This window comes from Caballeronia ptereochthonis (genome assembly GCF_001545075.1).
GTDB classification, from domain to species: domain Bacteria; phylum Pseudomonadota; class Gammaproteobacteria; order Burkholderiales; family Burkholderiaceae; genus Caballeronia; species Caballeronia ptereochthonis.
Genome location: NZ_FCOB02000001.1, coordinates 56,574 through 114,244 on the forward strand (window position 1 = coordinate 56,574; position 57,671 = coordinate 114,244).

General features: G+C 63.2%; 56 protein-coding genes (1 of these 56 only partly in view). 51 read left to right on the forward strand and 5 right to left on the reverse strand.

Features of this window, described 5'->3' with window-relative positions:
* The 7 genes from AWB83_RS00275 to loiP form a co-directional block, all read left to right on the forward strand.
* On the forward strand, positions 1–573 hold the 3' portion of the coding sequence (locus AWB83_RS00275) for a triphosphoribosyl-dephospho-CoA synthase (protein ID WP_087042552.1). It extends 297 nt beyond the left edge of the window; the window shows 573 of its 870 coding nt (coding positions 298–870); its start codon lies off the left edge, out of view; its stop codon occupies positions 571–573.
* Positions 574–596: 23 nt separating this feature from the next.
* On the forward strand, positions 597–899 hold the full coding sequence (locus AWB83_RS00280; RefSeq protein WP_087042260.1) for a malonate decarboxylase subunit delta: 303 nt from the start codon (positions 597–599) through the stop codon (positions 897–899).
* Positions 896–1,738 carry a biotin-independent malonate decarboxylase subunit beta gene (locus AWB83_RS00285; RefSeq protein ID WP_087042261.1) on the forward strand — a complete coding sequence of 281 codons (843 nt, stop codon included), beginning with the start codon at positions 896–898 and terminating at the stop codon, positions 1,736–1,738. Before AWB83_RS00280 ends, AWB83_RS00285 begins: the two co-directional genes overlap by 4 nt.
* Positions 1,735–2,553: a biotin-independent malonate decarboxylase subunit gamma gene (mdcE, locus tag AWB83_RS00290; RefSeq protein ID WP_087042262.1), complete on the forward strand. Its 819-nt coding sequence runs from the start codon at positions 1,735–1,737 to the stop codon at positions 2,551–2,553. Before AWB83_RS00285 ends, mdcE begins: the two co-directional genes overlap by 4 nt.
* The gene (locus tag AWB83_RS00295) at positions 2,550–3,179 is read left to right on the forward strand and encodes a malonate decarboxylase holo-ACP synthase (RefSeq protein ID WP_087042553.1); all 630 of its coding nucleotides are present in this window, start codon (positions 2,550–2,552) and stop codon (positions 3,177–3,179) included. The genes mdcE and AWB83_RS00295 overlap by 4 nt, the downstream gene beginning before the upstream one ends.
* Positions 3,176–4,111: a malonate decarboxylase subunit epsilon gene (gene mdcH / locus AWB83_RS00300; protein WP_087042263.1), complete on the forward strand. Its 936-nt coding sequence runs from the start codon at positions 3,176–3,178 to the stop codon at positions 4,109–4,111. Before AWB83_RS00295 ends, mdcH begins: the two co-directional genes overlap by 4 nt.
* Positions 4,112–4,273: 162 nt before the next feature.
* A complete protein-coding gene (gene loiP, locus AWB83_RS00305; protein ID WP_087042264.1) occupies positions 4,274–5,032 on the forward strand; it encodes a metalloprotease LoiP in 759 nt (252 codons plus the stop codon).
* Positions 5,033–5,089: 57 nt separating this feature from the next.
* Here loiP and AWB83_RS00310 read toward each other — a convergent pair whose 3' ends face one another.
* Positions 5,090–5,641 carry an outer membrane protein gene (locus AWB83_RS00310; RefSeq protein ID WP_087042265.1) on the reverse strand — a complete coding sequence of 184 codons (552 nt, stop codon included), beginning with the start codon at positions 5,639–5,641 and terminating at the stop codon, positions 5,090–5,092.
* Between the two features lie 489 nt (positions 5,642–6,130).
* Here AWB83_RS00310 and AWB83_RS00315 point away from each other — a divergent pair, with 489 nt between their 5' ends.
* A complete protein-coding gene (locus AWB83_RS00315) occupies positions 6,131–7,378 on the forward strand; it encodes a tyrosine-type recombinase/integrase (protein WP_087042266.1) in 1,248 nt (415 codons plus the stop codon).
* 125 nt (positions 7,379–7,503) lie between these two features.
* Here the strand turns inward: AWB83_RS00315 and AWB83_RS00320 are convergent, their stop codons facing one another.
* On the reverse strand, positions 7,504–8,127 hold the full coding sequence (locus AWB83_RS00320) for a hypothetical protein (protein ID WP_087042267.1): 624 nt from the start codon (positions 8,125–8,127) through the stop codon (positions 7,504–7,506).
* A gap of 1,237 nt (positions 8,128–9,364) precedes the next feature.
* Between AWB83_RS00320 and AWB83_RS00330 the strand changes: the two genes are divergently transcribed.
* The 22 genes from AWB83_RS00330 to AWB83_RS00435 all read left to right on the forward strand — a co-directional run bounded on the left by AWB83_RS00330 (position 9,365) and on the right by AWB83_RS00435 (position 33,823).
* The gene (locus AWB83_RS00330) at positions 9,365–9,586 is read left to right on the forward strand and encodes an AlpA family transcriptional regulator (RefSeq protein ID WP_087042268.1); all 222 of its coding nucleotides are present in this window, start codon (positions 9,365–9,367) and stop codon (positions 9,584–9,586) included.
* 23 nt (positions 9,587–9,609) lie between these two features.
* Complete coding sequence (locus AWB83_RS00335) at positions 9,610–10,482, forward strand: ParA family protein (RefSeq protein ID WP_087042269.1); 873 nt, start codon at positions 9,610–9,612, stop codon at positions 10,480–10,482.
* 5 nt (positions 10,483–10,487) lie between these two features.
* Positions 10,488–12,227: a ParB family protein gene (locus AWB83_RS00340; protein WP_167389041.1), complete on the forward strand. Its 1,740-nt coding sequence runs from the start codon at positions 10,488–10,490 to the stop codon at positions 12,225–12,227.
* On the forward strand, positions 12,175–12,735 hold the full coding sequence (locus AWB83_RS00345) for a DUF2857 domain-containing protein (protein ID WP_087042270.1): 561 nt from the start codon (positions 12,175–12,177) through the stop codon (positions 12,733–12,735). The genes AWB83_RS00340 and AWB83_RS00345 overlap by 53 nt, the downstream gene beginning before the upstream one ends.
* 4 nt (positions 12,736–12,739) lie before the next feature.
* On the forward strand, positions 12,740–13,882 hold the full coding sequence (locus AWB83_RS00350; protein ID WP_087042271.1) for an STY4528 family pathogenicity island replication protein: 1,143 nt from the start codon (positions 12,740–12,742) through the stop codon (positions 13,880–13,882).
* Between the two features lie 390 nt (positions 13,883–14,272).
* Positions 14,273–17,677 carry an AAA domain-containing protein gene (locus AWB83_RS00355; protein WP_087042272.1) on the forward strand — a complete coding sequence of 1,135 codons (3,405 nt, stop codon included), beginning with the start codon at positions 14,273–14,275 and terminating at the stop codon, positions 17,675–17,677.
* 175 nt (positions 17,678–17,852) lie between these two features.
* Positions 17,853–18,653 (forward strand): PFL_4669 family integrating conjugative element protein, encoded by an 801-nt coding sequence (locus AWB83_RS00360; protein WP_087042273.1) that lies wholly within the window; start codon positions 17,853–17,855, stop codon positions 18,651–18,653.
* A gap of 17 nt (positions 18,654–18,670) precedes the next feature.
* The gene (locus AWB83_RS00365; RefSeq protein ID WP_087042274.1) at positions 18,671–19,183 is read left to right on the forward strand and encodes a DUF3158 family protein; all 513 of its coding nucleotides are present in this window, start codon (positions 18,671–18,673) and stop codon (positions 19,181–19,183) included.
* Positions 19,184–19,185: 2 nt separating this feature from the next.
* Entirely contained in the window at positions 19,186–19,590 is a 405-nt protein-coding gene (locus AWB83_RS00370) for a single-stranded DNA-binding protein (protein WP_087042275.1), read from the forward strand.
* Between the two features lie 174 nt (positions 19,591–19,764).
* A complete protein-coding gene (locus AWB83_RS00375; RefSeq protein ID WP_087042276.1) occupies positions 19,765–21,795 on the forward strand; it encodes a DNA topoisomerase III in 2,031 nt (676 codons plus the stop codon).
* Positions 21,796–22,760: 965 nt separating this feature from the next.
* Positions 22,761–23,006, forward strand: a complete 246-nt coding sequence (locus tag AWB83_RS00380; protein ID WP_087042277.1) for a hypothetical protein — start codon at positions 22,761–22,763, stop codon at positions 23,004–23,006.
* A 19-nt stretch (positions 23,007–23,025) separates the two neighbouring features.
* The gene (locus tag AWB83_RS00385; protein ID WP_087042278.1) at positions 23,026–23,415 is read left to right on the forward strand and encodes a hypothetical protein; all 390 of its coding nucleotides are present in this window, start codon (positions 23,026–23,028) and stop codon (positions 23,413–23,415) included.
* 138 nt (positions 23,416–23,553) lie between these two features.
* Complete coding sequence (locus tag AWB83_RS00390; RefSeq protein ID WP_087042279.1) at positions 23,554–24,270, forward strand: DUF5983 family protein; 717 nt, start codon at positions 23,554–23,556, stop codon at positions 24,268–24,270.
* A gap of 118 nt (positions 24,271–24,388) precedes the next feature.
* Positions 24,389–25,183, forward strand: a complete 795-nt coding sequence (locus AWB83_RS00395) for an ACT domain-containing protein (protein WP_087042280.1) — start codon at positions 24,389–24,391, stop codon at positions 25,181–25,183.
* Between the two features lie 182 nt (positions 25,184–25,365).
* Positions 25,366–25,677, forward strand: a complete 312-nt coding sequence (locus tag AWB83_RS00400; protein WP_279629067.1) for a DUF3085 domain-containing protein — start codon at positions 25,366–25,368, stop codon at positions 25,675–25,677.
* Positions 25,678–25,887: 210 nt separating this feature from the next.
* On the forward strand, positions 25,888–27,429 hold the full coding sequence (locus AWB83_RS00405) for a hypothetical protein (protein ID WP_087042282.1): 1,542 nt from the start codon (positions 25,888–25,890) through the stop codon (positions 27,427–27,429).
* Between the two features lie 527 nt (positions 27,430–27,956).
* Positions 27,957–28,475 carry an STY4534 family ICE replication protein gene (locus AWB83_RS00410; protein WP_087042283.1) on the forward strand — a complete coding sequence of 173 codons (519 nt, stop codon included), beginning with the start codon at positions 27,957–27,959 and terminating at the stop codon, positions 28,473–28,475.
* A gap of 110 nt (positions 28,476–28,585) precedes the next feature.
* On the forward strand, positions 28,586–29,197 hold the full coding sequence (locus AWB83_RS00415) for a DUF3275 family protein (RefSeq protein ID WP_087042284.1): 612 nt from the start codon (positions 28,586–28,588) through the stop codon (positions 29,195–29,197).
* Positions 29,198–29,287: 90 nt separating this feature from the next.
* Complete coding sequence (locus AWB83_RS00420) at positions 29,288–29,938, forward strand: hypothetical protein (RefSeq protein ID WP_087042285.1); 651 nt, start codon at positions 29,288–29,290, stop codon at positions 29,936–29,938.
* A gap of 25 nt (positions 29,939–29,963) precedes the next feature.
* The gene (locus AWB83_RS00425; RefSeq protein WP_087042286.1) at positions 29,964–31,073 is read left to right on the forward strand and encodes a DUF6094 domain-containing protein; all 1,110 of its coding nucleotides are present in this window, start codon (positions 29,964–29,966) and stop codon (positions 31,071–31,073) included.
* Positions 31,074–31,169: 96 nt separating this feature from the next.
* On the forward strand, positions 31,170–31,463 hold the full coding sequence (locus AWB83_RS00430; RefSeq protein WP_087042287.1) for a hypothetical protein: 294 nt from the start codon (positions 31,170–31,172) through the stop codon (positions 31,461–31,463).
* A gap of 95 nt (positions 31,464–31,558) precedes the next feature.
* The gene (locus AWB83_RS00435) at positions 31,559–33,823 is read left to right on the forward strand and encodes a helicase-related protein (protein WP_167389046.1); all 2,265 of its coding nucleotides are present in this window, start codon (positions 31,559–31,561) and stop codon (positions 33,821–33,823) included.
* Between the two features lie 47 nt (positions 33,824–33,870).
* Here the strand turns inward: AWB83_RS00435 and AWB83_RS00440 are convergent, their stop codons facing one another.
* Together AWB83_RS00440 and AWB83_RS00445 are read right to left on the reverse strand one after the other, a co-directional pair.
* Complete coding sequence (locus tag AWB83_RS00440; RefSeq protein ID WP_087042289.1) at positions 33,871–34,818, reverse strand: hypothetical protein; 948 nt, start codon at positions 34,816–34,818, stop codon at positions 33,871–33,873.
* 88 nt (positions 34,819–34,906) lie between these two features.
* Complete coding sequence (locus AWB83_RS00445; protein WP_143749996.1) at positions 34,907–35,695, reverse strand: hypothetical protein; 789 nt, start codon at positions 35,693–35,695, stop codon at positions 34,907–34,909.
* A 194-nt stretch (positions 35,696–35,889) separates the two neighbouring features.
* Between AWB83_RS00445 and csrA the strand changes: the two genes are divergently transcribed.
* The 9 genes from csrA to AWB83_RS35920 all read left to right on the forward strand — a co-directional run bounded on the left by csrA (position 35,890) and on the right by AWB83_RS35920 (position 43,002).
* A complete protein-coding gene (gene csrA, locus AWB83_RS00450) occupies positions 35,890–36,159 on the forward strand; it encodes a carbon storage regulator CsrA (RefSeq protein WP_445343890.1) in 270 nt (89 codons plus the stop codon).
* Between the two features lie 134 nt (positions 36,160–36,293).
* Positions 36,294–36,902 (forward strand): PFGI-1 class ICE element type IV pilus protein PilL2, encoded by a 609-nt coding sequence (pilL2, locus tag AWB83_RS00455; RefSeq protein ID WP_087042291.1) that lies wholly within the window; start codon positions 36,294–36,296, stop codon positions 36,900–36,902.
* Positions 36,899–37,531, forward strand: a complete 633-nt coding sequence (locus AWB83_RS00460; RefSeq protein WP_087042292.1) for a hypothetical protein — start codon at positions 36,899–36,901, stop codon at positions 37,529–37,531. Before pilL2 ends, AWB83_RS00460 begins: the two co-directional genes overlap by 4 nt.
* Positions 37,532–37,540: 9 nt before the next feature.
* Positions 37,541–38,269, forward strand: coding sequence for a TIGR03759 family integrating conjugative element protein (locus tag AWB83_RS00465; RefSeq protein WP_087042293.1), 729 nt, complete (start codon positions 37,541–37,543; stop codon positions 38,267–38,269).
* Positions 38,269–38,823, forward strand: coding sequence for a lysozyme family protein (locus AWB83_RS00470; protein ID WP_096059340.1), 555 nt, complete (start codon positions 38,269–38,271; stop codon positions 38,821–38,823). The genes AWB83_RS00465 and AWB83_RS00470 overlap by 1 nt, the downstream gene beginning before the upstream one ends.
* Positions 38,824–38,837: 14 nt before the next feature.
* A complete protein-coding gene (locus tag AWB83_RS00475; protein ID WP_445343891.1) occupies positions 38,838–39,371 on the forward strand; it encodes an integrating conjugative element protein in 534 nt (177 codons plus the stop codon).
* A 1-nt stretch (position 39,372) separates the two neighbouring features.
* Positions 39,373–41,532: a type IV conjugative transfer system coupling protein TraD gene (gene traD / locus AWB83_RS00480; protein ID WP_087042295.1), complete on the forward strand. Its 2,160-nt coding sequence runs from the start codon at positions 39,373–39,375 to the stop codon at positions 41,530–41,532.
* Positions 41,533–41,550: 18 nt separating this feature from the next.
* Positions 41,551–42,297: a TIGR03747 family integrating conjugative element membrane protein gene (locus tag AWB83_RS00485; RefSeq protein WP_087042296.1), complete on the forward strand. Its 747-nt coding sequence runs from the start codon at positions 41,551–41,553 to the stop codon at positions 42,295–42,297.
* A gap of 84 nt (positions 42,298–42,381) precedes the next feature.
* Positions 42,382–43,002, forward strand: a complete 621-nt coding sequence (locus AWB83_RS35920; protein ID WP_143749997.1) for a hypothetical protein — start codon at positions 42,382–42,384, stop codon at positions 43,000–43,002.
* A gap of 129 nt (positions 43,003–43,131) precedes the next feature.
* Here the strand turns inward: AWB83_RS35920 and AWB83_RS00490 are convergent, their stop codons facing one another.
* A complete protein-coding gene (locus AWB83_RS00490; protein WP_087042297.1) occupies positions 43,132–45,624 on the reverse strand; it encodes an AAA family ATPase in 2,493 nt (830 codons plus the stop codon).
* A gap of 277 nt (positions 45,625–45,901) precedes the next feature.
* On the opposite strand from AWB83_RS00490, the gene AWB83_RS00495 reads away from it, so the two are divergent.
* The 12 genes from AWB83_RS00495 (at position 45,902) to AWB83_RS00550 (ending at position 57,516) form a co-directional block, all read left to right on the forward strand.
* A complete protein-coding gene (locus tag AWB83_RS00495) occupies positions 45,902–46,165 on the forward strand; it encodes an integrative conjugative element protein, RAQPRD family (RefSeq protein WP_244197512.1) in 264 nt (87 codons plus the stop codon).
* Entirely contained in the window at positions 46,162–46,401 is a 240-nt protein-coding gene (locus tag AWB83_RS00500) for a TIGR03758 family integrating conjugative element protein (RefSeq protein WP_087042299.1), read from the forward strand. Before AWB83_RS00495 ends, AWB83_RS00500 begins: the two co-directional genes overlap by 4 nt.
* A gap of 16 nt (positions 46,402–46,417) precedes the next feature.
* Positions 46,418–46,789: a TIGR03745 family integrating conjugative element membrane protein gene (locus tag AWB83_RS00505; RefSeq protein ID WP_096059341.1), complete on the forward strand. Its 372-nt coding sequence runs from the start codon at positions 46,418–46,420 to the stop codon at positions 46,787–46,789.
* Between the two features lie 7 nt (positions 46,790–46,796).
* Positions 46,797–47,219, forward strand: coding sequence for a TIGR03750 family conjugal transfer protein (locus tag AWB83_RS00510; protein ID WP_087042300.1), 423 nt, complete (start codon positions 46,797–46,799; stop codon positions 47,217–47,219).
* Positions 47,216–47,893: a PFL_4703 family integrating conjugative element protein gene (locus tag AWB83_RS00515; RefSeq protein WP_087042301.1), complete on the forward strand. Its 678-nt coding sequence runs from the start codon at positions 47,216–47,218 to the stop codon at positions 47,891–47,893. The genes AWB83_RS00510 and AWB83_RS00515 overlap by 4 nt, the downstream gene beginning before the upstream one ends.
* On the forward strand, positions 47,890–48,777 hold the full coding sequence (locus AWB83_RS00520) for a TIGR03749 family integrating conjugative element protein (protein ID WP_087042302.1): 888 nt from the start codon (positions 47,890–47,892) through the stop codon (positions 48,775–48,777). Before AWB83_RS00515 ends, AWB83_RS00520 begins: the two co-directional genes overlap by 4 nt.
* Entirely contained in the window at positions 48,767–50,233 is a 1,467-nt protein-coding gene (locus AWB83_RS00525) for a TIGR03752 family integrating conjugative element protein (protein ID WP_087042303.1), read from the forward strand. Before AWB83_RS00520 ends, AWB83_RS00525 begins: the two co-directional genes overlap by 11 nt.
* Positions 50,214–50,645 (forward strand): TIGR03751 family conjugal transfer lipoprotein, encoded by a 432-nt coding sequence (locus AWB83_RS00530; protein ID WP_087042304.1) that lies wholly within the window; start codon positions 50,214–50,216, stop codon positions 50,643–50,645. The genes AWB83_RS00525 and AWB83_RS00530 overlap by 20 nt, the downstream gene beginning before the upstream one ends.
* 68 nt (positions 50,646–50,713) lie before the next feature.
* Positions 50,714–53,530: a conjugative transfer ATPase gene (locus AWB83_RS00535; protein ID WP_087042557.1), complete on the forward strand. Its 2,817-nt coding sequence runs from the start codon at positions 50,714–50,716 to the stop codon at positions 53,528–53,530.
* On the forward strand, positions 53,527–54,273 hold the full coding sequence (locus tag AWB83_RS00540) for a DsbA family protein (protein ID WP_087042305.1): 747 nt from the start codon (positions 53,527–53,529) through the stop codon (positions 54,271–54,273). The genes AWB83_RS00535 and AWB83_RS00540 overlap by 4 nt, the downstream gene beginning before the upstream one ends.
* 201 nt (positions 54,274–54,474) lie before the next feature.
* Positions 54,475–54,972 (forward strand): JAB domain-containing protein, encoded by a 498-nt coding sequence (locus AWB83_RS00545; RefSeq protein ID WP_087042306.1) that lies wholly within the window; start codon positions 54,475–54,477, stop codon positions 54,970–54,972.
* A 309-nt stretch (positions 54,973–55,281) separates the two neighbouring features.
* Positions 55,282–57,516 carry a beta strand repeat-containing protein gene (locus AWB83_RS00550; protein ID WP_244197513.1) on the forward strand — a complete coding sequence of 745 codons (2,235 nt, stop codon included), beginning with the start codon at positions 55,282–55,284 and terminating at the stop codon, positions 57,514–57,516.
* Positions 57,517–57,671: the final 155 nt, after the last annotated feature.

Below are 57,671 nucleotides of genomic sequence, written 5' to 3' on the forward strand. Positions count from 1 at the left end.
GCAATGATGCGCGCCACGAATGGCAGCAACGCGCATCGCGGCGCAATCTGGATCGTCGGCCTGCTGTGCGCGGGCGCGGCGATGCACGCACCGGACGACAGCGAAGCGATCTGCGCATCGGCGGCTGCGATCGCTCGATTCGAGGATCGGTATGCGCCCGCATCGGCGACGACGAGTCACGGCGCGCGCGCGGTCGAGCGCTATCGCGTGCCGGGCGCGCGCGGCGAGGCGCGCGAGGGCTTTCCGCACGCGCTGCGCATCGGCCTGCCCGCGCTCGACGATGCGCGTGCGCGCAATCTGACCGAATCCGGCGCGCGGCTCGATACGCTGATCGCGATCATCGCATCGCTCGACGATACCTGTCTCCTGCATCGCGGCGGCATGCACGCGCTCGATGCGGCGCAGCGCGGCGCGAGGAGCGTGATGGAGCGCGGCGGCGTGGGAACGGACGAAGGCCGCGCCGCGCTCGCGCGACTCGAGACCGAATTGCTGGCGCTGAACGCATCGCCCGGCGGCGCGGCCGACCTGCTCGCGGCGACACTCTTTCTCGACAGTCTCAGGCGCCTCGCTTAAGGCGCATCGAAGAGGAACGAACGATGGAAAACATGCGATACGAATATCCCGCCAGGCGGCCCGTCACGCGCCGCGCGCACGTGGGCGTGGTCGGCTCGGGCGATCTCGAAGTGCTGCTCTCGCCATCGCAGACGGCGAACGCCGAAGTGGTGATCCGCACGAGCGTGGATGGCTATGGACATGTGTGGAAGAGCGTGCTCGACCGCTTCTTCCAGCGTTACGACGGCGCGGCGAAGATCGAGCTGAACGACTTCGGCGCGACGCCCGGCGTCGTCATGCTGCGCCTGAACGAAGCCGTCGAGGCGAGCGAAGGAGACACGGCATGAACGCGCACGACACTTTCCTCGCGAGGCACAGCTTCATCGAGCTGACGGCGCGCGAGCGCGCCCGGGCGCTGCTCGACAAGGGCACGTTCCGCGAACTGCTCGGCCCCTTCGACCGGCTCGAATCGCCGTGGCTCGCGATGCAGAACATCGTCTGCCAGGCCGACGACGGCGCCGTGATCGCGCGTGGCCTGCTCGCCGGCGAGCCGGCCGTGATCGCCGCGATCGAGCCCGCGTTCCAGGGCGGCAGCATCGGCGAAGTATCGGGCGCGAAGATCGCAGCGGCGCTCGAAATGGCCCTGGGCGAGTTCGAAGCCGGACGCTCGATTCGCCCCGTCGTGCTGTTCGAAACCGGCGGCGTGCGCTTGCAGGAAGCGAACCTCGGGCTTGCCGTCATCGCCGAGATCCAGGCGGCGATCGTCGCGCTCAGGCGTCACGTACCGGTGGTCGGCGTGATCGGCGGAATGGTCGGCTGCTTCGGCGGCATGTCGCTCGCGGCCGCGCTGTGCACCGAGCTCGTGATGACGCGTCAGGCGCGGCTCGGCATGAACGGGCCGGAAGTGATCGAGCAGGAAGCGGGTATCGAGGAGCTCGACTCGGGCGACAGGCGCCTCATCTGGTCGATGATCGGCGGCGAGGAGCGCGTCGCGGTCGGGCTCGCGGACACGCTGGTCGAAGACGACACCGATGAAGTGCGCGCCGCCGTGCTCGCCGCGTTCACGCGCGGCGTGCCGAAGCAGCATCGCAGCGAGAACGTCGACGGCTTCATCGAACGGCTCGCGCGCGTGAACCCGGACGCCGTCGCTCCCGACACACTGCGCACCTTGTGGGGCACATCATGACCATCAAGCTTTCCCGCGGCGAGCGCTGGCTCGACGCGCTGACAACGCCCGCCGCTCAAACCGAAAGCGGCCCGATCCGCGCCCGCGACGGCCGGCTCGACGACGAGACGGCGCGCTTCTTCGCCGTCGTGCCCGATCCGCAGAACCGCTTTCCACGCGCGACCGATAACGTCGTCGGGCTCGAACAGGGCTGGCTGCTCGCACGCGCGGTGCGCGAAGTGCTCGACGCCGATCGCGATGCCGCCGTGAAGCGCCCGATCGTCGCCGTGGTCGACGTGAAGAGCCAGGCTTACGGACGGCGCGAGGAGCTGCTCGGCGTTCACCTCGCATGCGCGGCCGCCGTCGATGCCTACGCGAGCGCGCGGCTCGCGGGACATCCGGTGATCGCGCTGATCGTCGGGCCGGCGATGTCGGGCGCGTATCTCGCGCACGGCTATCAGGCGAACCGCATCGTCGCGCTCGACGCGCCCGGCACCGCCGTTCACGCGATGGGCAAGGAAGCGGCGGCGCGCGTCACGCGGCGCAGCGTCGAGAGTCTCGACGCCCTCGGCGACACCGTCCTGCCGATGTCCTACAAGATGAGCGCGTACGCGAAGCTCGGACTGCTGCACGAGCTGATCGAGGGCGTGGATGCCGATGCGCCCTCTTTCGCCGACATCGAGCGCGTGAAGCTGTCGCTCGCCGCCGCCGTGAAGGATGCGCGCAATGGTCCGCGCGATCTGTCGAACCGTCTTGTGTCGGCGGATGCCGCACGCACGCGCGCGGCGTCGATCGACGTGCGCAAGCGCATGCGCGAGCAGTGGAACGCACGATGAACCGCGCGCCGCGCCCGCACGACCTGCTGCGACTTTCGTCCGACGCGCCGCCGCTCGCCGATGCGCCCGCATGGGTCGCGGCATCGCTCGCCCGCGCGCCGTTCGTGGTCGCTCGGCGCGCGCCTCGCATCGCCGATGCGATCGCGGTCGGCGTGCGCGGCGCGGCGCGCAGCGAGCGCTTCGGCGCGTGGATCGAGCCGCGCTGGATCGACGCGGTGTTCTCGCCCGAGGATTTGCGCATGCGCGAACCCGATCCCGCGCGCGCCGGTTTGCCCGCTTTCGTGCTGATGCGTGAAGTCGCGTCGATCATCGGCGCATATGACCTCGCCTGGGGGCCGGCCGGCAGCGCGGGCTTCGAGCTGGCAAGCGCGATGCCGACGATCACGCAAGCAAGCGATCTCGATATCGTCGTGCGCCCGCCCGCGCCGCTGCCGCGCGTCGATGCTACTTCATTGTTCGACGCACTCTCGCAAGCGGCACAGAAAAGCGAGACGCGCATCGACGCGCAGATCGAAACGCCCGACGCAGCCTTTTCGCTCGCCGAATTCGCGCGCGCCAACCTGCGCGTGATGCTGCGTCACGCCGACGGCCCGCGTCTCGTCACCGATCCGTGGGCAGCCGCATGATCGCGTATCTCTTTCCCGGACAGGGCGCGCAGACGCCGGGCTTCCTGCATCGGCTCGGCGGCGGGAAGCCGCATCCGTCGATCGCCCGCACGTTCGCGGAGGCGTCGGACGTGCTCGCCGAAGATATTCTCGCGCTCGACACCGCGGACGCCCTCGCCTCGACCGTCGCCGTGCAGGTGGCGCTCGTCGTCGCGGGCGTGGCAGCCGCGCGCGCGCTCGCGGAGGAAGGCATCGAGCCCGAGGCTGTCGCGGGTTTGTCGGTCGGCGCGTATGGCGCGGCGGTCGTCTGCGGCGCGCTCGCCTTCGACGAAGCGCTCAAGCTCGTGCGCCTGCGCGCGCGGCTGATGGAGGACGCCTGTCCGCACGGCTACGGCATGCTCGCGGTACTCGGGCTGAACGAGAGCGAGATCGCCCGCGCGATCGTCGACAGCGGCGCCGATGCCTATATCGGCAATCTGAACGCGCCGCGCCAGATCGTCGTGTCGGGCAGCGACGCCGCCCTCGGGAAAGTCCGCGAAATCGCGCTGTCGCGCGGCGCGCGCAAGGCCGAGCGGCTCGCGGTGAGCGTGCCGTCGCACTGCGTGCTCCTGGAAGACGCCGCCGCGCATCTCGCCGACGCCGCGCGCGACGTGCGCGTCGACACGCCGCGCATCGCGTATGTCGGCAATCGCGGCGCGCGCGTCCTGCGCCGCGCCGACGCCATCCGCGAAGACCTCGCCACCAACCTGCGTTATCCGGTGCGCTGGCACGATTCGACCATCGCGCTGTCCGAACTCGGCGCGAGCGTCTTCGTCGAAATGCCGCCCGGTCAGACGCTCACCCAGCTCGCCGCCGAAGCCCTGCCGAACGCCGCCGCGATCGCGATGGACGCGTCACCCGCCGCGTCCGTCGCCGCCCGCGCGCGCGCCGCCTGCCGCCGCCAGCAGGACTGATTCACTTCCTACGCGCCGCTGATTCGCGTTCTTGTCTTCCCGTTGTCAGGTTTTGTAAGGAAAATCGGAATTTTCGTGTGGTCGATCGGTCGATCTCCATCGAGCATTTCGCCGACCCGTTCGATGCGGGCTTCAAAACCACAACGTATAGAGAAAACAATCATGAGAATTTTCCGCCTGGGCGTCGCGGCTTCGGCCGTGACCGCGCTCGCTTCGTGCAGCAGCATCGGCAGCCTCAATCCGGATTCGCTCGCTCAATCCGGGCAGCTCGCGACACAGGCGCTCATGCTGAGCGACGGTGACGTGCGCACGCTCTCCGACAAATCGTGCGCGCAGATGGACAGCGAGAATCAGATCGCGCCGGCGTCGAGCCAGTACACGCAGCGCCTGAACAAGATCGCGAGCCAGCTCGGCGACAACATCAACGGCGTGCCGGTCAACTACAGGGTCTACATGACGAAGGACGTCAACGCCTGGGCGATGGCCAACGGCTGTGTGCGCGTCTACAGCGGCCTCATGGACCTGATGACGGACGACGAGGTTCGCGGTGTCGTCGGGCACGAAATGGGACACGTCGCGCTCGGCCACACGAAGAAAGCGATGCAGGTTGCCTATGCGACTTCAGCGGCGCGCTCGGTGGTCTCGTCGGGCTCGGGCATGATCGCGAGCATTTCCGGCTCGCAGCTCGGCGATCTGAGCGAGAAGTTCATCAACGCGCAGTTCTCGCAATCGCAGGAAAGCGCTGCCGACGACTACTCGTTCGACATGCAGAAGAAGAAGGGATACAGCCCCGCGGGACTCGTGACGGCGTTCCAGAAGCTCGCGTCGATCGACGGCGGGCATTCGAGCCTGCTCGATTCGCACCCGTCCTCGCCTGCGCGGGCAAAGCATATTCAGGATCGGATCGCATCGGGGAAGTGATGCGGGCGTGAGCGCGATGCGCGGGCGTCGGAACGCGCGCGCATCGGCGCAACGGAATCAGAAGAAGTAGTAATGCACGCCCACGGTCACGCTGTTGTTGTGGCGATGACCACCCTGGTAGCTCGAGACATCGCCAGTGTATTCACCCGCAACGCTCCAGTTCTTCGCAAACTTGTATTCGACGCCGCCGCCGTAGTGCAGGCGCGTGTCCGGCCAGAAGCCCGTGAAGCCCACGCGCGCGTAGGGCATGATGTTGCGGTTGACCGGCACACCGAGCTTGACATCGAAGCCGCCGTCGTCGCGGGTGGTCGAACCGCCGTGAAAGTCGGCGAAACCTTCGATGCCGACTACCAGGGGAGCGATGTCGTAGTTCACGCCGGCGACGAGGCCCGGGAACCCGGTCGTGTGCGTCGAGCGGGCATTCGGCCCCGTGATGTCGGACCAGTTGATACCGAATTTTGCACCGATGTAAGGGCCGGCGAACTCGCTGTGGGGTCCGTAGACACCCAACAACTTGAGAGCCGTCGGATTCAGCGCCTCGGAGTAAGCCTGCGTCGCGCAGAGCAGCGAAACGAACAGCGGCACGACTACTTTCTTGAAACCTGCCATGACTGAGTTGATAACCGTGAGATTGGCATTTGCCTGTTTGCGGCAACGCATCCAGCCGAGTGTTCGCGATAGGACGCGCGAATGCTTGCGTTGCGTTGTATTCACTTGCCGAACGACAAGTGATGCGCGAGGTTAGTTGTCGATGGCAAATCAAAAAAGATAGAAACGTCTGAAAGCGTGGGGCTATTCGTCACAAATTGCGATCGACATACAGGATGACGAACGAATGCGATCAGAGTCGCGGGCGCAAACAAAAAGCCCCGCAAGTTACCTTGCGGGGCTTTTCTTACTGCGCTGGCGGAGACGGAGTAATTTGGCGGAGAGAGTGTCCCACATAGTGAAATCCAGCAACCTCCACTGAGTTCCAAAAAGTCCTTGGTATCAAGGGTCTAGCGATAAATCGGGCAGTTCCGATTCCGCAAACATCCACTCGAAACCAAGGGAAACCTGGAACCATTTGCTAGTCATTTTGCTAGCACCGGAGTTTGTATGCGAACCCTCAATCGACTCACCGCAATCCACGTGACGCGTACGAAAAAACCTGGCGTCTACAGCGATGGGGGCGGTCTCTACTTGCAAGTCAGTCGGACGCTCGCCAAGTCCTGGCTTTTTCGGTACATGCGGCAAGGCAAAGCTCGTGGTATGGGTCTTGGACCTGTTCACACGGTATCGCTGGTCGAAGCCCGCATCAAGGCCCTTGATTGCCGCCGCCAGCTCGTCAACGGCATTGACCCACTCGATGACAAACTGGCCAAGCGTCGCGCCGAAAAGCGCGAACACACGAAATCATTGCCCTTCCGAGATTGTGCCAGCCAATATATCGAGGCGCATCGCCAGTCATGGAAGAACGGTAAGCACGCCGCGCAGTGGGAAAGTACGCTCGCGACCTATGCCTACCCTGTAGTGGGTGACATGCCCGTCTCCGAGATTGACACCGACGAAATCGTGCAAGTGCTCGAGCCGATCTGGGCAACCAAAACGGAAACGGCAACGCGTCTTCGTGGACGAATCGAGGCCATCCTCGCCTGGGCCACTGTCCGGCGCTATCGCGCTGGGCTCAACCCTGCACGCTGGAAGGGACATCTCGACCAGCTTCTGGCCAAGCCCTCCCGCCTACAGAAAGTCCAGCACCACGCAGCCCTGCCCTATAGCGATGCACCCGACTTCATGAAGTTGCTGCGCGCCCAGGAGGGAACGGCAGCACTCGCGTTACAACTTGTCATCCTTACGGCCAGCCGAACGAATGAAGTCATCGGCGCGCGTCGCGAGGAATTCGAGCTTGCTTCCGCCCTCTGGACCATTCCCCCCGAACGCATGAAAGCGAAACGGGAACATCGTGTGCCGCTCTCCGCGGCTGCAGTGGAACTACTCAAACCTCTGCTCGAAGCCAGTTCTGGCGAGTTTGTCTTCCCGGCGAGCCGGGTTGGCAAACACCTGTCCAACATGGCCATGCTCCAACTCCTCAAGCGAATGGAGCGAGAGGACCTGACCGTGCATGGTTTCCGATCCACCTTCAAGGATTGGGCACGTGAAACCACCGACTATCCGCGGGAAGTGTCTGAGGCCGCTCTTGCACACGTCATCGGGGACCAGACCGAAGCGGCCTATGCGCGAGGTGATCTGTTCATGAAGCGGGCGAGCCTGATGCAGGATTGGTCCGACTACCTCACGTGTCGAAGCACTCACAGCGACCGGCGTGCTGTTCGATCTGAACCGGCACTGGAATGCAACAGCTAACAGAGTTCTGACGCGAAAACCGATTCGGTATTGCGCGCTGGCGTCCGTTTTGGGCGCCGGCGACGCCACTGCCAGAAGGCCATCCTGATTAGTAGGGAGGCACGCAGCTCACACTTCTTCAACAGTCAGTCTACAAGCTGTCTGACGTAGCTCATCACTCTACCCGACAGCTCAAACAAGTCATGGGCGGAGATCCTGTGTGCCTCACTCATCTTGTAAATTTCCTCCGAGCTCTTCACGCGTCCCGATCCAGGATCCGGATAGCGACCCGCCCATGTGACGAAATGAGTGAGCATATCGAGGATGGCATGGTCCTTCGTCGATAGATTGGGGATAAATGACGCTAGTTTGCTCAAGCGATGGTGCTTGTAGTCCTTCTCCATGGTGAGGTAAGCCTCGACACCCTCACGGATGATGACCATGGCCTTCAGGCAAACCTCAAGACTGTAGCCGACCAGCATCAGCGCAACTGCACAATACTGGCTGTCGCAGACACCGCGCATTTCTTGCGGCATTAGTCCAAATTCGGGTTCGTTGCGTATCAGGGTGATCGCAGCTTCCGAGAGCGCATGCGCCTGCGCCAGCCAGAGGACCGGACTTTTGAGGTCAGTCGCCGAAGGAGGTCTCTCGGGATCAATCGGGATGCCCGCGAGATTCTGAGCAATCGCCCATTTCATCCAGGCAAGCGAGGCGTAACCTCCCGGGTCCTGCGCAAAACCGGCACGATCCGGCGCCCTGGGATCTTTCATTGACGTAAGCTCCGTCTCTGTTCAACAAGAAAATCATGCAATGAGTTTCGGCGCCAACCCACCCCCCGTTGATGGGGCTTTCCTGGCATGTCCAGTTGGAAACGTCATCGCGCGGGGCGCCAAGTTTCGAACCTAATCGGTTTCGCGGGATTTGCGCGCGTCATCCTGGTCTTGTCGGGCGTATCGCCGAGTGGACCGAATGAATTGAAGATCTCGCTATGGAACGGCCAAGCAAGTCTCCAGGCCTCATAGTGGAACGGGCCGTACTTTACCTCATCGTTCCATAGATCAGTTCATTGACGTCCTGCTCTATCGCCGGAGCGCAAAGAGATGATCTACCGCGCATCAATAAAGCTCGAGTTGATCATCCACGAACGGTTTCGTCGATGCCCAAAGATCCCCTTCTGATTTCCCCAGAGCACGTGTAATTGATATGAAAGTTTCGCAAACACCCTTTGCGCGCTTACAAACAGGCTCGATGGTGCATGCGCCGAATGTGATCGAATGCCCAATTCTTTGAACCGGTTCACAGAAATGCTTCATGCATTGGCATTACCTAGATCACTTGATCTAATTTTAGGTAGAGCGCTCTACCCAGAGTGCTTTTTGATCCATTCGTATTACCAATGGTGAACCATCGTAACGGTTCGCTGCCGGCGATGCGTGAAGCCTTGTGCTTCTCTTTTTTGAAGGAGTGTTCGTGAGCAACTGAAGTCAGGAAGGAAATGAAAAGATGGCCAGCCTTAGACCCATAGCTTTTTCTACGAGGACTCTTCACTACCTCGCCCGTGCGACGACTCGATCGCACATTGCCCATACAACGATCTCCCACTATCTGAGTATTCTGCGCCGCCGACCTTGTTCCAGCGTCGCGGGTTTCCTGCCGATCGCTTTTGGTCGCGCCACCTTGCGCAGCGCGGCCCGCTCCACCCGAATGCGCCGCGAGGCCAGCCGCCCCCTTCACCGCTACCGCATGCGTTGCGCCCTTGTCAGCGCGCCTCCTTCGGCATCGGTTGAACGGTCGTGGACTGGCCTGTCGCGCCCTGACCGACGACAGCGCATCAATTCTTAGCCGCTCGCTCCCCGACCGCGGTAATCATCCGGCGTGCCGTCGCTTTGCGACCGCACTATAGGGTGGCGCTGCGTTCCGGATTGGTGACGGTATCGCGCGCCCGTTTCGTTTGCCATACCGGTCACCCGCCCAACTCGCGCCACCGAGCGCCAAGGAGTGACTGCTATGACGCGCACCGTCGCCCCCTTCGACGAACCGATCGCCGACCACTGCATCCTGCGTCGCAAGGATGTCGAACGCCGCACCGGATTCAAGCGTTCGCACATCTACAACCTGATGCATCAAGGCAAATTTCCTCAGGCCATTCCGCTGGGTGAACGTGCCGTGGGATGGGACTCGCGCGAAATCGATCAGTGGATCGAAGAACGCAAGCAGCAACGCGACTGACGACTCGCACGAGAGGCCATGCCATGCTTGTCGTCTCGCTGATTTCCACCAAGGGCGGTGTCGGTAAAACGACGACGGCCGCCAATCTGGGAGGCTTTGCCGCCGACGCGGGACTGCGGGTGCTGCTGCTCGATCTGGACGTGCAGCCCACGCTGTCGAGCTACTTCACCGTCGCCACACGCGCCGCGGCCGGCGCCTATGAATTGCTTGCGTTCAACGAAACGGATACCAGCCGGCTCATTTCGCGTACGGCAATCGCCCGGCTCGATCTTGTCCTGTCCAATGACGATCGCGGTCAGTTGAGTTCGCTGCTGCTGCACGCCGCCGACGGGCGACTGCGATTGCGGCATCTGTTGCCAGCGTTTCGTCCGCACTACGACCTGATGCTGATCGACACGCAAGGCGCGCGCAGTGTGCTGTTGGAAGCCGCCCTGCTCGCCTCGGACCTGGCGCTGTCGCCCGTCACGCCGGAGCTTCTGTCCGCACGCGAATTCCGGCGCGGCACGCTGCGTCTGTTGGAGGACATCGCACCGTACCAACATTTGGGAATCGCGCCGCCGCCGTTGCATCTGCTGATCAACCGCATGCCGGCCGTCTCGCGCAACGCGCGCCTCATCCGGCAAACGCTGCGGGATCTCTTCGTGGCTCGCACCGACGTGCGCGTGCTCACCACCTGTATTCCCGCGCTGGAAGCCTATCCCCGCGCCTCCACGTTGGCACTGCCGGCGCATCGCGTCGAACGGCGTGCGCCGAGCGGACGCGTCGCGCCCTCCGCACTCGCCACGATGCACGCGGTGTGCGACGAGCTCTTTCCCGACTGGCGCGAGCCCTTCCATCAGCTCGCGCATCGGCTGGGGCAAGGCATGCCGCCAACGTGCACGACGGACAGGGACTGACGTCCATGGCATCGCTCACGCCCGAGGACATGGCCGCGAAGCTGCTCGCCGACGGCTTCGAGCGAAACGGCCCCGTCGCCGCCGCGCTGACCGACCCGATGGCCGACACGCCGATGGTCGTGACGCTGGATCAGTTGCGACCGTATGAACTCAATCCGCGCGTGACGCGCAACCCACGCTACGACGACCTCAAGGCCTCGATCCGCGAGCGCGGGCTGGACGCGCCACCGGCGATTACACGCCGACCGAACGAGACGCACTACATCATCCGCAACGGTGGCAATACCCGTCTGGCGATCTTGAATGAGCTGTGGGCCGACACGCGCGACGAACGGTTCTTTCGCATTTCCTGCCTGTTTCGTCCGTGGTCGCCGCGCGGCGAGATCATTGCGCTCACCGGCCATCTCGCCGAGAACGAGCTGCATGGCGCGCTCACCTTCATCGAACGCGCGCTCGCTGTGGAAAAAGCCCGTGAATTGTACGAGCAGGAAAGCGGGGGCCCGCTGTCGCAATCGGAGCTGGCCCGGCGCCTCACCCGCGACGGCTATCCCACGCCACAACCGCACATCAGCCGCATGCAGGAAGCCGTGCGGCATCTGTTGCCCGCCATCCCCACGTTGCTCTATGGCGGGCTCGGTCGGCCGCAGGTCGAACGACTCGTGGCCCTGCGCCGTGCCGCGGCACGCACGTGGGAACAGTATGGTGGGGACGACGCGACGTTCGTCGCGTTGTTCCAGGACGCGCTCGCGCTTTTCGACGGCGACGCCGCGAACTTTGCCGTCCAGCGCATGCAGGATGAATTGATCGGGCAGATGGCCGAACGGCTCGGCGCCGATTACGACGCGCTGTGCCTGGACATCGAGCACGCCGAGACTCGGCAACGTGCCCTGAGTCAGGAGCCCGCCGCAGCACTGAACGACGCGTCGTCCGTCTCCCGTAAACCCTCACCGTCACCCGGCGCGAAGGCTGCCATTCCGACCGCTGCTCCCGCGACCAACGATGCGGCGTGCGCACCCGTCACCTCGTCGCCCTCGACAGACATCAGCGCCACGCCATCGTCCGAACCGGACGCCGATGCCGGGCCAGTGCAGCAACACATCGTATCCCCCGCGCCCGACACAGAACGCTTGCAAGCGCTCCGGCAGCTGGTCGCCGAACATACCGGCGACGACACGCCGCCCGATTTCGCCAGGACCGTGATTCAGGCCGTGCCCGTGCAGGCAGGTGGGCTCTATCCGATCGCGGACGTGTGGGTCATCACCCCGACACTGGACGATCCGCTGCCTCTGCGCACGCACATCGCGCAGCTCGCGCGGGAGATCGCCGCCGAAGCCGACGTGGACGCCTGCGTGGTGGCCACCGATCAGGGCATCGGTTATCGCATCGACGACATCAGTGCGCACCGCACGTCACCCTTACCGTTTTTTTCGCGCGCGGTGCGAGGACTGCTGCTTGCGCTCACGCTCGTATCGCCGGAGTTGCCGGCCGCATCGGCGGACGCGGCCTTCGCCAGCTTGCGCCTGTCGGACGATCTGGCGCCCTTGCTACTGGGCGGCACGCTGGCGCATCCGCTGACGCGCCTGAGTGACGCCGCACTCGTGAAGCTGTATCGACTGATACGTCTCGCCCGCCGCCTGCGCGATCACCTCACGCTCCACCCAGCGCAGCGAACGGCACGCATGGAGCTTCCTGATGTCGACACCCCACCCGTTGAACCAGGCCGTGATCGCCCAGGCCCTGCATGACCTTCGTCACGGCCAGTTGCGCCGCTGCAAGGCGATGGGCTTTGGCGACGACGCGCTCGAAGCGCTCAAGCATCCGGAGATGGTGAGTCTCCTGGTCAACGCTTCGGTCGCGTGGTGCAAGGTGCAGGTCAACGGTGATGTGCTGCGCCGTCTGCTGCATCAGGCCCGCGACGTCGAACAGGAAATCGAAACGGTCGATCGCATGCTGCGTCTGGGCGCGAGCACGGAGATGGTGAGCCAGTTCTACGGCCTTACGCACCAGGAAGTCGCCCTGCGTCGCGACATGCTCGGCATGCCCAAGCGCAAGGGCCGCTGGCCGGTGCTCAGCGAGGTGCAAGAGAAAGCCGTGTGGGAACAGTGGCAACCGCGGATCAAAGCCGAAGGCGTCGATCCGCATGACGACATGGCAATGCTGGATCTGTGCATGGACACGGCGGAAACCTTGAATCTGCCCATGGCGGTCCTCTGGAACGCAATGCAGGGGTGGATGGCCCAAGGGCTCGTGTAGACCCATGGCCCCACCCCAGGCCGACGCGTATGGCAAGCCGGCGACGCGGGCGGGTGACGGCGTCCTGTTTAGCGGCAACCAGCATGAGACCGTACCGCGTGCGCTGTTTCTCGACCGCCGGCTGACGCCCCTCGAACGCAACGCCTGGCAGGTGATTCGCCTGCAACTGCAGCGCGACGGCATCACGGCGTTTCCCACCTACGACGAACTCGCCCCCTATCTTGCATCGATGCCCGGTACGAACAAGGCATCGTCGGAAACGGTCGCCCGCGCCTTGACGATCCTTCGTCTGACGCGATGGCTCAGCCTCGTCCAGCGTTGCCGCGACAAACCGACCGGACGCCATCAGGGCAACCTGTACGTGCTGCATGACGAACCGCTGTCGCCCTTCGAAGCCGTCCAGCTCGACGTGGAGTATCTCGATCTCATCGGCCGCGCGTTGAGCCACGCAAGCAAGGCGATCCAGTCGGTCGGCTATCACGTCCTCAAGGAGCTGACGAACGATCCACTGCTGTCCGGTTGCGTGTTACCCACGCGGTTACAACTCATCACGCAGCGCTTGGCGCAACAAGGTTGGCATACCCAGATGGATGACGCGATGCCGGCAACATCAAGTTATCCACAGCACGATTCCGAAGACGGTGAGGCACGCCGTCTTCGGAATCGTGACGCCCCGCCTTCGGATTCCGAATACAGCATGAAACCCGCGCCAGAAGCCCCTCTTTGGAATCCGAAGGCGGACCGTACAGTACGTATACATCTATCTTCTAATACACCTACTCCTGTACCGCGCGCGCGTGACGCGCTGCGCCTGCCACCGCGCTTCGCAGCGTTGCGCGCCGAGCAGCAAAGCGGCGCGCTGGCGGCCTTGCAACAGGTCGAACCCTCGCTGCGTCAGGCGGTGCTCGACGAATGGCAGGCACGGCTCGATGCGCATGGCGTGCGCAAGCCGGCCGGTTACCTGTTTGGCATCATCGGCAAGGCACTGCGCGGGGAGTTTCAGGCGTGGTGCGCGCCACCCGAGAAGTCCCCGACGACGCCGGCCATTACCACGTCAGCCGTGCACCCGGCCGATGCCGACGTCGCGCAGCGACACCTCGCACACCTTCGCGCACTCTTGCAGTTGCCACCGGACGAGCCGGGATGATCGTCCGGCCTCGCACTCCTTCCATTGAGCACTACGGAAGGCTATACCACTGGTATAGCTCGGCCAACACGGTGGCCAACCGCTATGAGTTTGTCATGGTGTCTCTTCGCGCAGCGTCCGTGCTGACGATGCCGCGCGAATGCCATCGTGATCCACCCAAGGCTATACCACTGGTATAGCCACGGCCCGCGCCATGCCGTGCATGGTTTGCGGAGGCCTCTTCACGTCGTCCGTGCACGCCGTCCGGCACGCTCGCCGGCGCTGGCATAATGGCGCCCTTAGCGGGGACGCTCCGGTCGCCATGGCAGGCACCCTGACTTCGCTTCGCTTGAGTCGTGTTCGTGCCTGCCGTCACCACGCGCCCCACCCCGGATCTTCGCGAGGCAGGCCTTGAACGACGAGAACAACGAACCTCTGCGCGTCCTGCGGTTTTGGCGCGACCTGGAAATCTTCAATATCCCGACCACCCCGACGGCGAAGGACAACACCCCGCAAATCAAGGTCACCACGCTGCGTCGCCGCGGCCCCCAGCGCACACTCCCCTGGCACCGCACGGAATTCGCCCCGACCGAGCCGCACGCATTCCTGCATGTCGTCTACGTGGGCGTGGCCGACGTGGAAGACCTGGCCCGCCTCGTCTTGCGCGGCATCCTGCCGGCTGACGACCTCAGCGAGCGCGAGGTGCAACGCGTGAGCGGCCAGGGGTGGCTGGCCGCCTTCGTCGTCAACGAGCATGGCGTACCGTTGCCCGACAGCTACCTCGCCGCAAGCTATGCGCACGGCGTTCATGCGTTTCGGGAGACCGGTGCGCTGGACAACGTCAACGCGCGACTGCAGCGGGCGAAGGAAGAATTCGCGCAACGCTGCCATCGTCTCGCTCAGGCGGATGAGCATGGCGATACCACCGCCTCCGCACCGGGCACGCCGCTGCGTTGGGAGGACCTGGAGGCCGAGCGCGAGGTGGTCTGCGCGCTGCTCGGCGATGGCGCCCAAAAAGCCGCGTTGGACTGGCGTGTCGTTGTGCGCACCAGCCGGATCAAGCGCAGCAAGCTCAAAGACAATCAGGAAGCGGCCACCGAATTCCTCAACTCGTTCTATCTGGACGATCTCGACCGGCTCATCGGCCAGGCCGAAAAACAGCGGCCCTTCGGCGCCGCGCTCACGCGCTATCTGGGCACCGCGATCAAGTCCGACGGACGGGTGGACATCCTCACCCAACATGCCACGATGGCGCAGCTGGTCAGTGCCCAACACCTGCCCAGGGCGCGCTGGCCCGCGCCTTCGAAGCACCCGCTAGTGCTCGCGCAACAGGCCGCCGTCGCGGAAGTGTTGCGCACCCTGGACCCCGGCAGCGGCATCCTCGGCGTGAACGGTCCACCCGGCACAGGCAAGACTACCCTGCTCTGCGACGTGATCGCCGACATCGTCACCGAACGTGCGCGGCGCATTGCAGCGCTCGACAAACCCGCGGCCTTGTTCGACGAGCCGGTGCAGATGGCCGGCATGAAGTTTTCGCCGCTCAAGCGCACCGTGGTTGACGGCACCGCCATCGTCGTCGCCAGCAACAATAACAACGCCGTCAAGAACATCACACAGGAATTGCCGGCCCGCGCCAAGATCAGCGGCGAATTCGAGCCGGTCGCGTACTTCGACGAGGTGATCCGCGAAATCTTCCGCGCGCAGAAAGTGCTCGACGACGAAAAGCAGCCCATCGACGGCTGGGGTGTCATCGCCGCTGCGCTGGGTAACGTCGGCAACCGCCGATCGTTTGCCGCGGGCTTCTTCCGCGACGAACGCAAGAGCAAACCACCCACCGCCACCCCCAACATGGCGGTCGATGCGCCGGACAACGCCGGCGACAACGAGGCAGAAGAGACCGCGGTGACGGACGATGCCACCTCGCGAACCGAACCACGCGACGAGCGTCCGCCGACCCTGAAGCAGATCCTGGAAACGGCCAGCGAGGATTACGCGCGCTATCAGGCCGAATGGAAAGCTGCGAAACGCGCGTTCCTGGACCTGCATGCCGACGTCGAAAAGCAGCGCGCCGTGCTGGTCGCCGCCGAACAGGCCGCGCGCGAACTGGATCGCAGCCGCGTGCAACGGGAAACGCTTGAAGCGTCCCTCCAGAGCGTCGCCGAAACGCTCGCTGCGAGCGAACAGGCCCTCGCGAACTCGCGTGCGCGACAAAACGACCTGCGCGCGCTCATGCAATCCCACCAGGCGATGCTCGCGCAATGCGAAGCGGCGCACTTGCCCTCGCTCTGGGACCGCCTGATGCGATGGTTCGGCCGCGAAACGCCACGCATGATCGCGCGACGCCAGGCGCTCGCGGCCCCCACGCAAGCCCTGAGTGAAACCGGCACGGCACTCAGCGCGATCAGCCGCGACATCGCGCAATCCGAAGCTGTTCTTCAGCGCGAGCGCGACCGGCATCAGGCCGTTTCGCGCGAGTTGGCGACGCTGATGCGCCAGCGCCAGGTCCACCAGCAAGCTCTGGATGCGGGCTATGCGACGGGCGCGAAGCATTTTCCGGACGACGCGTTCTGGTCCCTGCCGTCGGACACGCGTCATCGCGCAAGCATCGCGGTCGGCCCCGCACTCGATCACCTGCGCGCGCGGCTGTTCCTGCACGCCGTCGAACTGCATCGCACCACGATTCTCGCCAACGCGAGCAAGTTCATCGGCAACTTGCGCGTCGTGAACGGGATGCTGACCAACACGCTGCAGGACAAACTGCCCGCCGACCAACGGCCGCGCTTGTGGGACGTACTGTTTTTTGTGGTCCCCGTCGTGTCCACGACGCTCGCCTCGTTCGATCGCCTGTTCCTCGGCATGGAGCAGGACAGCCTCGGCTGGCTGCTGATCGACGAAGCCGGACAAGCCACACCGCAATCCGCCGTCGGTGCGATCTGGCGCAGTCGTCGCGCGGTGATCGTCGGCGATCCGCTGCAGGTTGAACCGGTCTTCACCGTACCCTTGCGCCTGACCGAAGCGTTGCGCCGCCAGCATCAGGTCGATCCGGCGTGGTCGCCCGCCGACGAGTCCGTGCAAACGCTCGCCGACCGCATCACACCGTTCGGGTCCTGGGTCAGCCGATCGACCAACGGCGTGACCGATGACACCCGCATCTGGACCGGCATGCCGTTGCGCACGCATCGGCGCTGCGACGATCCGATGTTTACGGTCGCCAACCGCATTGCCTACGCCGGCCAGATGGTGCAGGGACGCGTCGATGACGCGGGGCAACCACTTCCCACGCCGTTTTCCTGCGTCCTGGGCCAGAGCGCATGGTTCGACGTGGCCTCCAGGCGTGTGCGCCATCCCGTGTCCGAGGACGAGCTGGACGTGCTGCGCCAGTGCCTTACCGCCTTGCGACGCGAGCCCGCGCATGGCGAGGATGGCAAGCCGGCACGCCTCTATGTCATCTCGCCGTTTCGCAAGGTGAAGAACGCCTGCCAGAAGGTCGTGAAAGACGGCCAGTTCGATGGCGTTGAGTGCGGCACCGTGCATACGTTTCAGGGCAAGGAAGCCGCCATCGTCTTCCTCGTGCTGGGCACGGCGCCTGGCCCGCAGGGTGCGGGCGCCCGCGCATGGGCAACGGGTGCGCCGAACCTGCTCAACGTCGCGATCACCCGCGCCAAGTGTCGCCTCTACGTGATCGGGGATACGCAGCAGTGGGCCCGACTGGACTACGTCCGTGAACTGCACGCCGCCCTGCCCGTGATCCGTTTGCCATCCGGCACGCAGCCCTCCGCGTCGCCGGAACACATGCCCTCCCTCTTCGACGCGTAGCGCACCTCGCCACCGTCGATAGGCCACCTGTCGCGAGCTATACCAGTGGTATAGCTCGCGCGATCGCCGCCCTTCGCGATCCGAATCGGGCCGCACCGCCATGCCCTTTGTTCACTGACGACCTTCCCGGTCGCCGTCATCGTGACACCCGTCCTTCCTCGCGACGAGTGTTGCCATGGCCCATGAACCCTCCTCCCTGCAACTGAACCTCGGTGCGCTGCGCAGCGCGATGCAACTGACGCTGCACACGCATCACGCCGCACGCGTCTGGCATGGTCGGGCCGCCGCCGAAGGCCGGCCCGGCATCATCGGATTGAACGGCTTCGTCGCCGTCATGAACAAGATGAAGCGCGGTGCCGAGCAGGACGATCCGTATTCCGACTGGTGGATGCTGCGCATCGAGGAGAAGCTCGCGCAAACCAAAGCGGCATTGCAGGGATTACGGGAACAGGTCGATCAGGCGCTGGCCGATGTGCCGCCCGCACTGACGCTCGGCGACAACCTCAACATTCAGCCGGTGCGGCTGCCGCTCTTCATCAACGCGCAACTCGGTTTCATGGCGGTGTACCTGCTCGCCGACTACGACGATCTGGCGCGGCGACTGATCCTCGCGCACCACACCGCGATGATCGACCGGCGCACCTTGGAGCGCTGGCTCAACGACGGCGCGCACGCGCTGCGCAGCCTTTTCAGTCTGGCGCAGCAGTACCGCTACTCCGGCACGCAGCGCGACGACTTCGCGGCGAACAATGCCGCCGCCCGTGCCGCGCGGGAGAAGTTGGGTGAACTGCCGCAGGACGTACTCGAAGGCACGCGCCGCTCGCGCTTTGCACCACCCATCGTCCGTCGCAGTGGTCTGGCGCAGCACCCGGCATCCACCTCGACCACCACGGACCCGGCTGCGGCAGCTCTTGACGGATCGCCCGCGATGCCCGCCGACGATGACACCAACACCGCTAACACGGAGGCATCGTGATCAGCGTGCCTGACGACATGGGCGCGACGCGTCGCTTCGTACCACTAGAACAGACAGCCTTCCAGCGGCTGGAACACGCGGCCTACCTAAAAGGCCTTTTAAAACCTTTTAAAGGTAAGGGGGATCTGGAGATCTGGGCCAGCCAATGCGAAGCCCTGCGCGACGCTCTGATCGCACTGGCCGAACGCTCCGTTCTGCCGCAGGCGCGTCGAGCCCCTTTCAACCGGCTACCGGTCTATCTGGCCCAGCAAACCACTGGCGCAGGCACGACCTTTCTGCGCTGGCGCAACCTCGATCGCTCGGCCATGGGCGTCGTGCTGTGGGATGCATTGCTCGACGATCCCCACACGCCCGCGTCGTTGATCGACGACCTGTACGCGATGGAGCTGCAACGCATCGCGCTCAACATGCAAATCAGCCTGCTGCACACGCTCGCCCGTCAGGCACGCGCCGGCGTCGCCGCGATGGGGCACGCCGACAACCGCTACCACCACCGTGTCGCCCGACACGCCCACTCGAAGGAGGCTTGACCATGAGCACCCGTTTTTACGGCGAAGGCAACATCGGCTCTGCGCCGGAGTTTCGCGAATTTCCGCACGGCAACGACGATCCCGATCGATTGCTGCGCCTGAATGTCTATTTCGACAACCCTGTCCCCGTGAAGGATGGCTACGAGGATCGCGGCGGCTTCTGGGCTCCGGTGCAACTGTGGCATGAGGATGCCGAGCACTGGGCGACGCTCTATCAGAAAGGCATGCGCGTCCTCGTTGACGGCCGGATCGTTCAGGACAAGTGGACGGACAAGGACGACAACCCCCGGGTGACCTTCGTGATCGAGGCACGCTGCGTGGCCATCCTGCCCTATCGCATCGAAGCCATCGCGCTCAGTCCCAAGCCTAACAATCCACCCGACGATGACGGTCCCACTGACGGTTGACTGTAACGTCGCCAGGTCACTGGCCTGGCTCGCCCATGAGCGCCTGCGCTCAACACGGGCGCTCATCGCACCAACGCTCAATGCGGCGCGTTCGAGAAATGCATTGATACTCCGCTTCCTGATACCGCACGGCCATCGTGCCATGTGTGATCGTTACGCATACCGGGTGTCGCCGTGCGCCTCTTTCTGTGTGAGAAGCCCTCGCAGGGCAAAGATATCGCCCGTGTGCTTGGTGCCAAGCAACGCGGCGAGGGCTGCTATCACGGCAGCGGCATCACGGTCACCTGGTGCATCGGACATCTTGTCGAAGCCGCCGAACCCGAAGCCTACGGTCAGCAGTACCAGCAATGGTCCATCGATCAGTTGCCCATTCTTCCCGATCCGTGGCGCATCGAGGTCAAGCCGAAGACCGCTACACAATTCAAGATCGTCAAGGCACTGATCGCCAAGGCTGACGAACTCGTCATCGCGACCGACGCCGATCGCGAAGGCGAAATGATCGCCCGCGAGCTGCTCGATCTATGCACGTATCGTGGTCCCATCCAGCGACTTTGGCTATCGGCGTTGAACGACGCATCGATCCGGCAGGCACTCGATGCGCTGCGTCCAGGCACCGAGACACTGCCGCTTTATCACGCCGCGCTGGCCCGTTCGCGTGCCGACTGGCTGGTCGGCATGAATCTCAGTCGCCTCTTCACGCTGCTGGGGCGGCAGGCCGGTTACAGCGGCGTGCTGTCGGTCGGACGCGTGCAAACGCCGACGTTGCGCCTGGTTGTCGATCGCGATCGGGAGATCGCCCGCTTCGTGCCCGTGCCGTTCTGGGTCATCGAACTCGCGCTGACCTCCAACGGCAAGCGCTTCATCGCGCATTGGCAAGCGCCGGACGAAAGCGTCGATGACGCCGGACGCTGTCTGCAGCAGCACGTCGCACAAGGTGCGCTCGCTCGACTTCAGAGCGCCCGCGACGTTGAAGTCGTCTCCGTCGACACCGAACGCGTCCGTGAGGCGCCGCCACTTCCCTTCGATCTCGGTACGCTGCAGGAAACTTGTTCGCGTCAGTTGGGGCTCGATGTGCAGGAGACGCTCGACATCGCCCAGGCGCTCTACGAAACGCACAAGGCGACGACCTATCCCCGCACCGACTGCGGTTTTCTTCCCGAGAGCATGCGGGCCGATGTGCCGACCGTCCTCACGGCTCTGGTGGCCACCGATCCCTCGTTGCGCCCGCTGATCGCAACGCTCGATCCGACGCAGCGCTCCCGCGCGTGGAACGACGGCAAGATCACCGCGCACCACGGCATCATCCCGACGCTGGAGCCGGCCAACCTCGCGGCCATGTCCGACAAAGAGCAGGCCGTCTACCGGCTGATCCGCGCGCATTACCTGACGCAGTTCCTGCCCCACCACGAATTCGACCGAACCGTGGCGCAGCTCATCAGCGGACCGGATCGGTTGAGCGCATCCGGCAAGCAGATCGTCGTGATCGGCTGGCGCAGTGTGTTGAACGAACCGGTGTCGAACGAGGATGCCGGTAACGACGAGGACACGCCCCGCAGCCAGACCCTGCCGCCACTGGCGAAGGGCACGCGATGCGCCGTCGAACACGTCGACCTCAAGGCGCTCACCACGCAACCGCCGCGCGCCTATACGCAAGGCGAACTGATCAAGGCGATGAAGGGCGTCGCGAAACTCGTCAGCGATCCGCGCCTGAAGCAAATCCTCAAGGACACCACAGGCATCGGTACCGAAGCGACGCGCGCGAGCATCATCCAGGGACTCATCGCCCGCGGCTATCTGATCAAGAAAGGCCGCGCCGTGCGCGCCTCCGACGCCGCGTTCACGTTGATCGACGCGATGCCGGCCGCCATTGCCGATCCCGGCACCACGGCAATCTGGGAACAGGGACTCGAACGCATCGAAGCCGGCGACATGACGCTTGACGCGTTCGTGACGCGTCAAGCGACGTGGGTCACGCAGCTCGTGCAGCAATACGCACAGGCGACGTTGACGATCAAACTGCCACCATCACCACCCTGCCCCGTCTGCGGCGCGGCGATGCGGCAGCGTAATAGTCAGCACGGTCCGTTCTGGTCGTGCACACGCTATCCCGATTGCAAGGGCACATTGCCCGTCGAGAAGTCCAAGACGAAACGTCATGCCGGAAGCGCATCCCGCCATGGCCGATCGGCCGGTCACGACACCTGACACACCTTCCCCCTAGCCACCGCCCTTCTGCAAGGTGTGCGCACGCCGCTGGCGTGTGAAGGCTCCCTCTCCTCCTCGATCCTCCGGATTGCCCTGATCCTGCTGCTGGCTCGCCCGCCGACGGGTTCCCTGACCGCATGCCACGCGTGCCGTCAGGCGACCCGTCGCGGTCGCGTCTGATCGCCGCCGGCGCCCACCGGCGAAACAACGGGCTCCCTTTGTGCGCGGATGTGCGCCAGACCGTTCCGGCTCTCGCCACGACACGAGCCGGGTGCATCGCGGTAATGACGGCAGGCTTACGGCAGCCACGCCCTCGTTGCGCGACATCGTGGTCTCCTGGTCCATGCCGGATACTCCGTGTCCGGCCTCCTGTTCCGCTTCACCCGTCGCCTTACAAGCGCACTGCCATTTCCCCTTGAACAGGACAATCCGACCATGAGCGTCGCGTGGCGGTCGCTCGGTCTCGCGCCCGCGTGGTTTGCCGAGATAAATCCGTTCGCCAACGCCGTACTTGATCACAACTACCCCATGTACCCAACCTCAGCGACACGACCGGTATCGCATCAAGCCTGCGGCCGACGCGCCGCGCTATCGCGCGATCGGCAACAGCATGGCGGTGCCGTGCGTGCGCTGGATCGGCGAACGGCTCCTGCGCGCGCTGGCTGCATCCCGTCGCTGAGTCCATCAATCGGTCACGTGGCAGTTCCGTTTCCTGCGCGCACCAACGTGCCGTGCGCGTCATGGTGCACCCGTACGTGGTCGCTCCTCGACCAGTGCCCAGGCAGCCGAGGGTCTTCAAGGCTGCGCTGCGTGTCATCGCAGTGACTGCACGCCAGTCCGCTTCGCATCGCTCGCCGCGGACGCTCATCCCAACCGGATGACGATGCTCGTGTTCCCCCGACCGGATGTCACCGCATCCCCGTCGGGATGGGTGGCTGTTCTCTACCCCCTAAAAGGAGCGCTTCATGGCTACCCCGCGTGTTTCATCGTGCGCCGCTTCGCCCACGCAGCCGCACTTCGGTGCACTCGCCTGGCGACACACCGGCAAACGCCTGCCACTGCAGGTCCTTCGCAGTGTCGCCGGTTACTACATCGGCACCGCCGATGACGAAGGTCCTATCTCGCGCGAATCCGTCGAGTATTTCCCGACGCGCGATCTCGCCGAACGCACGCTGGTCGCCGATTGCTGGACCCAACGCCTTCTCCCCTGACGTCCCATCGAGGTGATCCATGCATCCGAACCATCACGATGTCTTTCGCACGCTCGCTGAACTTGAGGCCCGCGAACGTCATGCCACCGAGGCGTTTTTCGACGCCTGGAAGCACGGCGTAGCGCTGGCCGGTGTGCGGTTCTTCGGCACAGGCACGCGCGAGGCGTTCGATCTCGCGCGCACCAAATGGGATTTGTGCCCCAACGTTCGCCTGATCACGGCCGCGATCGGCCCGATGAGTGCCGGCGAAAAAGTCTTTCTCGCCGGGATGGTGAGTTTCTATGACGCACACGACGGCGGGGCACTGCTGCGTCGTGTCGGCGTTCACGGACTGTCCGATCTCGGCAGTCTGGATGCCGAGCGGCGCGAGGTCATCGCGTCGCTGCTTGTGTATTACGCCGGCTGGTAAGGCGTTTTTCGCGCCGCGTCCCGTGGCGTGTCATCCCCCGGCCAGCCCGTCCACCCGGACGGTCGCAGGCCTTTCTTCCCTCGTCGGGTTTCCATGCCCGATAGGGATGGGAATCCGCCTTGTACCCTGGAGGTTCCCATGATCGATCCCGGCAATCCCTTTCTTCGCGGCTATCACGCACTGACGATTCGCCGCGTGCTCTGCATCGTCGAGTCCGATAACGCATCACCGCCTGTCTTCCGGCCACCGCATGCGACACAGGCCCATCTGTCCGACCACGACGTGCAAGGCAAGCCGTGTGTTTTCTGCGACAGCTATGCGCTGGTTGCCGACATGCAGCCCGTGCCCGAAGCGCTGGAAATCCCGTGCCGACGATCCGGCAACGTCCGCAGCGTCGTCTACGAAGTCACCGGACGACTCGGTGATGCGTTGACGCATGTGGGCGACGTCTATTCGCTCGAAGCCGCGCAGCGGCTGATCGAACAGATCCGTTTTGACGCGGGCGTGTTCAGTCGCTGCTGGGAAATCAGCAGCCGTCATCTGAGCGAGGATGCCTGGCGCTATCTGGCTTGCCTGGCCGATGCCGGTCAGCCCAGTGGCCTGTTGTTCGAAGCGTTTCGTGTCCCCGCGAGCCACGCCATCGGCTGCAAGCTGATCGCCACACCGTGGACCGATGAACACCTGCGCGCGGTGGACGTGCAAACGGCCACCGAACTGCGTGACGAACATCGCGAGGCGCGCGTGCCCGAGACACTGATCGATCTGTTGCATCAAGCCGGTGAAGCCGACGTACGCCTTCTGATCTTCGATGCCGACGGCCGCCCCCTGGATGGGCTGCCGTTGTTCGGCCTCTGAACGGCCCTACACACGGCTCCGCTTTCTTTCCCGACGCGTTCGCGTCGTTTCTCCCTCGGGGCGTCCTGCCCCAACGGGGCGGCGTCCCTAGGTTTCTTCCGCTTGAAGGAGTTTTCCCATGGACCATGCAGCCCTTCGTACCCAATTGCCGGCACTCGTCGGCCCCTTCCTTCCCCGCAACGTGCGGTCGTTCAACTATCGCATCTACGACGATCAACCCGCTGTGTCCACGCTGGGTTTCGTGATCGATCCGCAGCCGTTCGAAGGCAAGGTGATTGCCAAAACCGACCACGCGATCATCGTTCAACTTGCACGTGCCCAGTTCGCCGTCGTCGATCGCCGCCTGGCGACTCGCGATCCGGACGTCGGCACGAAAGTCGCGGTCACGCCCTACGCACGTCACCATTTCGACGGTACGCGCCTGGACGCCCCCGTCGAGGAAATACGTCAAACGACTGACGGCCAAACGTACACTGTGCAGTCCGTCATCCTCGGTGGCTCGACCACCAAGCTGCCCGTTCCCAAACCGCGCTGTGCGGAACTGGCGGCATTGATCGAACAACTGGAGCAATTGCCGGCGCCGGATCGTTTTCGCCGCATCAGCCACCTGCTGGTCGATGCCGGGGCACACGATTTCGCGTGCGTCGATCCTGAGCCGGACGACACCACGCCACCGTCGATCGCGTTTGCAGTCGACACCGCGAGGTTTAGCGGACAAGTGACGATCCGGTACGACTATGGCATGGACCTCTACGTCATCGAATTGCATCGCGACGGCAAACCCCTCGAGCGTGTCGAGGAGATTTCCTTCGACATGCTCGGCGAGGTGCTCGAACGGCTGATCGATGATGGCCACTGGCGGCAGATTCGCATCGATGTCCTCGCCCAACCCTCACGCAAGCGGTGTGCGTGATCGAAACGTCATCACCACAAGGACGGGCGTTCCTCGCGTGAGGAACGCTCGCCACCCATTCCTCTGCCCCACGCACCGCGACATCCCACCTCACTGTCACAGGAGCCTGCACCAGGTTGCGATTTACAGCGACCGATCTGCGACCGGTACTTCTCAAAGCCCGCGAGCGCCAATGTTCCGTTTTGCTGGTCAAGGATCATGGCGTGTATTTCATGGCCGAACGTGGCGAAGCCGACCCGTCGGGCCATCGACGTCATATCGCCTATGCGTTGGAACGCAATCCCAACACGGTTACGTTCGATATCTGGTACGACCGTGCGCACGATGAGCTCTGGAGCCGTCCACCGACGCCTAACCTTCCAAACGCTACCCTATCGCATCGAAGCCCCTCGCAACTCGAGGGGCTTTTTGATTCATTGCGGGTATCAGGGACGCCGCCCCAATGGACCTGGGCAAATCCAAGGCGGTTCTCGCCACAATTGCGCCCCGACTGATGGTGGTGTTCGGCGAGTAAGAGTCATTCTTTGCGGCAGCCATTTGAACATTTTTGCGCCCCCCTTCGCCCCCGTGAAAGTCTCTTCCACATACTGACGATGTGCGTCGCCTCATCGGGCCAAGCCGACCTTCGTGTATCCTTTCACGACCGTATCCAAGTGTATTCGCTCAATTGACCATAAGGCTCACTCAAGCCTTGACACTAAACTATGTTGATCGCCAAGCCCGAAGATTCAGCCAACTTTTTCAAACTTTCGTTCGACGAACTCGGCGAAGTTTTTCTTAGCGGGGTGCTTCTGACAAAGCTGCCAGCCGTCGATGGGCCTGATCCGGTCACGCTTCAGCTTGGACTGTCTGACCTCTTCCTTGGGACGGCTCTGGAAGGTCTCACGCGCAATTCGTCGGTCAGCATTCATAGCACCAGTCGACCTGGAAGGGATATTGCTACATTCTTATCGGTACTTTTGGGCGACCTGGTTGACGATGCGTTGTCCCATGTGGGAGCACGAGAGGCCAAGCCGCTAGGTGAATTCTTTGGCTCCAAGTTGCGCACGGTTTTGGGCTACCTACGCGATGGAGATTCTTGCGATCTACAGCCGGCGATAGAGTCGTTTGAGCAGGAGGCAGAAGACGAGTTCGGTGTCCCTATCTTCAGCATCCGGGTCTATAAGCAGAAGTTCCTCGACGCGTTCAAGGCCAATGTCGTTAGCAGCGTCAACTTTCAAGAGAAAGCACACGAAGTCATGAGCTCATTTGCCGATCTGTCTCAGCCTGCTGTGGCGATCGACAAACAGCTCGGATTCTTGCGCGACTACTTGGACCAGCGGAGCAATGCGACTGGGGAGACAACGTTCAGTTTTTCGCTAAGCAGCGTGAACTTCCGACGCGTGATACAGCCCGTCGAGGGTGCGGGCGGCCAGGCGATCATGCCGACGCCGCTGTCGAGCGACGCAGGCGTCAAAGCGATTCTGCCGTTTGTCTTGGCGGTGAAAGGCGAACTGGATATCAATCAAGTAAAGATCACAAGCCCGGTTCAGCAGATAGACGCAATCGAGATTCAGTTCTCTATTCGTCGCCCGGCAGTCAGAAACGTGCTGGGCGCGACGTACTGTGCGCTCACGCCTGAAAAGCGGCGACTCATGTCCGAAGCTGAGATCAAGGTCTACGAGGATATGGTGCGCCAGTTGCAGGCAAACCTTTGCTTTGCTGGGAAGCCCAAGCTGGAACAAGAATTCGCCCAGTTCGCAAGTTGGGCCGTCAAGCAGGTCGCTTACTGCCTCGAAGAGCCGAGCTTTCTGAAGACACCCGCGCTTAATTGGCTCAAATCACATGATGGCGTCGGTTATCAACGCATGGAGGACGATTTCTTCTTGCCGTTTCTGTACGAGCGCCTTCGGGACAAGTTCGGTCCGCTGGTGTCGAAAAAGCCGGAGCGCTTCGGCGGAAATGTCGACATCCTGTTTGGGGACGTGCCAGTTGAGCTAAAGGCGCGCAGAGGCCAGAAGACAGCCTTGGTGGACACGCTAATCGACGAAAAATACAAACCCACTGGCCAGGCGGCTTCGTATGCAGCGCTGACGGGCCTTGGCTGCGTCCTCGTTCTGGATGTCCCGACGGAGTCTCCGTCTGCCACAAATCTGACGGCGTGTGTCAAGGTCGTGACCCGTCGTTTTCCCGAGGCACAGCAGCCGACCTCGGTCGTCGTCTTCATTTTTCAATGTGACACGCCGCGCCCCAGCGACGCGGACTGATTACGAAGGGAACCCTCCTTAGTAATTCCCAATAGCCGCCGAGGCTATGGCGTTGTATGCGCGCATGGCCGGAACTGATCTTACAGGTGGAGCGATGCGGCTTCTATCAGCGAGTTCCGGAAACGATCATTCCTTGGACCTCCACCGAGACATTCGCCGAACCATCATGTACCGCTATCTAGAGCGGTCGCTCGCTTTCTTGCAAACAACAGTCCCGAATAAGGGACTGTGCTCCATCGGTTTTTCACTCGCCTAGCCCCACACGAGCAAGCAAGCTTCGCCCATGTCTCGCTGCTCCGTCAGCGACATGCCCAGGTCGCCATGATCATCAAGGCGACGCCGGAGGTTTCCACTCCGTTGATCAAACCCGTTCGCACCCGGCATCCCTGCGCGAACAGCCATCGCTCTCGATGGTGATGCCACGGTAGTCCACTCGGATCTCACGATCCCTTTCATCTACCCACGCGGGGGTATCACACCTCCCGTCGGGGCCGGTGTGTCTCCGCATGCCCATCTGGAGATTCACCATGACCACGTCTTCCACCGAGAAATCATATTTCGATCTGCACGTGACTGGCCTCGGCTACGTCAACCGCATCCGCGAGGTCACACCGCGCAAAGGCGATGCGTTTCTCGCCTGCGACATCGCCGCGCTCAATGGTCCCAGCGACAAGCCCGAATATCGCTACTTCGACGTACGCGTGTCCGGCGCCGACGCGCAACATCTGATCCGCCGTTGCGAAGAAGCCGTCAAGGCCGAACGCAAGGTGCTGATAGGTTTTCGCCTTGGCGACCTGTGGCCCGATCTCTTCACCTACACGAAGGGAAAGAAGCAGGGCGAAGCAGGCGTCAGCCTGAAAGGTCGGCTGCTCTTCGTAAGCTGGATCAAGGTCGACGGCAAGCTCGTCTACAAGGCCGAGTCCAAAGCGACTGACGATACCGCGCGCGAGAACCTCCCCAGCTCGCACGAGGAACCGGCGGCAGCAGAGTCCCCTACCTCTGAAAGTGCTCCCGCCGACACGCCAGCGCTGGCCGAGTCGTTCTGATCCACAAGGCCCCACGCTCCGAAGCACGGGGCCTTGTTCTCTTCTCGATCATCGTTCACCGATGCCGCGCTTCGGTGGCGCTCGATCACGTACGCGTGAGGAGTTGCTCCATGATCACGATCTCCGGCCAGTTGGCCATCAAGACCATCCATGGACGAAACGGCGACTTCAACGTCGGTCGTCTCGCCACCTCGATCGGCGAATTCGTCATCAAGAACGCCGAACTCGATCAGTACCGAGAAGGCAAGTACGAGGGTGATTTCGTCATCACCGAAATCCGGCCATCAACGTACAGCACGAGTGGCCGCATGGTCATCGAAATCCGCGCCCATCTGGGCGGCATGACCTTATCGAACATCGACGCCCTGAGTCGGGACGAAGCCACCCGGCTGAGTCCGCAGGAGGTCGATCCGATCGACGAGGAAACCTCGTCACCAGCGCCGTCTACAGCTCCCGTTGCAGCCGACCTGGCGACAACGCGCGCCAGCGATCCACTGGTCGATACCTCGCCCTTCGGCGCGGAGTCACCCGTCGTGACGAAGTCCGACGACGCCTCTACGGACGACGTCGCGCTCTTCGGCATGCTCTGGCCGCTCGGCGACATCGTCAAGCTCGATGCCACCGTCGATCGGCGCCTGCTGCGTCAGCAGCGGGATCGTCTCGGCACGCTGGGTTACGAATTCGCACCGCTCTCGCAGGACTGGCACCGCATCGCCGCCTGATCGCCTGTTCCCCGGTTTCCACCTCCCCGTTCGGGGCAACCGCTCGCTCCCCTCGGCGACGTTGCCCCATTTTTTCTCAAGGACATCACCATGCCAAACGCTTCTCCCTCTCTCATGCTCCATCGCATCGACGAGTGTCCGGATCTCATGGCCGACGCTTACGTCGGTGACGATCACGGCGAACTCGTCTTTCTGTCCCTCTGGGCGCGCGACACCGCCATCCAGGCATTTCTCGCCCGTCTCACGCTCGGTTCCTGCGAACAGGGACTCGACCAGTTCCACATCGTCACCGACCAGGGCGCCTCCCTCCCCGTCATCGTCGGCGACGCCGAACGGCTGGACAAGCGCAGCACACGCGCCTTCCGCCGCACGCTATTCGGCTCGCTCGTCAACCTGTGGCTGTTCGACAAACGCTGCGTGAAGCCGGACAAGGCCAACGCGACCGCGCTCGCGCTGCTGCCACAGTCCGGCGACGCGTGCACCGAACGACTCTGGTCGCTGGTGCGCGACACCTGCCCGTTACCGCTGCTCGATCACTGGCAACACACCGTGCTCGACCTGCTGACCCACGGCGAGATGCTGACACGTCTGCCGCTCGCCCTCGGGCCACTCGTTGGCCACCGGCTTGCGATCAACGTGCCCACGTTGACCGCGGCGCTCGGCGACCGCATTCGCGACGGACGCCTCGCCGTCTCGTTCTCTGAACCGGCCAGCACGGCACCCCTGGTCTGTGCGGCCTGATGGCTTTCTCTTCAGGAGTTCTCCCATGGCTCTCATGTTTCCGCGCCTCGCGCGCAATTTCATCAAGAACGGCTACTTTCCCACCGACGAAGATACGCTCGAACGTGTGCTCGCCGCACTCGCTCTCGTCACGGAGCCGACGTGCATCCTCGATCCGTGCGCCGGCGAAGGCGTGGCGATTGCCGAAGTGGCGCATGCGCTCGGACGTGATCACGTTCGCGCCTATGCGGTCGAATACGACGCCGAACGTGCCGCGCACGCACGGCCACTGGTCGATCGCTGCCTGCACGGCGACCTGATGGATACGATCATCAGCCGCCAGGCGTTCGGTCTGCTCTGGCTCAACCCTCCCTATGGCGATTTGAGCCGCGACGTCAACGGCAACCTTGGCTATCAAGGTCAAGGCCGCGCACGACTGGAAAAGCTGTTCTATCAGCGCACGCTGTCGCTGCTGCAGTACGACGGCGTACTCGTGTTCATCGTGCCGGGCTACATCCTCGACGCCGAACTGGTGGGCTGGTTGACGCGTCACTTCGCGGACGTTCGTGTTTTCCGCGCGGTGGAGACGCAGTTCAAGCAGGTGGTGATCCTCGGTCGTCGCGTGCGACAGCGCGACCAGGCCATCGATAACGCCAAGGCGATACGCAGCCACTTGCTGGCGATCGGTCATGGCGACGTCAAGGCGGAAGAACTGCCGGTGGATTGGCCGTTCCAGCCTTACGCCCCGCCGTCATCGCCCGCCGAGCCGGAGCATTTCTATCGGGTCACCCTCGATCCCACGCAATTCGCGGACGAAGTGCAGCGCCTGCAAGGGCTGTGGCCGTCCGTGGACACGTATCTGGGCGCGGCTCAACAAACGCTACGCCCACCGGCACGCGCGTTGTCGCAATGGCATCTCGCACTGGCCCTCGCGGCCGGCGCGATCTCCGGCGTGGTGACCTCCAAGACCGGCAAGGTGCTGGTCGTCAAAGGCGACACGCACAAGGAGAAAACGCTGCAGACCGAGTACACCGAGCGCGAAGACGGCTCCGTAGCCGAAACGCGCATCTTGACCGACCGGTTCGTGCCGGTCATTCGCGCTTGGGACATGACATCAGGTTCGCCGACCCACGGCGAGGTTCTCACCATTCGCTGATCGTCCGCGACAGTCGGCACATCGTTCTCATTCACCCACCGGGGCCACCGTACCCCGTGCGGGCGTAGTGGCCTCTTTCATCCTCCGGAGGTCACCATGACACTCGAACGCACGTCACCACCACGTTTCGTCCCCGGTCGTCTGATCATCACGGCCGGTGTCGATACCCTGATACACGAAGGCCAACTCAATCCGCTTCCCTATCTGCGCCGTCATGTCCGCGCCGACTGGGGCGATCTGTGCGAATCCGATCGACGGCGCAATGACGCCGCCCTGGTATCTGGTGAACGTCTGCTCTCGTCGTATCAGGTCGCGCCCGACCTGACGCTGTGGATCATCACTGAAGCGGATCGCAGCGTCACCACGCTGCTGCTGCCGTCCGAATACTGATCCACGTTCGTCTCCCTGCTTTTTCTCCCACCCGGGGCATGCCATCGCCCCATGGGGACGGTGCATGCCCTTTTCTTTTCAAAGGAGCCTGCACCATGTCTCTCGATACGTTGTCCGACACGCCCGAACAAGGCGATCTGCTCGAAGCCGCCGCCGCGCCGCTCACCCTCTCCTTGCAGGATTTCGTCGCCGAGTTTGGGGACGAACTGCTGGATTCCCTCAACCACGCCAATCCGCCGGTCTATGCCGGCCAGCCCCGCGCTCATCGTCAACTCATCCTCGCCGGTCTCAAGCGCCGGTTATTCCCCGCCCAGGCCGATGTCGTTCACGCCGTCACGGAACTCCTGATCGAACGCAACGAGCGTGCCGCCGTCGTCAATGGCGAGATGGGGTGTGGCAAGACGACCGTCGGCATCGCCACCGCGGCGGTGCTGCATGCCAAAGGCTATCGCCGCACGCTCGTGCTCTCGCCGCCGCATCTGGTCTACAAATGGCGTCGCGAAATCATGGACACCGTCGCGGGTGCCAAGGTCTGGGTGCTCAACGGCCCGGACACGCTCGTCAAGCTGATGAAGCTGCGTGACGCGTTGCACGTGCCGGCACAGGGCCAGGAGTTTTTCGTCCTGGGCCGCGTGCGCATGCGCATGGGCTTTCACTGGAAGCCCGCGTTCGTACGGCGTCGCACGGTGCACGGTGGCGTCGGTGCTTGTCCGCATTGCGGCGAAGTCGTCACCGATCTCGACGGCGAGCCGATCAATCCGATCGAACTCGACGCCGAAGACGTGCGTCGCACGTGTTCGCACTGCGCCTCGCCGCTGTGGACCCTGATGCGTCCGCGCACCTTGTCCGCCAATGATCAGTCGAGCGCCGTGCTCAAGGCGCTCAAACGCATCCCGACCATTGGCGAGGTCACCGCGCAGAAGCTGATGAAGACCTTCGGCGATGCATTCCTCGCTTCCATGCTCGGCGACAACCTGTTCGAGTTCATCAACCTGATGGACGAAAACGGCGAGCTGGTGTTTTCCGATCGTCAGGCCCAGCGCATGGAACGCGCGATGGCGAACATGGAGTTCGGGTTCGGTGAAGGTGGCTATCAACCTTCCGAGTACATCAAGCGCTATTTGCCGCAAGGCACGTTCGACCTGCTGATCGCGGACGAAGCGCATGAGTACAAGAACGCGGGTTCCGCGCAAGGCCAGGCCATGGGCGTGCTGGCTGCGAAGGCGCGCAAGACGCTACTGCTCACCGGCACGTTGATGGGCGGCTACGCGGACGATTTGTTCCACCTGCTGTTTCGCTCCTTGCCTGGACGCATGCTCGAAGACGGTTACCGGCCCAACGCCCAAGGCAGTCTGACATCCGCCGCCATGGCGTTCATGCGCGATCACGGCGTGTTGAAGGACATCTACTCCGAGAGCACCGGCTCGTCCCACAAGACAGCCAAGGGCTCGAAGATCACGGTGCGTACGGTCAAAGCACCGGGGTTTGGTCCCAAGGGCGTGCTGCGTTGCGTGCTGCCGTTCACGGTGTTCCTGAAACTCAAGGACATCGGCGGCAACGTCCTACCACCGTACGACGAGGAGTTTCGCGATATCGCGATGACGGCTGATCAGGCAGCAGCGTATCGGCAGTTGTCGGGCACGTTGACGATGCATCTGAAGCAGGCGCTCGCCAAACGTGACACGACCTTGCTCGGCGTGGTCCTCAACGTGCTGCTTGCCTGGCCAGACACGTGTTTCAGGTCCGAAACGGTCAAGCATCCGCGCACGCAAGCGCTGCTCGCGTTCACACCCGCACAATTCGGCGCTCTGGAGGTCATGCCGAAGGAGCGGGAGTTGATCGAAGTCTGTCGGCAGGAGAAAGCCGCGGGTCGCAAAACCCTCGTCTACAGCGTCTACACCGGAACACGCGACACCACGTCCCGACTGAAGACGTTGCTTGAGCAGGAAGGCTTCAAGGTGGCGGTGCTGCGCGCAAGCGTGGAAGCCTCCCGCCGCGAAGACTGGATCGCCGAGCAGCTCGATCGCGGGCTCGACGTGCTGATTACCAATCCCGATCTCGTGAAGACCGGACTCGATCTGCTGGAGTTTCCGACGATCGTGTTCATGCAGTCCGGTTACAACGTGTATACGCTGCAGCAGGCCGCGCGTCGTTCCTGGCGTATCGGGCAGAAACAGTCCGTTAAGGTGGTCTACCTCGGCTATGCCGAGACGTCACAGATGCACTGCCTTGCTCTTATGGCGAAGAAGATTGCCGTCTCACAAAGCACCTCAGGCGACGTACCCGACTCCGGTCTGGATGTGTTGAACCAGGATGGCGATTCCGTCGAGGTAGCACTGGCCCGCCAGTTGGTACAGTAAGGCACTCCAATCCGTATTGGGCCCCGCCGCCATGGCGGGGCCGTTTTTTATTCAGTGTATGCGGACGACGAGCCGTCCATCGCCGTCGATCGCGCTTCGGCCGTTGCGGCGCCTTGCTCGCGCATTTTTTTCAACCAGTGCTCGACACCGGGATCGTCGATGGGAAACATCCGCGTCGCCGCACCGATGGTGGCGAGGTCCGTCTGGCGATCATCGAGCTTTTTGGCCGTTGTCAGCGTGTCGCAAAAGCCATTCATCGTCTTGTCCCACTCTCGGCGTCGGAAGGCGATGTACTCCTTGCCCGCCCGGTTGCTTTCCACCGCTTCGGGCAGCAGGTCCATCATGCGTGTCCGGCATGCGGCGACGGCTTCATCAAAGGCGGCTTGCAGCGCCGTGTCCTTGCCAACCTGCGGCTTGAGAGGGCTCAAGGTTTCGATCACTTTATCCACGAACACGTCGCGACGCATCATCGGTACAAAGCGATACACCACGTGCAAGGTCAACCAGCGCTGGCCGCGCTCGTCGACACTGGGCGGCAGGTATTCGCGCTCGTGCATCGCCTGCAACTGGCGCCCTTTGAGCCAGAACATCAACGGTCGGACCGAAACGGCCCGCTGATCCGGTGGCATAAAAAGCACACAGACAAGGAATGCCTGCTCATCAGTCACCAGAAGATCGTATTCGTGCTGCTTGAGCGAGAACGACATCTCCAGCTCCCGGCGCTCCAGACCATCGACGAGGCGGATGTCCTCTGCACGAGCCCGCCGCGACTTGACCTGCAGCGCGTAGGGGAATGGTGCATGACCATCACGCGATGGCGCGGACACAGATCGATCGCGGGTCGCTTTCCACTGATTGGACACCAGCAGATCGAAGCCAAAATCGCCCGGCAGCTTGAATGCCTCCAGCCCTGCACCGAACAACGCAGACGCCACGAGGAATTCGGCTTCGAAGCCCAGATACAGACGGTTAAAGAATTTGGGATCCTGTGTCATCGTACATACATAGCAAGATAGCGTGATCCGATGTTAATCGGACGGTCGAACGTATCGCATACGACGAAAGGGTTGTCACTTCGTCGCCCTACCATGGCCACAGCATGCGAAGCAGTCCGCGCTTATAGCGCCAGCTGACTTCCTTGGCGAACAGCGCGATCAATTGGGCATCCGTGTCCTGCTCGACCTTCAAGATCGCCTGCTCGGTCTGGGCAAGTTGAGTATAGAGTTCGGCGGCCGGATCTCCCATCGCATGCAGTTTGACCTTCATGGCCGCTTTTGCCTCAGCAGTGTCAACGTCCGACGTCAACGACTGGCGCAACGTGTCCATCATCGACCCGGGCTTGAACTTGGCGGCGACCTCGTCCAGGAGAGCGGCACGCTTCGCGTAGGGCGCGCGCACGGCGGCATCGCGTTGCCGTGCGATGTCGAGAAACTGATCGTACGTGGCGGTGGCGAGGGCTACTTCTTCGTATTTGCGATACAGCGTGCGGGTGCACACATCCAGCTTGGTCGTGAGCTCGCCCACTTGGGCCGTGATCTTGTTGTTCGACTCGATGATCGATCGCGGCAAGACGTCATAGTCGCGTGTCAACGTCGCCGGGTCAGCCGAAGCCATATGATCGAATTCACTGAGCATAAGCGTGTACGTGCCAGCCTGCGTACCGTACGCGAGCATGAGCTGCTGCTCGGTCGCGCGACAGTCGGCCTGCGCCTCACGCATGGGCCGATAAAAATCGAGCACCAGGTCCTTCCGGGCTGACATATCGTCCTTGTACGTTTCGAGCAACGCGGCGAAAAGGTACACGCCGAAGAAGAGGGGCACGACGGCGAGAGTGAGTTCGCGCATCAGCGAAAGGGATTTGCGGTGAGTCATCGTAGAAGTCATCGAGGGATGGGCTACGACGCAAGACGGAAGAAGCTGAAACGCTCCGTCCATACGCCAACACGTATAACGGCTCGTCCCCGCAAATCTGAAGGTTTCCGTCGATACGACATCGCCGGCGTAGGCCTTGATGGGGACTGGGCGTTTCTATACCTTGTTCCTACCAACGCCCCAAGGAAGGTCACATGAAGCCACCGTCTGGAATGCCCTATGGCATGCTGGTTTTGACCCGTCATCCGCAGGAAACGCTGCACATTGGCGACGAGATCACCGTCACCGTACTGGGCGTCCATGGTAGTCAGGTCCGCCTTGGCATCCAGGCCCCCTCACACATCGGCGTCCATCGCGAAGAAATCTACCGCCGCATTCAGGCCGAAAAGCGCGTCGCCGCGGACACCTCATCGCCCGATCCTCTGATCATCGTTCGCCGCGCACACGCTCGGCATCGCGAATAGCCGCAAGGCATCCAACAGCCGGCACATCGACGCGATGTGCCCGCACAATCGGGCGTTCGGTCAATCCGCTTTGACGCGTGCGCCCAACCGCATAAACAGCGACGGTGACGGCATATCCATGCCGAGGTCATCGTATGCCTTCGCTTTCGTTTCGCCGTGTGCCTCGCGGCGCGCTCCATGCGACCGCCTTCGTCATCGCAACCACGTGCATAACGGCGTGTGCCACGTCCGCTCCACCGACCACGCTTCCGCCGTCGACATCGATCGCGACATCTGAGCCCGCACCATCCCTGGCGATCCCCGTCGTCCGCGACGGTCGCTATACGCTCATCGAGCTGGTGCCGGATGACGGTCAACGCGATCTGATGCAACAGGTGATCGACCTCACTATCCCGGCTACCGACCGCGCCACCGTCGGCGACGCCCTCCACTATGTGCTGCGGCGTTCGGGCTATCGACTCTGTGACGAGCGCGCCGACACCACCGCCGTGCTGTATGCCCTACCTCTGCCGGCCGCGCACGAACACCTGGGGCCCATTGCGTTGCACGAAGCGCTTCAGCTTCTCGCCGGACCACGCTGGACCTTGCAAGTGAACGATGAGACGCGTGAGGTGTGCTTTGTTCCACGGCACGAGAACGGCCCTGCCTCCGCGGCTTCGTCTCCAGCCAGTTCCCCGTTCGACGATCCGGCGTCACCGAGGGAACCCGATCCGATCAACGATCCCGCAGGAGAACCGAAATGATCGTGTCGCCGAACGGGAAGCGCTTTGTTCGCATCGTGGTGGCCGTCGGCACCGTGGTCATCGTCACGCTCGTGATCGTGGATCATCTTCGACTGACCCATCTCACCCACACCTCGCCAAGCTATGCCTCGCACACCGACGTGCGTACGCTTCAGCGACGACTCGACGGATTCGATGCCGTATTCGCGCGCCTGCAGCGAGCGCCAGCCGCGGTGACGCAGGCAACGTTCGATGTCACCCGCCAAACCGTCGACACACGACTGGCCAAATTGGAACAACTTGCCAGCGCGATGGCGACCACCGATACCGTGAACGCGCTCGATGCGCGCGTGCATCAGCTCGAAACACGCGTGGCTGCGTCGGCTCAAGTGGCGAGCAAGGCGGCGACCTCTCAGCACCATCGCGCTCAAGCCCCCATCCCGCTCGTGCCACCCTTCGCCATCCTCGGCGAAGAACAGCGCGGCGGACAGACGTTTCTGGTTATCGCGCCATCGCACTGGCAAGCGCTGGACGACGTGCGGTTGCTGCAGCCCGGCAATCGCGAAGGCGACTGGCAACTCGATGCCCTGGATGGCGACACTGCCACCTTTCGCATCGACGGCCAGATGCAGCATCTGCCGATTCGATGAGGCAGAGTCATGACGCATATCGTTTCTCTACGCTTCGCCAGTATCACCCTGTGTCTGATGAGCCTCGTCAGCATCCCGGGCATGGCGATCGCGCAAGCCCGCACCGCCGTGAGCGCCCCCGCGACGAGTGTCGAGCGGCCTTCGCCCATCGCGGAATCGGAGGAGGCTCGCGCTCACGCGTGGGGCCTCGATGCCACCGAATGGAGCCGCTACCAGCAGGTGATGCAGGGACCGCTTGGCATCTATTCGCCGAATCTCGACCCGCTCACGGCGCTGGGCATCGATGCCCGTTCGGACGCTGAGCGACAGCATTACGCCGAGCTGCAGGTCCGTGCCGAAGCGCAGCGGGTGCAGAAGGAACTCATCTACCAGCAAGCCTACGATGCGGCTTGGAAACGGCTCTATCCCGATCTGACGCCGGTACGTTCGCTGACGTCGCCGTCTCGTGGCGCATCCCTCGCGCATACGGAACGACTCGCCGTGTTCATCAAGGATGACTGTCCGCCCTGCGATGCGCGCGTGCGCCAGATGCAGGCGAGCGGTGCGCCGTTCGACATCTACATGGTCGGCAGTCGTGGCGACGACACGCGCATTCGCGCGTGGGCACAGCGCGTCGGCATCGATCCGGTCAAAGTCCGCGCGCGCACCATCACCTTGAATCACGATGGCGGGCGCTGGCTGATGCTCGGCGGTCAGGGCGCCTTGCCGGCCGTGCTCCCGGGCATGGGGTCGCCATGATGGCCGCACTGACCTGTCAGGTACGGCGTCGCGCGTGGCTGAGCGTGCTCGGATGGCTCAGCATGCCCAGCGCAGCGATGACGTTGCCGCCGCCCGCCTACCAGCTCGCGGCACACGACGCCGGGGTACCGTCGGTCGTCCTGTTCGCCGTCGCGCTGCAGGAAAGCGGTACGCGTCTACAAGGGCGCCTCATCCCCTGGCCGTGGACCTTGAACGTCGCGGGCGCCGCACGGCGTTACCGTACGCGCGCTGCGGCCTGTCGGGCGCTACGCGCGGCCTTGCCGATCGTGGGGGCCACGGATGTCGACGTCGGCCTCGCGCAAGTCAACCTCGGCTATCAACGCCAACGCTTCGCCGATCCGTGCGAGGCCCTCGATCCGTATCGCAATCTCGACGCCGCCGCAGCGATTCTGCGCGAACAGCACGTCACGGGCGAAGACTGGCTGGTCGCCGTGGGGCGGTACCACCGTCCGGCGGGTGGTGCGATGGCGGCACGTTATCGGCGGCAAGTCGCTGCGCGTTTGGCACACGTCCTCGATACCGCTCGTCCCTGAGGAGGCGTTCACCCATGACATCGCCCATGACATCGTCTCGTTGCTACGTGTGCATCGCGCTGCTGGGACTGGTCCGCGTGGCCTCTGCGCAGACCCTGATCGTCGTCGGTAACGACGGCGGCGCGTCGGCCCTGCCGTATTACCGCGCCCTCAACCTGTTGCCCGATACGCCGGTCGCCGCGAATCCCGCTGTACGTGCAGCGCCCCACGCACCGTATCGCGAAGCCGATCTGTTGCCGGTACGTTCGGCACGCCTGACGCCGGGCCGGGTGACGCCGCGCACGCTCCAGGCACCCGGCCTGTCATCGTTCTTTCTGATTGGCGACGACCAGCCTTCACGCGCCTGGCTGCACGCACGTGCCGACACGCTGCGCGCGTTAGGCGCCGTAGGTCTCGTCGTAAACGTCGGCTCGGCCGATGCACTCGCCGCGCTGCGGCGCGATGCACCCGGCCTCACGCTCGTCCCGGCCTCCGGCGACGACATCGCCGTGCGCCTGAGCCTCTCGCACTACCCCGTGCTTGTCACGGCCACGGGCATCGAACAATGACATGGCGCAGGAACACGCCGTCGAAGTGCTGTTGCGTCCGGCGGTGGAGCTTTACACCGTCGCCGTCTGCGCGCTCGGCGCGACGCTGTGTCTGGCCGCGCCCTGGTCGCTCGCGCTGACGCCACGCTTCGGTCTCGTCTCGGCGTTCGCCTTCGGCGCGTTGGGAGTCCGTCGCTGGCGACAGGCGCGCGTGATCCTGCGCTACCGCCGCCATATCCGCCGCCTGCCCCGTTACGTGATGGCGAACCGCCATGTGCCGGTGAGCCAACAGTGGCTCTTTATCGGCAAAGGGTTTCGGTGGGAGCCGCATCACACGCACCGCCTGGCGCAGGCGTATCGACCGGAGTTTCGCAAGTACGTTGAACCCACACCGGCCTGGCGGCTCGCGCGCCGACTCGAAGCGAAACGCGAATTTGTGCCGTTTCCGCTCTCGGCGTTCGCCCGTGCGACAGCTTGGGATCACCCGCTCAACCCCGTCCGCCCGCTGCCGCCCGTCGGTGGCCTCCCGCGCCTCCACGGCATCGAACCGGTCGAAATCGACGTGACGCTGCCACTGGGCGAGCGCGTGGGTCATTCGCTGGTGCTCGGCACTACCCGCGTCGGCAAGACGCGTCTGGCCGAACTCTTCATCACACAGGATATCCGGCGTATCCGTAACGGGCAGCACGAGGTCGTGATCGTGTTCGATCCGAAGGGCGACGCGGATCTGTTGAAGCGCATGTACGTCGAGGCGAAACGCGCCGGCCGCGACGGCGAGTTCTACGTCTTCCATCTTGGCTGGCCGGACATCTCGGCGCGTTACAATGCGATCGGGCGGTTCGGGCGCATCTCGGAAGTCGCGACGCGCGTCGCCGGGCAGCTCTCCGGTGAGGGCAATTCAGCAGCGTTCCGGGAATTCGCCTGGCGGTTCGTCAACATCATCGCGCGGGCACTGGTGGAGTTGGGACAGCGTCCCGATTACCTCCTGATCCAGCGGCACGTCATCAACATCGATGCGCTGTTCATCGAATACGCGCAGCATTTCTTCGCGAAGGCCGAACCCAAGGCGTGGGACGTGATCGTCCAGCTCGAGGCGCGGCTCAACGAGAAAACCATCCCGCGGCACATGGTCGGCCGCGAAAAGCGCGTGGTGGCGATCGAGCAGTATCTGTCGCAGGCCCACGTGTACGACCCGGTGCTGGATGGCTTGCGCTCCGCCGTGCGCTACGACCGCACCTACTTCGACAAGATCGTCGCGAGCCTGCTTCCGCTCCTGGAAAAGCTCACCACCGGCAAGATCGCACAGCTACTCGCCCCGGACTATCGCGATCTTGCCGATCCCCGACCGATCTTCGACTGGATGCAGGTGATACGAAAACGCGCGATCGTGTACGTGGGTCTGGATGCGCTGTCCGATGCAGAAGTTGCCGCCGCGGTCGGCAACTCGATGTTCTCGGACCTCGTGTCGGTCGCTGGGCACATCTACAAGTTCGGAGTCGATGATGGCCTGCCGGGCGCGACGGCTGGCGCCACGATTCCGATCAACGTGCACGCGGACGAATTCAACGAACTCATGGGCGACGAATTCATTCCGATGATCAACAAGGGCGGCGGCGCCGGTGTGCAGGTCACGGCCTACACGCAGACGCTCTCGGACATCGAGGCGCGCATCGGCAATCGCGCCAAGGCCGGCCAGGTGATCGGCAACTTTAACAACCTCTTCATGCTGCGCGTGCGCGAAACGGCCACGGCCGAACTCCTCACCCGCCAGTTGCCGAAGGTGGATGTCTATACGGCCTCCGTCGTGAGCGGCGCCACCGACAGCTCCGACCCGAAGGGGAAAACCGCCTTCACGTCCAACACCGTCGATCGCGTCAGCGCTACCAGCGTGCCGATGATCGAACCCGCCCATGTGGTCACGTTGCCAAAGGGGCAATGCTTTGCGCTGCTGGAAGGCGGCAACCTCTGGAAGGTTCGCATGCCATTGCCCGCACCCGATCCGGACGAAGCGATGCCGGAGAACCTGCAAGCCATGGCGCGCGCGATGCGGCAGCACTACATGGACGCGGGCGACTGGTGGGAAAGCACCGGCATCGAGCACCTGCAACGGCCCACGCTGCCGGCTGATCTGGTGGACGATTTCCGGCAGATGACCGCGAACGACGTCGACGCGGCCGCGTGACGTTTCCGATCTTCAAGCATGACCGATCCCGCCACCACCGCGCAACGTCAACAGACGCAGCAGCAAGGGCTGATCGGGCAGATCGTCACGCTGCCGTTTCGGTTTCTGGGCGTGCTGATCGGTTCGCTCTTTCTCGCGGTGCTGATCGAATGGGTGGGCATGGCGATCCTGTGGCGCGGTCAAGGCTGGCATCATGCGCAGGCCGTGTTGCATCACGAGACGAATCAACTCGCTGCGGATTTGTTCGACAGCCTGCTAGTGCACGAACCCGCGCATACGGCGCAGGTGTGGCTCGATGCGGCCTATCGGCTGGTCTTCGTCAAAACCGGCCTCCTCGCCTGGATACGCGATGCCGATGCACAGACTCATGCCAACAGCATGCGCGGCACCGATCTGCGCCATTACCTTGGCGTCGTCGCCGTGCACCTCGAAGACTATCTGCTCGCCGCGCTCTACACCGGCCTGACATTCGTTGTGCGGTTGCTGGTGCTGATCATGGTGATGCCACTCTTCATCGTCGCCGCGTTCACCGGCTTCGTAGATGGTCTGGTGCGGCGAGATATCCGGCGCTTCGGTGCCGGCCGTGAATCGGGGTTCCTGCACCATCGGGCGAAGGCAACCATGATGCCGCTGGCGGTGTTTCCGTGGATCGCTTACCTCGCCCTGCCCATCAGCGTGAATCCGTTACTCGTTCTCCTGCCCTGCGCCATTCTGCTTGGGCTATCGGTCGACGTAACGGTCGGAAGCTTCAAGAAGCATCTTTGAGATAATGTGAAGGCGCCTTGCTTGTCTTCCTGACGATGCCACGACCGCTACCAACACTTATCTATTATTGAGTCGCGTATGCCCATGGACGATTCCAATGCATTGCCATTCTTTCAAAGACCGGACTTATCACCCTTTCTTGTACATCTGACCAAGAACACCAGGAAAGAAGATCACTACAGCGCGTTCGACAACCTCGTCAGCATACTGATGACCGGAGAAATATTTGGAAGCGGAAAGAAAGGATTCGTCAAAGGCCCGTCGAAGGCGTCTTGTTTCATGGATATCCCATTGGGAAGCCTCAAATACGTACTAAACGAGAGAAACAGCAATCCCGAACATCCACGCTATGAACCCTTTGGGGTAGTTATATCAAAAGAATACGCATTCGAGCGAGGCTGCCGACCGGTTCTGTATCTCTCCAACAAGGAGCTGCGAGATCTCGCAGTGCCAGCGCAGGAGCTTTGGCGTGTGGTCCGCCTCGAGAACGTGGATGGCACCGGCGTCAACTGGTTGCACGAAAGAGAATGGCGCGCCAAAGGCGCTTTTCGACTTCCGGCAAAACTCCGGGCTGTTCTGGTTAAGGACGTAAAAACCGCAGCACGCCTTCAGAAGCGCATCAGCGAGGAACCGGAGAGCTTCAAATCAATCCCAGGATCTATCATTCCCTTGTCGGTATTGTGCCAAGGACTACCGTACCTATAATTGGTCTTCGTGCATCCCGTACGCGTGGCATCGCCCTGTCTCTGAGCTCGACCAGCTCCGTGCTTCTTCACCATCTTCCCCTTGAACCCGTCAACGGACTCCGCTGATGCCGTGTATTAGAGGTGCGCCTCACAGCTCTCCGCGCTGCACGGGTACGCGTTCGCTTCGGGCTTGTTCGGATACGCGAAAGATGTCTTTGCTTTCCGATGTCTTCACAAGCGCTCCCTGTCGTGCCGCCACGTCGAACGCCAACGCGACAACGGACCACCACTGTTTGGATGTCGGCGATGCAGGACTGGCCTCCGCGTACGGGAAGAAACGGTCTGCAAAGACCTTGCGATTCACTTCATCGCACCCCGAAAGTACGACGTATGCCCATAGGATCGTGCTCGCCGCGTTGTATCCCAGTGTTCCCGAATCAACGAGAAGTCGGCCCGAATATCCCCCACATTTCGCTGCGGCGAGATGCGCCATACCCATCGCCACCATTGAGATAGGTAGCGACCGCGCGCTTTCCACTTTGAGTCGCTTCGTGACGATGTCAACGATCTGTCGATCGTACGTTTCGAGCTGATCGACCAGTGACGCGGGGACTTCGCGAGCATTGCATGCAGCGCACAACAAGCACCCCAAATGACCAGCGTGATAGGTTTCCATCTCGCATTGCTCGCATTCGGCGACGGAGAGCGAACTACTCACGCCCGTGCTCCGGTCCAACGACCGATGTCCGTCACGAACGTAGGGTACCTGTTCGGTGCGGTTCAGAACGATGACAGGCCACTCGTACTGGAGCAGTTGATCCTCCCAAAAGAAACCCGCTGGCTCGCCGTCGCGAATTCCTACCAACCAGGCGCGCAAGTCTGGATGCCAGTAGACATTGGCTGTACTGACAGTCAGCCTGGTTGCGCCGTCGACAACACCCAGTCGGTACGCTTCGATCATCGCGTTCGAAATGGTTCTCACCGTTTCGGCATGCCGCGTCGCCACGCTGAGTACCTGACGCGACCGCGCCCTGTCGGGCCGGTCCAGCGCATCGCGAAGTACCCGATATTCATAGATGGCAACGCAGTATGACGTGGTCCGCGAGTAGGCTGAAAACACCGGCAGATCACTATCCAGCCCGCCATCGACAACAAAGACCACCGCGCGCGATTCCATGCCACGAAACGCCGCAACATTTGAACTCTCGATGCCCGCAAATCGATCCATCGACAGCACCTCATACACCGCGCGCGGGCATCCATACGCGTCAAGCACCACGATATCTTCCGGTGCCAAGCCGCGCGTGAGCAGCGTATCGAGCTGACGTTCCAGTTCTTCACGAAGATCCTTCGCGACGATCTCTTCCAGCGACGTCAGATCGCGGGACCGCGGGCAAACCAGTTGAAACGGCGGTGGCATCAGTTGCCGCAGCACTGCGTGGATCTGATAGGGGTTGCGCAGGCAGTACGTGAGCTGGAAAGCCGGCGGCGCCTGATACATCTGGCAGAGCTGGTTACTCGAAACGCCCTTTTCAAAACCAAAGCGCTGCGCATCGTCGCAGAACGCATACACCGGCTTGCCATCGAATGCGTCCGCCAACGCCTGATGCCACGACTCGTCTAGCGCCTGGGCTTCGTCGACGATGAGCACGTCCCACCGCGCAAAAAATCCTCCGAGCACCGCCTGGCGAAGGGTCGCTTCCTCGTTTTGATCCTCTGGCGTTCCAGCCAGGACACCCGGCATCTCTTTCAGCAGCCCATGAAAATGAAAGACGTCGCACGATTCGATCTCTTCGAGCAGCATGCGAAGACGAGCCGCAATCCGCTTGTTGAACGTGAGAAACAGACACCGTTGACCGCGCTGCGCTGCGCGCTTAGCCGTTTCCCCGGCAAGCAGGGTCTTCCCTGTTCCTGGCCACCCGAGCACGACCTGTCGCGTGGAGCTACCGATGTGATCCAGGCAGTCGATCTGCTGGTCAGTCAATTTCAGCCAGCGTTCGTCGCGGCCATAGATGCGAGCCCGCCATATCGATTCGCCATCGTCCTTGGGACTCACCAGCGCCACGATCTGATCGAGCATCGCCTGCCCGAGCGGCCCTTTGTCGAGGCGAATACGCCAATCCATCATGATCTGGCGAATCCGTTCACCGATCCGCTCCAGATCATCCATGAGAAGCACGATGTCGTCGCTGCTTCCCGCGTGCCCCCCTCGAAGCGCGGGCGGGAGCGTTGTCCGATCCAGCGATGCATCCGGCAGCGCGATCGCGTAGCCGATCCGACCTGCCATGCCAAGCGATGGATCAAACCATCGGGCTAAGCCATGGGCATTGTCCCGCGCCTGTTTGATCACCGGCACCCGTCGCCCTGACGCGACGTGAACGTAGTGATGGTCTTGGATGCGATGGCCGCCTCCCTTGACCTCGATGGCGAGCACCCCGTAATCCGGGTGGAGAACCAAAAAATCAATTTCCCCGGTCGGCTTCCCCGCCGACGACCGTCGACTCGCAACATCCGTCAACCAGGGAACGCTGTGGATGACCACAAACTCATCGGAAAGCTTTTCCTTGAAGATCGGGTAGAGATTGATCTCCGCATTGCTCTCTGTCACCGACGGTCCATCCGATGGAATCATTCTTGCCATGATGCTTTCTTTAAATCGTTCTGGGGTTCATGGAATAAGACAAGTTGATGATACACGGCTCTCTCGCAAAATCCCCTTGGTGTACTAGGAGCATCCACGTGTAAAGCGGTAGATGGCCATAGCGGATTGTCGACTGACGCCATGGGCCGAAAGCACCAACCTGCGGTCATCCTCGACTCCCAGGACGACAGGGATGGCATCCCTAACGACATCCACGACAACGCGACGGCTGGCTTCGGCATGGGTCGTCGCCACATGTGTCAGTGGCAGCGTGTCTGTGTACGCGGCCGATAGCGCGTCCGAATCCACGCACCTCGCCGCCATCGAACGTCAGCTCGACACCATCGACCGGCTCGCGACGCAAAGCGAACAGCTCCCCGATAGCGACCGCACGCACGAGCACTTCGATTACGCCCGCCTGCACGCCGACATCGCGCGCGTGCGCGAAGGCATCCAGGACTACCTGCGCCCGTGTCGTCCGATACCGCGCGATCCCGCCGCACTGGTCGGCCACTACCGCGTGCGGACGGAGTCGCCATGAACCTCTCCGGCGATCAACTGACCGCGTTTCAGAGCAACGGTGGTTTCTCGCCCACCGACTGCTCGGTGCTGCTCGTCAGCATCGTCTTCGTGGTGATGCTGATCTGGGGTGTGTGGGCTCTGCGCACCGCCTATGCCGGCTGGGCCGCGCGTCGACTCTCCAACGCGCAATTCCTCGGCGTCGCCGCACGTTTCGCTGCGATGTACGTCGTGCTGACCTTTCTCCTGCTTTCCTGACCACGGACGTTTCCCCATGGCTATGCATCGTCCTTGTTCCCTCGTCGGCCGCCTCATCCGCGCCGCATGCACCGGCAGCGCTTTCGCCTTCATATCGATGCCATTGCTCGCGTTTCCGGGATTGCCCACGCTGGAAGATCCCTCGCGCGGCGCCGGCAACGGCATCCTGCAGACGCTGCAGAACTACGGCTACGACATCGTGATGCTGGTGGCGCTGCTCATCATCGCCTCGATGTTCATCGGTGTGTGCTACCACGCCTACAGCACGTACTCGGAGATTCACACCGGGCGCAAGACGTGGGGCCAATTCGGTTTGACGGTCGCCGTCGGCGCGCTGCTGCTGGTGGTGGGCATCTGGTTGCTCACCAAGGCCACCGGCATCCTGTGAGGCGCGCATGGCGAGCGACATCGACACCCTGCGCGATGGCACCGTGGCGTTCCTGCCACATCGCCTGAATCGTCAACCCGTCATCGTTCGTGGCCTGACCGCCAACGAACTGTGGATCACCGTCGGCTTGTCCGCGCTCGCAGGCATCCTCCTCGGCACGCCGCTCGCGTGGCTTACACGCAGCATCGCCATGGCGCCAACGACGATGATGGTGAGCGTCACCACCGGCATCTTTGCGGGCGGCACGCTGCTGCGTCGACAAAAGCGCGGCCGTCCGGACACGTGGCTCTATCGCCAGTGGCAATGGTGGTTGCATGGCCATATGCCGTTCCTGTCGCGCTGGATCGGTGCGCGTGTGCTGATCGTGCGCTCAGGGGCCTGGACCGTTCGCCGCACCACACGGCCCCTGCGTTCGGGAGGCGCGCAATGAGCCGCTTTCGTAACGAGGTGGCGCGGCTGGATGCACACGTGACGACCCTGCGTCGCGTCATCCTCGGTCTGTTCGTACTGATGCTGGCGCTGGTGATCGGCTGGTGGAACGCGCCGCGCCAGCTCACCATCCACATCCCGCCGGACCTACGCTCAGGCAGCACGCGCAAATGGTGGGAGGTGCCGCCCTCTTCCGTCTATGCGTTTGCGTTCTACGTATTCCAGCAGCTCAACCGCTGGCCGACCAACGGCGAAGAGGATTATCCGCGCAACATTCGCGCGCTCACCGCGTATCTCACGCCATCGTGCAAAGCGTTTCTGGACAGCGATTTTGCGTACCGACGCGACAGCGGTGAACTGCGCAACCGCGTACGCGGCATCTACGAAATTCCCGGACACGGCTACGGCGACGATCCCACCTTTCACGTGAAGGTGCTCGCGAACGACGCCTGGCTTGCCACGCTCGATCTCGCCGCTGACGAGTATTACGGCTCCGAGCAGGTCAAGCGTGCCCTCGTGCGTTACCAATTGAAGGTCGTGCGCATGGACATCGATCCGGAGAAGAACCCGTTCGGACTCGCCCTCGACTGCTACGCGTCACCGCCCGAACGGCTCGCGCTGCCTGAACTCACCCAACCGGCCGCCGCGTCCGGCGCCAGTGGAGTGCATCCATGACACGACGTGTGTTTCGTACGCTGGGCCTGATCGTGGTGCTCGCCCGTCTGGCGATTGCACCTGTGCACGCGGTGGAGGTGATGCATTGGGATCGCCTGCCACTGGCCGTGCCGCTGATCGTGGGCCAGGAGCGCGTTATCTTTCTCGATCGCGATGTGCGCGTGGGCGTGCCGGCCGACATCGCCGATCACCTGCGAGTGCAAAATGCCGATGGCGCGATCTACCTGCGCGCGAGTGCCCCGATCGAACCGTCACGCCTGCAACTGCAGGACGTCGCCAACGGCACGCTGATCCTGCTCGACATTGCCGCGCACCCGGCCGCGCCGAAGGAAGCGCCGCTTGAGCCGGTGCGCATCGTCACCGACCCTGTGCCGTCGGGCAAACCGGCGCAAACGTCGACGCACGACGATGATGCGAACGACGACACGCCCAAGTCCCCTGACACACCGGTGCCGGTGTTGCTCACGCGCTATGCCGCGCAAAGCCTGTACGCGCCGCTGCGCACTGTTGAGGCGGTGGACGGCATCGCGCCGGTGTCCGTCGATCGCACGTTGCCGTTGGACAGCCTGTTGCCCACCTTGTCCGTGCGCGCATCGGCCTGGGCCGCGTGGCGGCTCGACGACGAATGGGTCACCGCCGTCCGCTTGACCAACACGTCCACGCAACACCTCGATCTCGATCCGCGCGCGTTGCAAGGTGATTTCGTAGCGGCGACCTTCCAGCATCCGGACCTCGGACCCGCGGGTGACGACACCGATACAACGGTTGTGTATCTGGTCACGCGTGGTCATGGTCTGGGTGCATCGCTGCTACCGGCGATCCGTCCGGTCGACGTGCATCCCACGGCCCCGGCCACGACCGAAGGAGCAGGCGATGAAAAGTAACGGCCTGCTCAAATGGCTGGTCATTCCGATCCTCATGCTCGCCGTGTGGGGACTCATCAAGGGATGGACGGCCCATCGTGCGATGCCCCCGGCCGCGAATGTCGCCTCCGACACGCTGACACCTGCAGAGCTCAAGGCCCTCGGCATCGAAGGCGACTCACCGCACGACACGGTCGCCACCCTGGTCGGTCAGGTGAAAGCGCTGCGCGGCGAAATCCAGGCAGCGGTCAACGACAACCAGGCCCAGCGCGCCGAGAACGAACGCCTGCGTCAACGCGAAAGCGACATCGACCAGCGCATCCAGGCCGCCGTCAACGCCGAGCACGATCGCCCGCATGACGAACGCGATCAGGTGCAAAGCGACAAGCAACAAACGCAGGGGCTGTTGCAAGACCTGGAACGTCGGCTCAATACCCTCGATCACAAGAGCGGCACCGATCTGCCGGTGGGTCTGGGGTTGCGCGACGGCGATGGCGCGGGGTTTGCCGGTGGCGGGATGCAGTGGACCGAGCCGGCCGACAAAAGCCCACAAAGCGCGAAGCGCAACGGTTCGACACCCGCTCCCTCGACAAGTCCAGCCGGTGGTTTCGGAACGGCCGATACGGCACCCGCACAGCAAACCCTCGATACGAGCGCGACGACGTCCCTCGATGACAGTGGCACCGGCAAGTCTCACCTGCGTCCGGTCTACACGGTGCCCGCCAATGCCACCCTGATTGGCTCCATCGCGATGACCGCGCTGATCGGACGCGTCCCCGTCGACGGCACGGTCAATGATCCGTATCCGTTCAAGGTGCTGATCGGCCCCGACAACCTCACCGCCAACGGCATCGATCTGCCCGACGTGGCCGGCGCGGTGGTGAGCGGCACCGCATCCGGTGACTGGACGCTCTCCTGCGTGCGCGGACAGATCCGCTCCATCACCTTCGTCTTCCGCGACGGCACGATTCGCACCCTGCCCGCGAACGATCACGGTGCGGGGAACGACACGAACAGCAACACCACGGCCACCACCACGAATGGCGCGGCGACCACCCAAGGCGGCCTAGGCTGGATCAGCGATCCCTACGGCATTCCGTGCGTCGCGGGCGAACGGCGCAGCGACGCTGAGCAATACCTGGGTTCCCAGGCCCTGATTACCGCGGCGGGTGCCGGTGCGGCATCGCTCATTCCCAAAGGCAGTGACAACGTCTCCTACGTGTCGAGCAACGGCAACACGCTCGGCACCGTCGGCATCTCCGCCAACGAAGCCATGGGCCGCATCCTCGCCGGTGGCGTGCAGGAGATGTCGCAGTGGGTCAACAAGCTCTACGGCCAGGCCTTCGCCGCCATCTACGTCAAACCGGGCGCCAAGGTCGCCGTCCACATCGATCAACCGCTCACCCTCGACTACGACCCGAAGGGTCGCAAGGTCAATTACCGGACGGGAGGCACGCATGCGCCGGATCTCGACTAGCGCCATGATCATCGGTTGTATCGCTCTGCTTGCCGGCTGCGCGACCACGAAGGACAAGGTGTTGCCGCACGGCGACGCCTCCACGCTGGACATCTGGAACCAGCAAACCGGCGGCGGTGCGAACGCCGCGCAAGCCACGCGGCAGTTGATGGATGCGCGCCAGGCCTTACGCCGTCCGCTCACGGCCGAGGACGAAGCCGCGGCGCCTGACGACAACGCAAGCTATACGCGAACCGCCGAAAACGAAATCCATCAACTGTTCCATCGCCTGCCGAATCCCGACATGGTGATGTATGTGTTCCCGCATTTGGCCGGCACGCATCAGACGCCGGTGCCCGGTTACAGCACCGTGTTTCCGTTCTACGAGCGCGTGCAGTACGCGATGCCCGGCGAACGGACGGAGTCGTACTGATGGCATGGCACTCCTCGTTCGCCGCGCTGCGCGAGCGCTTCCTGCCCCGTCGCGATCCGCATGCCGACATGGACGATGACGGCGATGCATGGGAAACGTACGTAGGGCTTTTGCGCGCTCACGGCATCCCCGTGCCCGGATCACCGACGGGCCAGCGCCCGGCCACGGTGGCGGAGGAGCAGGCGCTCTACGTCGTCGCGCCCTCCTTCGTCGAGCTGCTGCCCTGGGTGGAATATCTCCCTGCCTCGCAGAGCATGCTGCTCGAGGACGGCGTGTCGGTCGCGGCGTTTTTCGAGCTCACCGCGGTGGGCACGGAAGGCCGGGAACCCGCATGGCTGATGCAGGTGCGCGATGCGGTCGAAAACGCCCTGCAGGATGCGTTCGACGAACTGGACGACCATCCGTGGGTGGTGCAGTTCTATGCGCAGGACGAAACCACGTGGGAGGCCTACCTGCGCCGCCTTGAGGATTACGTCCAGCCTCGCGCGCGCGAAGCCGCGTTCACCCGCTTCTACCTGCGCTTTTTTGCGCATCACCTGCGCGCCATCGCCAAACCCGGCGGACTGTTTCAGGACACGACCGTCACGCAACTGCCTTGGCGCGGGCAGTCGCGGCGCGTGCGCATGGTCGTGTACCGACGCGATGCCGACGGATCGACGCGCCGTGGTCTGTCGCCCGAACAGGCGCTCGCATCCGTCTGCGATCGCCTGACCGGAGGTCTCGCCAATGCCGGTGTGAAAGCACGGCGTTTGACGGCCTCCGATGTGCATGCCTGGCTGCTGCGTTGGTTCAACCCGAACCCGACACTGCTGGGTAACACGGCCGACGACCGCGAGCGCTTCTATCGGCTTGCCACCTATCCCGACGATCGCGACGACGACGAGCTGGAACTCGCCAGCGGCACTGACTTCGCGCAACGGCTGTTCTTCTCGCTGCCGCGTTCGGACGTCCAAACCGGCGTGTGGTCTTTCGACGGCATGCCGCATCGTGTCATCGTGCTTGATCGCCTGCGCACGCCACCTGTCACCGGCCACCTCACCGGCGAAACGCGCAAGAGCGGCGACGCGATCAATGCCCTGTTCGACCAGATGCCGGAAGACACCCTGATGGCGATGACGCTGGTCGTCACGCCGCAGGACACGCTGGAAGCCCATCTCAATTACCTGAGCAAGAAGTCGGTAGGCGAAACGCTCGCCTCCGAACAGACGCGCCAGGACGTGCAGCATGCGCGCACGCTGATCGGCAGCGCCCACAAGCTGTATCGCGGCGCGGTCGCGTTCTATCTACGCGGGCGCGACCAGGCCGAGCTCGATGCGCGCACCCTGCAGCTCACCAACGTGATGTTGGGTGCCGGCTTGCAGCCGGTGCGCGAGGACAATGAAGTCGCCCCGCTCAACAGCTACCTGCGCTGGCTGCCCTGCAACTACGACCCGGCGAAGGATCGGCGGCAGTGGTACACGCAACTCATGTTTGCGCAGCACCTCGCGAACCTCGCGCCGGTGTGGGGACGCAGCCAGGGCACCGGGCATCCCGGTATCACACTGTTTCATCGCGGCGGCGGCACGATCACGGTCGACCCGCTCAACCGCCTCGACCGGCAGATGAACGCGCACCTGTTCCTATTCGGGCCGACGGGTTCCGGCAAGTCGGCCACACTCAACAATCTGCTGGTGCAGGTGACGGCGATCTACCGGCCACGGCTCTTTATCGTGGAAGCCGGCAACTCGTTCGGCTTGTTCGGCGACTTTGCGCAGCGGCTCGGCCTGAGCGTGCATCGGGTACGGCTGTCGCCCGGTTCGGGCGTGAGTCTCGCACCGTTCGCCGACGCGCACCGCCTGATCGACACGCCGAGCGACGTGCAGACGCTCGATGTGGATGCACTGGACGAACCGACGACCGGTGCCCCCGAGGGCGACGAGCAGCGTGATGTGCTGGGTGAACTCGAAATCACCGCGCGCCTGATGATCACCGGCGGCGAAGACAAGGAAGAAGCACGCATGACACGAGCGGATCGCAGCCTGATCCGCCAGTGCATCCTCGATGCCGCCCATCACTGCGCGCGCGAACAACGCACCGTGCTCACGCGCGACGTGCGCGACGCCTTGCGCGAGCGCAGTCGCGATGCGTTGCTGCCCGAGGTGCGTCGTGCGCGTCTGCTTGAGATGGCCGATGCGATGGACATGTTCTGCCAGGGCGTGGACGGCGAGATGTTCGACCGGCCGGGCACACCGTGGCCCGAGGCCGATATCACGATCGTCGATCTCGCCACCTTCGCGCGCGAGGGCTACAACGCGCAACTTTCCATCGCCTATATCTCCCTGATCAACACGGTCAACAACCTCGCCGAGCGCGACCAGTTTCTGGGCCGGCCGATTATCAACGTGACGGACGAAGGCCACATCATCACCAAGAACCCGCTGCTCGCGCCGTATGTCGTCAAGATCACCAAGATGTGGCGCAAGCTCGGCGCCTGGTTCTGGCTCGCCACGCAAAACCTCGACGACCTGCCGAAGGCGGCCGAGCCGATGCTCAACATGATCGAGTGGTGGATCTGCCTCTCGATGCCACCGGATGAAGTAGAGAAGATCGCGCGCTTCCGCGAACTGAGTCCCGCGCAGAAAGCACTGATGCTGTCGGCACGCAAGGAAGCGGGCAAGTACACGGAGGGTGTTATCCTGTCGCGTTCGATGGAGCTGCTGTTCCGCGTCGTGCCGCCAAGCCTGTACCTCGCGCTCGCCATGACAGAACCGGAAGAGAAGAACGAGCGCTACCAGTTGATGCAGCAATACGGCATCAGTGAACTGGAGGCGGCGATCCGCGTGGCTGAACGCATCGATCGTGCACGCGGCATCGTCACGCCGACGCTGGAGGGCTTTGCGCCATGAGGCCCTGGTATGCCCTCAACCACACTTGGCGCAAGGTATCGCTCGTCCATCGACGCGCTGTGCTCAGCACGATCGTGGGCATCGCCCTCGTGGCGGTGATCGCGATGGTTGTCGGCGTACGGCATCGATCGCCATCACCTTCCACTGCAACACCGCCATGGGTCTACGGCAACGTGCAGGCGCGTTACACCCTCGTCGAGTACGCCGATCTCGAATGCCCCTATTGCAAAGCGTATTTCCCGGTGCTGAAGGCGTGGATCGACACGCATCCCGAGGTGAACTGGCAGTGGCAACATCGTCCGCTCGCCCTCCACGAACCGGCGGCGACACGTGAAGCCTGGCTGGCCGAATGCGCCGGGAGAACGAACGGCAATGCCGGCTTCTGGCGTGCGGTGACGTGGATCTATGCGAACACGCGTGGTGACGGTGAAGGATGGCCGGCATCGGCAGCCTTTCCGCAAACCTCGCGGAAGCTGAAGGCATGTCTCCAAAATCCCGACGTCGGCAAAGCGGTTCAAGCCCAAGCGGAGGCAGCTAGCCGCGCGGGTATCGATGCGACGCCGACGGTGAAGCTGGTGGACCGCTCGTCAGGCAAGACCCTCGTGCTCGAGGGTGCTGTCGACGGTGACACGTTGCTGTCCGCCATGGATTGGCTGGCCGATTCGTCGCGAATCAGTGCACCTCCTACGTCCGTCACCGGCGGCCCTCAAACGCGCAGCGCGCGCTCATCGAGTAACCCGTAGCCCGCGGTCTTCCAGGCTACGCACGGCATGCGCCGTGTGACCGCGCCAGCCCGCGTGCATCGTCTTGGCGGGCACTCGTTGGTCAACGAGCGATGCATGCTCTTTGTCGCTCCAATCGGAGCATGATCGTCCCACACTGCGGGAGAGAATCTCTCCCGTGCGGCGAGGCCTCCTGCGCTTTTTTCATTCAGGAGGTTCTTTATGTTTGCCTTGCCCACGCTTGCCGATCGTCCGTGTCTGACTTCATCGACGCTTACGCACTCGGAACAGCAACTCATCCAGGATGCCATCGCCGTGATGGAACGACGTCTATTCCAGCGCGGACCGGCGCTCACCAGCCCGCAGCGGGTGGTCGATTACCTGCGGCTCACCCTGACGCGGGAAGACCGCGAAGTTTTCACGGTGGTCTTTCTCGACACGCACCATCGCGTGATCGCCGTAGAACCGCTGTTCTTCGGCACCATCGATGGCGCGCAGGTCGCACCCCGCGTCATCCTGCAGAGAGCCTTGCTTCTTCACAGCGCCGCCCTCATCGCGGCCCATAATCATCCGTCAGGTGCTACCGTGCCTAGCGACGCAGATCGCACACTGACCACGGAACTGACGGCCCTACTCCGACGAGTCGATATCCGGTTGCTCGACCATCTCGTCATCGGTCAAGGCGAACCGTTTTCGTTTGCCTCGGCTGGCTTGCTTTAGTTCATCGGCGCCTCTCTTCGGGGCGCCTTTTTCCATATCACCCACGTGCATCGCTTCCGTGAAGGAGGAACGTGGCCGTGCAGAAAAGCCGGTGGCGATGGCATGCGGTTTTCTCGCAGCGGCAGAGGCGTTCTTTTGGCGAACTAGCAACGTAGCCCGTTTCCTTTTGCGCCTTCACGATGCGCTCGCGCTCGCACAACCGTCCACCGTGACGTCCGCCTGAAACGATGCTCGACGTTTGAGTGGCTCGGCAGCACTTGCACCGCTCGAGTCGCCCTGCTCCATCCGCTCGATCAAGGGAATGACATCATGACGATGGCTGATCACCTTCCGATGCGCGTACGACGCACCGGAACATTCGCACGCTTGCCCCGCCACCCGCATATCATCACAGGCATCAGCCTCGCGCTTTTGGGTACGCCCACGTGGGCACAGTTCACATGCGTGGATTCGAGCGGTACAGCGCAGCGAGCTTCCGCCACCTACACGACCGACACCGCATGCGGCCAAGGTGCGGTGGCGAACGGTGCAGGTCCACAAACCGGCTGGGCAACGGCGTTCGGAGCCGGAGCTACGGCGAGCTATACCGGCGCTACAGCGATCGGCGCGAACGCCATCGCCGCGTACAACAACGACGTCGCCGTGGGCCCTGGTGCCAATGCGAATTCCGCGCCGAACGGCGGCGGTGCCGGCGCGGTCGCCATCGGCACAGCAGTTGCCAGCGGCGCGGCAACCGTCGCGATCGGCGGCAATGCGGACGCGATCGGTGATAGGGCCATCATGCTCGGCAACGGATCAGCCCAGGGCAACGGCGCCGTGGCGATTAATGCGTTTGCAACGGCCCGTGCATCCACGGCCCTAGGTTATCTCGCACAGGCTATGAATCCGTTCGATGTGGCGCTCGGTGCCAATGCCATCACTGCGGCGCCGGATAATGGCCCGACGACGCTTTTTGGCATCGCGGCCGCGGGCACGTCGACGGGCGTCGTGTCGGTAGGCGCCGCCAGCGGCGCCATGATCTTTCAGCGGCAGATCCAGAACGTCGCGCCAGGCGTCATCAGTGCCGGCAGCACGGATGCGATCAACGGGAGCCAGTTGTACGCCGTTGCGGGAGGCGTCGATAACCTCGGCCAATCCGTGGCGAGTGCGTTGGGAGGATCGGTGATCTACAACTGGGCCAGCGGCCAAATCACCGGCACGTCGTTCGTGATTCAGGGCACACCGTACACCACCGTCAACGATGCTTTCGGGGCGGCGGATACCGCCATCACCACGAATCACACGCAGCTCGCCGATCTCACCACCGGCATCAACAACGGCACCATCGGCCTCGTGCAGCAAGCTGGCGGCGCACCTGGCAACGGAACGCTGACACTGGGCGCGCAGACCGCCGGCACGACGGTGACTATCGCAGGGACGGCCGGCACCCGTCAGCTCACAGGTCTCTCCCCCGGCACGGTGTCGGCCACCAGCAGTGATGCCGTGACCGGTGCGCAACTCTATGCTGCCACACAGACGGCAAGTGGCAGCTGGACGTTGGCAACGGGCGCCACCGGCAGCGGCCAGGTCGGCGGCAGCGCCGCTCAAAACATCCCAACCGGCGCGACTGTGACGGTGACGGCCGGCAACAACGTAGCCCTCACACAAAACGGCTCCGAGATCACGATTGGCACCAGCACGACGCCGACGTTCGCGGCCGTGACGACGTCGAGCCTCACACTCTCACCCGATTCTTCCGTGAACATGGGGGGCAATGTGCTGCACAACGTCGCACCTGGCGTGGCAGCCACGGATGCGGCGACGGTCGGGCAATTGACGGCGGCCATTGGCGCTGGCAGCGCGAACGCCGTGCAGTACGATACCGCCGCGCACAGTAGCGTCACGCTCAACCCAGATGGAGCACCGGCGAGTCTTCGCAATGTCGCGGCGGGCGCGGTGTCGGCCACCAGCACCGACGCCGTCAATGGCAGCCAGCTTTATACAACCAATCAGGCGATGAACCAGATACGGACTGTCGCCAACAGTGCGATGACGACCGCCACCACTGCCAATACCACCGTCAATAATGTGGTCGCGGGTCACGCCGGCCTCGTACAGACCGACGGCACCACGATCACCGTCGGCAAGAGCGATACCGCGACGCGCATCGATATCAGCGGTGCCGACGGTACGCGCACGTTAGCGGGGCTGGCGGCCGGCGTGGCCGCAAATGATGCAGCGACGGTCGGTCAGGTTTGGACGAACAGTCAGCAGGTACTTGGTCAAGCGAATGCCTACACCGATCGGCAGTTCAGCGTGCTCGATCGGCGCCTCGATGCTCTGGGTGCAGCAGCGATGGCTGCGACGTCATTGATTCCCAATGCGCGCGCCGAGGGGAAATTTCAGGGCGCTGCTGCAGCGGGCACCTACGGCGGCGCCACGGCGCTAGCCGTGGGCGCCAACTACTGGGTCTCGAATCGCCTGCTACTGAATGCGCATATTTCCCAGGGAGTTGGCGATGGCGCAAGGACGGGCGCATCGGTTGGAGCCACCATCGGCTTTTGACACCCTACTCAAAGGAGTTTTTCGAGTTGACCACGGCACGCCTCCGCTCAGGCCCAATTTTACGAGCATCATCTGCTCGTCCTTGTGAAGCGGCGCGTTGGCATTGCCAGTAACCTCACGACTTTTTAGTCCCCCGATTGCCCATCTCAGTCACT

Coding starts and splice junctions, on each gene's coding strand:
- AWB83_RS00280 (WP_087042260.1), top strand. CDS start 597: ATGGAAAACATGCGATACGAATATCCCGCCAGGCGGCCCGTCACGCGC.
- AWB83_RS00285 (WP_087042261.1), top strand. CDS start 896: ATGAACGCGCACGACACTTTCCTCGCGAGGCACAGCTTCATCGAGCTG.
- mdcE (WP_087042262.1), top strand. CDS start 1,735: ATGACCATCAAGCTTTCCCGCGGCGAGCGCTGGCTCGACGCGCTGACA.
- AWB83_RS00295 (WP_087042553.1), top strand. CDS start 2,550: ATGAACCGCGCGCCGCGCCCGCACGACCTGCTGCGACTTTCGTCCGAC.
- mdcH (WP_087042263.1), top strand. CDS start 3,176: ATGATCGCGTATCTCTTTCCCGGACAGGGCGCGCAGACGCCGGGCTTC.
- loiP (WP_087042264.1), top strand. CDS start 4,274: ATGAGAATTTTCCGCCTGGGCGTCGCGGCTTCGGCCGTGACCGCGCTC.
- AWB83_RS00310 (WP_087042265.1), bottom strand. CDS start 5,641: ATGGCAGGTTTCAAGAAAGTAGTCGTGCCGCTGTTCGTTTCGCTGCTC.
- AWB83_RS00315 (WP_087042266.1), top strand. CDS start 6,131: ATGCGAACCCTCAATCGACTCACCGCAATCCACGTGACGCGTACGAAA.
- AWB83_RS00320 (WP_087042267.1), bottom strand. CDS start 8,127: ATGAAAGATCCCAGGGCGCCGGATCGTGCCGGTTTTGCGCAGGACCCG.
- AWB83_RS00330 (WP_087042268.1), top strand. CDS start 9,365: ATGACGCGCACCGTCGCCCCCTTCGACGAACCGATCGCCGACCACTGC.
- AWB83_RS00335 (WP_087042269.1), top strand. CDS start 9,610: ATGCTTGTCGTCTCGCTGATTTCCACCAAGGGCGGTGTCGGTAAAACG.
- AWB83_RS00340 (WP_167389041.1), top strand. CDS start 10,488: ATGGCATCGCTCACGCCCGAGGACATGGCCGCGAAGCTGCTCGCCGAC.
- AWB83_RS00345 (WP_087042270.1), top strand. CDS start 12,175: ATGTCGACACCCCACCCGTTGAACCAGGCCGTGATCGCCCAGGCCCTG.
- AWB83_RS00350 (WP_087042271.1), top strand. CDS start 12,740: ATGGCCCCACCCCAGGCCGACGCGTATGGCAAGCCGGCGACGCGGGCG.
- AWB83_RS00360 (WP_087042273.1), top strand. CDS start 17,853: ATGGCCCATGAACCCTCCTCCCTGCAACTGAACCTCGGTGCGCTGCGC.
- AWB83_RS00365 (WP_087042274.1), top strand. CDS start 18,671: ATGGGCGCGACGCGTCGCTTCGTACCACTAGAACAGACAGCCTTCCAG.
- AWB83_RS00370 (WP_087042275.1), top strand. CDS start 19,186: ATGAGCACCCGTTTTTACGGCGAAGGCAACATCGGCTCTGCGCCGGAG.
- AWB83_RS00380 (WP_087042277.1), top strand. CDS start 22,761: ATGGCTACCCCGCGTGTTTCATCGTGCGCCGCTTCGCCCACGCAGCCG.
- AWB83_RS00385 (WP_087042278.1), top strand. CDS start 23,026: ATGCATCCGAACCATCACGATGTCTTTCGCACGCTCGCTGAACTTGAG.
- AWB83_RS00390 (WP_087042279.1), top strand. CDS start 23,554: ATGATCGATCCCGGCAATCCCTTTCTTCGCGGCTATCACGCACTGACG.
- AWB83_RS00395 (WP_087042280.1), top strand. CDS start 24,389: ATGGACCATGCAGCCCTTCGTACCCAATTGCCGGCACTCGTCGGCCCC.
- AWB83_RS00405 (WP_087042282.1), top strand. CDS start 25,888: ATGTTGATCGCCAAGCCCGAAGATTCAGCCAACTTTTTCAAACTTTCG.
- AWB83_RS00410 (WP_087042283.1), top strand. CDS start 27,957: ATGACCACGTCTTCCACCGAGAAATCATATTTCGATCTGCACGTGACT.
- AWB83_RS00415 (WP_087042284.1), top strand. CDS start 28,586: ATGATCACGATCTCCGGCCAGTTGGCCATCAAGACCATCCATGGACGA.
- AWB83_RS00420 (WP_087042285.1), top strand. CDS start 29,288: ATGCCAAACGCTTCTCCCTCTCTCATGCTCCATCGCATCGACGAGTGT.
- AWB83_RS00425 (WP_087042286.1), top strand. CDS start 29,964: ATGGCTCTCATGTTTCCGCGCCTCGCGCGCAATTTCATCAAGAACGGC.
- AWB83_RS00430 (WP_087042287.1), top strand. CDS start 31,170: ATGACACTCGAACGCACGTCACCACCACGTTTCGTCCCCGGTCGTCTG.
- AWB83_RS00435 (WP_167389046.1), top strand. CDS start 31,559: ATGTCTCTCGATACGTTGTCCGACACGCCCGAACAAGGCGATCTGCTC.
- AWB83_RS00440 (WP_087042289.1), bottom strand. CDS start 34,818: ATGACACAGGATCCCAAATTCTTTAACCGTCTGTATCTGGGCTTCGAA.
- AWB83_RS00445 (WP_143749996.1), bottom strand. CDS start 35,695: ATGACTCACCGCAAATCCCTTTCGCTGATGCGCGAACTCACTCTCGCC.
- csrA (WP_445343890.1), top strand. CDS start 35,890: ATGAAGCCACCGTCTGGAATGCCCTATGGCATGCTGGTTTTGACCCGT.
- pilL2 (WP_087042291.1), top strand. CDS start 36,294: ATGCCTTCGCTTTCGTTTCGCCGTGTGCCTCGCGGCGCGCTCCATGCG.
- AWB83_RS00460 (WP_087042292.1), top strand. CDS start 36,899: ATGATCGTGTCGCCGAACGGGAAGCGCTTTGTTCGCATCGTGGTGGCC.
- AWB83_RS00465 (WP_087042293.1), top strand. CDS start 37,541: ATGACGCATATCGTTTCTCTACGCTTCGCCAGTATCACCCTGTGTCTG.
- AWB83_RS00470 (WP_096059340.1), top strand. CDS start 38,269: ATGGCCGCACTGACCTGTCAGGTACGGCGTCGCGCGTGGCTGAGCGTG.
- AWB83_RS00475 (WP_445343891.1), top strand. CDS start 38,838: ATGACATCGCCCATGACATCGTCTCGTTGCTACGTGTGCATCGCGCTG.
- traD (WP_087042295.1), top strand. CDS start 39,373: ATGGCGCAGGAACACGCCGTCGAAGTGCTGTTGCGTCCGGCGGTGGAG.
- AWB83_RS00485 (WP_087042296.1), top strand. CDS start 41,551: ATGACCGATCCCGCCACCACCGCGCAACGTCAACAGACGCAGCAGCAA.
- AWB83_RS35920 (WP_143749997.1), top strand. CDS start 42,382: ATGGACGATTCCAATGCATTGCCATTCTTTCAAAGACCGGACTTATCA.
- AWB83_RS00490 (WP_087042297.1), bottom strand. CDS start 45,624: ATGGCAAGAATGATTCCATCGGATGGACCGTCGGTGACAGAGAGCAAT.
- AWB83_RS00500 (WP_087042299.1), top strand. CDS start 46,162: ATGAACCTCTCCGGCGATCAACTGACCGCGTTTCAGAGCAACGGTGGT.
- AWB83_RS00505 (WP_096059341.1), top strand. CDS start 46,418: ATGGCTATGCATCGTCCTTGTTCCCTCGTCGGCCGCCTCATCCGCGCC.
- AWB83_RS00510 (WP_087042300.1), top strand. CDS start 46,797: ATGGCGAGCGACATCGACACCCTGCGCGATGGCACCGTGGCGTTCCTG.
- AWB83_RS00515 (WP_087042301.1), top strand. CDS start 47,216: ATGAGCCGCTTTCGTAACGAGGTGGCGCGGCTGGATGCACACGTGACG.
- AWB83_RS00520 (WP_087042302.1), top strand. CDS start 47,890: ATGACACGACGTGTGTTTCGTACGCTGGGCCTGATCGTGGTGCTCGCC.
- AWB83_RS00525 (WP_087042303.1), top strand. CDS start 48,767: ATGAAAAGTAACGGCCTGCTCAAATGGCTGGTCATTCCGATCCTCATG.
- AWB83_RS00530 (WP_087042304.1), top strand. CDS start 50,214: ATGCGCCGGATCTCGACTAGCGCCATGATCATCGGTTGTATCGCTCTG.
- AWB83_RS00535 (WP_087042557.1), top strand. CDS start 50,714: ATGGACGATGACGGCGATGCATGGGAAACGTACGTAGGGCTTTTGCGC.
- AWB83_RS00540 (WP_087042305.1), top strand. CDS start 53,527: ATGAGGCCCTGGTATGCCCTCAACCACACTTGGCGCAAGGTATCGCTC.
- AWB83_RS00545 (WP_087042306.1), top strand. CDS start 54,475: ATGTTTGCCTTGCCCACGCTTGCCGATCGTCCGTGTCTGACTTCATCG.
- AWB83_RS00550 (WP_244197513.1), top strand. CDS start 55,282: ATGACGATGGCTGATCACCTTCCGATGCGCGTACGACGCACCGGAACA.